The sequence below is a fragment of the Bradyrhizobium sp. Arg816 genome, from assembly GCF_029989365.1.
In the GTDB taxonomy this organism is placed as follows: domain Bacteria; phylum Pseudomonadota; class Alphaproteobacteria; order Rhizobiales; family Xanthobacteraceae; genus Bradyrhizobium.
Genome location: NZ_JAPRAQ010000025.1, coordinates 55,929 through 113,049, shown reverse-complemented (window position 1 = coordinate 113,049; position 57,121 = coordinate 55,929). Strand labels below are relative to the sequence as shown.

Genomic DNA, 57,121 nt, shown 5'->3' with positions numbered 1-57,121 from the left:
AATGCCATGCAGCCGGAGAGTCCCAGCGCAGTGAGCACGAGCAGGCCCCGCGCGAAATGATGTGCCATGGCGCGCTCCTAGCGGTCTTGCTTCGGCTGCGGTGCGACAGCGTCGTTGCGGTCGCGCCATGGCCCCGGCGTCGCAGGTCGCAGGCTGGTGTAGGGCGCAATCGTCGAGCGATAGCCGACGCGCGCGACCTTCGCCGCCGGATCGGCAGGATCGGCGCCGGCCACGGGCACAGTTGCCGGCATGCAGCCGGACAATATCAATGCGGTTGCGGCCAGCAGCGGCCAATTGAATCGAAAGTGTCGTCCACGCGCCGCGGATGCGGCGGCGAACTTCGCCCCGGAAAGCGTAAGCATGAGTCATCCCTGATCTGTCGTAGAGACCACAGGTTCGCGCGCGCGGATGCGCGTGCGGCCCTGACGTCGTCGCGTCAGATCAGGCGATGGGAGGGCGGTAGTGCTGAGGCGGCGCCGCGCTGTGCAGGCTCACCACGATCTCGGGCGCGCAGGCTGAGATCGGCTGCAGCGGCTTGGCGACGCCGGGCAGGTCGGCCGGCAGGGCGCTCACGCACATCATCGCGCAGCACGGGCCGGCCTTGCCGTCATGGTGATGTTGGGCGGGCGCATCCTGTGCGGCAGTCTGGTGATGCGCGTGCACGCCTGCGTGGTCATGCGGCACGTCGCCATGCATGTGGCTGGCCTGCATCTGGTGATGCACCGGCACGAGATCGGCGAGCAGTGCGTCGTCGAGGCACGGCGCCGGGCCGCTGCCCCAAGCGAGGGCTGCTGCCGGCGCGAGCACGCAGAACAGATAGGCGAGGGCGATGATCCGCCCCACCCTGATCCGCATCGATCGCGTCAATCGCAACAGCATTCCGCCGACAGGCTCCTCGCGCGGCAATGTTGCACACGCAGATTGCAAACTAATGGCAAAGCGCGGCTTCGCCAAGCATCTTCTTACCGCAGTGCACCGCGCATGCCCAATATCGCGGCACGATGCTTGACCGCGCGGCGGTCTGCGAACATGGTCCGGCCCGTGCACGCGCCAAATCTTCCAGGACAGAGACCGGCCTCATTCACCCCTGATTCGCGTCAGGCTTGGGTGCGGCTGTTGCTTGCGCTGCTGATCGGTTCGATCGGCGGCGTCGGCATGTGGGCGGTCGTGGTGGTGATTCCCGTCGTGCAGACCGAGTTCGCCGCCACGCGTGCTGCGGTGTCGCTGGCCTTCACACTGATGATGTTCGGCTTCGGGCTCGGCGGCGTGATCGCCGGCAAGATCACCGACAAGTTCGGCATCGTGCCTGCGATGGCGATCAGCATCGCTTTCATCGGCGTTGCCAATGTGCTGGCCGGGGTCTCGACTCAGCTCTGGCAGTTCGTCGCGGCCTATTTCCTGATCGGGCTCGGCACCTCGGCGACCTTCGCGCCGCTGATGGCGGAGGCCTCGCACTGGTTCGAGCGCTATCGCGGACTTGCCGTGACCATCGTCGCGAGCGGCAATTACGTCGCGGGCACGATGTGGCCGCCGCTCATCAGCGAGGGCATGCAGACGATCGGCTGGCGCACCACGCATATCGGCATCGCCCTCGTTTGCGTGGTCTTGATGACGATCCTGGTGCTGGTCCTGCGCGCGCAGATGGGCGACGACAAGGTCCGCAATCACGCCAATGCGCGGCCGCCGCAGGTCGATCTCAAACTTTCGACCAATACGCTGACCGTGCTGCTCTCGATCGCCAGCATCTCCTGCTGCGTCGCCATGGCGATGCCGCAGGTGCACATCGTCGCCTATTGCGGCGATCTCGGTTACGGCGTGGCGCGCGGCGCCGAGATGCTGTCGCTGATGATGGCCTGCGGCATCGTCAGCCGCATCGGCTCGGGCTACCTAGCCGACAAGATCGGCGGCATCCGCACGCTGCTGGTCGGATCGCTGGCGCAGGGCTTTGCGCTGGTGTTCTATCTGTTCTTCGACAGCCTGACTTCGCTCTATCTGATCTCCGCGATGTTCGGCCTGTTTCAGGGCGGTATCGTGCCGAGCTACGCCATCATCGTGCGCGAAGCGATGCCGGCGAGCGAGGCGGCAACCCGCGTCGGCATCGTGATCTTTGCCTCGGTGTTCGGGATGTCCTTCGGCGGCTGGGTGTCGGGCGTCATCTTCGACGCGACGGGGTCCTACGCTGCGGCGTTCGCGAACGGCGTGGCGTGGAACGCCCTGAATGTCGGCATCGTCTTGACGCTGCTGATCCGGTCGCGAATGAACGCGGTCAAGACCAAACCGGGTTTTGCGACTTAAACTTCCCGTCCCGGCTTGAGCAGCGAGCAGCCGGTGATCTTGTAACTGCCGTCGCTCTGCTGCTCGAGCGTGTACAGCGCTTCCCAGGCTTCGCCGTTGGCGTCGATGATATGGACGTGCTGGGAGATCCAGCTGCCTTCGCTCCTGCTCTCGCCAAATTCAAAACTCTTGTGCCGGTAGACCGGCGCGTAGCCGTTTTGCACCATGGACATGAAGATATCAGGGGCGGGGAATATCTCTCTGATCGCAGGCGCGGCATGGGAATAGGCCGCGGCCGCATCGTCGCGCGCGAAAGCCTGTTCCTGGGCGCGGATGACACCTTGCGCCGCCGAGACGTCGCCGGCGCGTGCTGAGACGGAGCTGAAGATAACACTGATAGCGACGACCAAGGCGGCGATGCGCATGACAGGCTCCGCGTTGAAATCCCGGCGATGCCAATCCTAGCACGCCCCATGGGAAATACGGCGTGCTATCGCTTCCGTTTCACCGCCGCCTTCGTAGGCTTGGCGGCGCGCGCCTTGGCTTTCGCGACCGGCTGCACCCGCAGCCCGTCGACGAACACGTCGAGCATCCGCAGCACCGAGGATTGCCAGCCGGGCTGGTCGTGCATGTAACACATGCCGACGAGTGCCCTGAGCAGATCCTCCGGGCTGACATCGCCGCGCATCTGGCCGGCGGCGACCGCGCGGTCGAGCAGCGAGCCGATCGCCTTGGTCAGCCGGTCCATCGAGAACGCCGCGAGTTCCGACGAGCTCTGGAACGTCAGTGCCAGCGCGGCCGACATGCCCTTTTTTGTGGCGACGAATTCGACATTGGAGCGCAGCCAGCGCCGTAGCGCATCGACCGGGTCCTTCGCGGTTTTCAGCTGCTCGGCGAGCTCGCTGAGCTGCTCGACCTCGCGCCGGTATACCGCCTCGAACAAATCCTCGCGAGTCGGGAAATGCCGATAGAGCGTGCCGATGCCGACGCCGGCGCGTTTTGCCACCGCTTCCAGGCTCGCCTCGGGACCGCCTGCATTGAAGACGACCTTCGCCGCCTCGAGCACGCGCTCGCGATTGCGCACGGCATCGGCGCGGGGCTTCCGAATCTGGTCGGTCTGGTCGTCCATGGCGGTAATGTAGATCACGAATTGGTTAGATTGAACCCTCGCAGGGCTGCATCGCGTTGTCTGCGCATGGGCTTTTGACGAATTCCAAAAATTTTCGGGCAGCCCTTGTTAAGCGGAGGGTGCCTCCGTATCTTCCTCGAGACGTTGGCCGGGTTCCGGCCAACGCATATCGACGGCGGCCACGGAGGTGGCGCGCTGGCCGATGACTCATGTCCATATCTGATCGGAGCCTTGTATGAACCACTCCATCAGCCTCACCGTGAACGGTGCGCGGCGCGACTTCGTCCTCGACGATCCGCGCGTCACGCTGCTCGATCTCCTGCGTGAGCGCCTCCAGCTGACCGGAACCAAGAAGGGATGCGACCGCGGCCAATGCGGCGCCTGCACCATTCTCGTCGACGGCAAGCGCATCAACTCCTGTCTTGCTCTCGCCATCAGCCATGATGGCGCCGACATCCTCACCATCGAAGGCGTGGCGCGCGGCGACCAGCTTCATCCCGTCCAGGCGGCCTTCATCGCCCATGACGGATTCCAGTGCGGCTTCTGCACGCCCGGCCAGATCATGAGCGCGATCGGCATGATGCAAGAGGCGCAGGCCGGCAACGATCCCGAGCGCATCCGCGAATGCATGAGCGGCAATCTCTGCCGCTGCGGCGCCTATGCCGGCATCGTCGATGCCGTGCTGGAAGCCCAGACCGGCATGGACGAATCCAATCAGAGGCGCTCCGCATGAAACCGTTCGATTATATCAGGCCGGCCACGGTGGCCGAGGCCGTTGCGGCGGCCGTCCAGCCGGGCGCTGTTTATCTCGCCGCCGGCACCAATCTGCTCGATCTGATGAAGGGCGGCGTCAGCCGTCCGGATCGTCTGGTCGACGTCACGCATCTCGATGGGCTCGACGGAATCGAGACTCTCGCTGACGGATCGTTGCGCATCGGCACGCTCGTCAGCAACGCTGATCTCGCGCATGACGCAAACTTCGCGAAGTCCTACCCGGCTGTCGCCGAAGCGCTGCTGTCCGGTGCGTCCGCGCAACTGCGCAATGCCGCGACCGTCGGCGGCAATCTGCTGCAACGGACGCGCTGCGCCTATTTCTACGACACCGCCAGCCGCTGCAACAAACGCGAGGCCGGCTTGGGCTGCGACGCCCGCGATGGCGAGAACCGCACCCATGCCGTGCTCGGCTGGAGCGAGAGCTGCATCGCCACGCATCCCTCGGACTTCTGCGTGCCCCTGCTTGCGCTCGACGCCGTCGTCGAGATCGAGGGCAGGAACGGCCGCCGCGAGATCGCGCTCGACGCGCTGCATCGCCTGCCGGCCAATACGCCCGAGCGTGAATCGGCGCTCGAACCCGGCGACCTCGTCGTCGCGGTGCGCCTGCCGCCGGCGGCGCGCGGCTTTGCCACGCATGCGCGCTACCTCAAGGTTCGCGAACGGACATCCTATGCCTTCGCCGTGGTCTCGGCCGCGGCTGCGTTGCGGATCGAGAACGGCAAGGTCGCGGAAGCGCGGCTGGCGCTCGGCGGCGTCGCCGCAAAGCCCTGGCGCGCTCGTGCCGCGGAAGACGTGCTCAAGGGCGTTACGCCCACGGCAGATGCCTTCCAGGAAGCGGCCTGGCGCGCGCTCACAGACGCAAAACCGTCTGGTGACAACGCCTTCAAGATCGAGCTCGCACGCCGCATCGTCGTGCGTGCGCTGACCCTTGCCGCCGCCGGTACGCCCGCGCGCATCCCCGCGCTGCCTGCCTCCCCCTTTGCCTCGACGTCCGGAGCCATCCATGCCTGAGCTTAATCTATCCAGCTCTCCCGCCCATCTGCGCCACGGCTCGAACATCGGTCAGCCGCTGACCCGCCGCGACGGCGTCCTCAAGGTCAAGGGGCAGGCGACCTATGCCGCCGATAATCACCCGCCCGGCATGCTGTTTGCCGTGATGGCGGTCGCCAGCATCGCGCGCGGCCGCGTCACCTCGCTTGATGTCGCCGCCGCAAAACGCCATCCCGGCGTCGTCGACGTCATGACGCCGGACCACAAGCCGCAGCTCGCAATCGATCCGGAGATCAAGACCAATCCGTTCGTGTTCCGGATGGAAGTCCTGCAAAGCGACGAGGTCCGCTACGCCAACCAGCCCATCGCCGTGGTTATCGCTGAGACGCTGGAGGCGGCGACGGAAGGCGCGGTGCTGCTGGCGCCGCGCTACGAGACGCTGCCCGCGCTGGTCGGCCTCGATGCCGGCGAGAGCTATGTTCCGCCGGTCGTCGGCGTCGGCAATCCCACCGAAAATCACCTCGGCGATGTCGAGGCGGGTCTTACCGCGGCCGAGAAGCAGATCGACGCGATTTACGAAACGCCGCCGCAGTATCACAACGCGATGGAGCCGCATGCGATCGTGGCCGCATGGAATGGCGACAGTCTGCAGATCGACATGCCGACCCAGGGTCTCATGCTGTCGCTTGCGCGCGTTGCCGAATTGTTCGGCATCGCGCATGACAAGATCCACATCCGCAGCCCGTTCCTCGGCGGCGGCTTTGGCTCGAAGGGGCTGATGGCTGGTCCGCCGGTCCTCGGCATCATGGCCGCAAAGCTGGTCGGCAAGCCCGTCAAGCTGGTACTGCGCCGTGAGCAGATGTATGGCCCGGTAGGCCATCGCGCGCCAACGCGCCAGCGGCTGCGCATTGGCACGGACGGCGAAGGGCGCCTGACCGCGCTCGATCATCACGCCAGGACCGTGTCGAGCACGTTTGACGATTTCTACGAGCCGGCCGCGGATGCCTCGCATACACTCTATGCCAGCCCGGCGATCCGCACCTCGCATGACGCCGTGCGCGTCAACACCGGCACGCCGCTGTTCATGCGCGCCCCCGGCGAGGCGACGGGCTCGATTGCACTGGAAAGCGCGATCGACGAGATGGCCTGGGCCTGCGGCATGGATCCGCTGGCCTTCCGCCTGAAGAACTATGCCGAGGTCGAGCCGATCACGGGAAAACCGTTCTCCTCGAAGGCGTTGCGCGCCTGTTACGAGCAAGGCGCGGCGCGCTTCGGCTGGGCGAAGCGTTCGCTCCAGCCGCGACAGATGCGCGACGACGCAGGTCTCCTCGTCGGCTGGGGCATGGGCACGGCGACTTTCCCGGCGCTGATGTTCCAGGCGGAAGCGCGCGCGGTGCTCCGCCGCGACGGCAGCGGCGCGATGGAGATTGGCGCCCATGACATGGGGCAGGGCGCCTGGACGGCACTCGCCCAGATCGCGGCCGACGAACTCGGGCTCGACATCGACCGTGTCGAGTTTAAGGCTGGTTCATCCGACTTGCCCGACGCCGGCATTGCCGGCGGCTCCGCACACACGGCGACCGCGGGTGCTGCGATCCATAGCGCCGGTGCGGCCGTCGTCGCAAAGCTCGCCGATCTCGCCACCAACGACGAGCGCTCGCCATTGTTCGGCGCCGGCAATGCCGGCGTGATCGCACGCGATGGCCGGTTGATTCGCCGCGATGACGAGACCCGCGGCGAGAGCTACGTCGAGATCCTCGCGCGCGCGGGCGTTGCCGAGGTCGAGGCCCGCGGCACCGGTGCGCCGAATCCGGCGGCGATGGAAGAGTACGCGATGCATGCCCATGGTGCGGTATTCGCGGAGGTCAAGGTCGATCCCGAGCTCGGCCAGGTCCGTGTCACCCGCATGGTCGGTGCGTTCGCGGCCGGGCGCATCGTCAATCCACATCTGGTGAAGAGCCAGCTGTTCGGCGGCATGATCTGGGGCATGTCCTTCGCGCTGCACGAGGAAGCCATCACCGACCGCCGCAGCGGCCGGATCATGAATGCCAATCTCGGCGAGTACCATATCCCCGTGAATGCCGACGTGCCGCCGCTCGACGTGATCACGGTTGAGGAGCACGATCCGCATGTGAATGCGCTCGGCATCAAGGGCGTCGGGGAGATCGGCATCACCGGAAGCGCCGGCGCGGTCGCCAACGCGGTGTGGCATGCGACCGGCGTGCGTGTCCGCCGCTTTCCGATCAAGATCGAGGAGTTGTTGACGCAGCGTTGAGGCAAAAAGGCGGGACGAGATCTTCTCGTTCCGCCGCGTCCTGCTAATGCAGTTTCTTGCGGAGCGCCTTCAGCGCTTCTCGCTGCGTCTCGATGTAGTCGGCAATAGCCCTACGCAGCTCCTGCGAATGGAGCTTGTCGGTGTCGCGCTGCACTTCATCGAGCGCAGCCTCTGCATTGGCGAGCGTGATCTTCATCTTCGAGCCCAGTTATGAAGCGGCGCCGGAATGTCTCTCGGCTTGGGTTCGCAACATATAGAGGGTCGACGCGCGGAGATTGAGATGCATCAAGTTCCGTAAGATACCGGGGCACTCCGTAAGATTCCGGATAATGTCGATGCGCCTCAAAACGTCGGCGGCGTGCAGGCCGAGATCACTTCGCACGGCTTGCCGCCGACGCAGCGGAAGCGATGCGGGCGACGGCTCTCGAAGTAGTAGGCATCGCCGGGATTGAGGATGCGGCGCTCGTCCTCGACGGTGACTTCGAGCTTGCCCGAGATCACGATCCCACCTTCCTCGCCGTCATGGACGAGGTGAACGCGCCCGGTGTCGCTGCCGGGCTCGTAACGCTCTTTCAAAATCTGCAGGCTGCGGCCGAACAGATTGTCGCCTACTTGCCGATACGAGATCGGCTTCTTGCCGACCTCGGTCAGCTCCTCGGCGCGGTAGAAAATCTTGCGCCGTGACTCCGGCTCCAGCGCGAAGAACTCGGCGAGCCCCATCGGGATGCCGTCGAGGATGCGCTTGAGCGCGCCGACCGACGGGTTCATCTGGTTGGATTCGATCAGCGAGATCGTCGAATTGGTGACCCCGGCGCGCTTGGCGAGCTCGCGCTGCGACAGCTTGTGGTGCGCCCGGATGAATCGCAGCCGTCCACCGATGTCGACGCTCATGCCCCTGGTCCCTGTTGCAGATGTTGCGGATCGCGCAAATATGGACCGACAGCCCCAGTGAAATCAATGGCTTGCAGGTGACCAGAAAAGGACTTGTTGCGCTTCCGAAGCCGTGCCTCTGCTATCCGGTCAGCAAAGGAGCGTGGCCCGTGACCCTTCATCAGATTCCGAACACTATCAAGACCGACTCGTTCTGGATGCCGTTCACGGCCAACCGTCAGTTCAAGAAGGCGCCGCGCCTGTTCTCCTCGGCTGAGGGCATGCACTACACCACCGTCGACGGCCGCAAGGTGATCGACGGCTCCGCCGGCCTCTGGTGCGTCAATGCCGGCCACGGCCGCAAGCAGATCGCCGCTGCGGTCGAGCGCCAGCTGATGACGCTGGACTTCGCGCCGTCGTTCCAGATGGGCCATCCGCTGGCATTCGACTTCGCCGAGCGTCTCGCCGAGATCGCGCCGAAGGGCCTCGACCGCGTTTTCTTCACCAATTCCGGCTCCGAGTCGGTGGACACCGCGCTGAAGATCGCGCTCGCCTATCACCGCGCCAACGGCCAGGCGAGCCGCACCCGTCTGATCGGCCGCGAGCGCGGCTATCACGGTGTCGGCTTCGGCGGCATGTCGGTTGGCGGCATGGTCGCCAATCGCCGCGCGTTTGCGACCCACCTGCCGGGCGTCGACCACATCCGCCACACCCACGATCTCGCCCGCAACGCCTTCGCCAAGGATCAGCCTGAGCATGGCGCCGAGCTCGCCGACGATCTCGAGCGTCTGGTCGGCCTGCATGGCGCCGAGACGATCGCGGCCGTCATCGTCGAGCCGGTGCCGGGCTCGACCGCGGTGCTGCCGCCGCCGAAGGGCTATCTCAAGCGCCTGCGCGAGATCTGCGACAAGCACGGCATCCTCCTCATCTTCGACGAGGTCATCACCGGCTTCGGCCGCCTCGGCACGCCGTTCGCCGCCGACTTCTTCGGCGTCACGCCGGACCTGATGACGACGGCCAAGGGCATCACCAACGGCACCATTCCCTGCGGCGCGGTGTTCGCGAGCCGCAAGGTTCACGACGGCCTGATGGTCGGCCCGGAGAACCAGATGGAGCTGTTCCACGGCTACACCTATTCGGCGCATCCGACGGCCTGCGCCGCCGGCATCGCGACGCTCGACATCTACAAGGACGAGGGCCTGCTTACGCGCGGTGCGTCGATCGCCGGGTACTGGGGCGATGCGCTGCATTCACTGAAGGGCCTGCCCAACGTCGTCGACATCCGCAATTGCGGCCTGATGGGCGCGGTGGAGCTGTCGTCGCGTGACGGTGCGGTCGGCGCGCGTGGTTACGACGTCATGGTCGATTGCTTCAATCGCGGGCTGTACTTCCGCATGAGCGGCGACTCCTTTGCGTTGTCGCCCCCGCTCATCGTCGAGAAGAGCCATATCGACGATATGGTCTCGATCCTGGGCGACGCCATCAAGCGGGTGGCCTGATAATTGCTCTCGCCGTTGCGGAGTTTGTTCTTGCAGCGGCGAGCGCGATGCCGCGGGAGTTTGACGAAGCGTGAAAGTTCTGATCCTCGGCAGCGGTGTCATCGGTGTCACCTCTGCCTACTACCTTGCGCGTGCCGGTCATGAGGTGACGGTCGTCGACCGTCAGCCCGAACCGGCGCTGGAGACCTCTTTCGCCAACGCGGGCGAGGTGTCGCCCGGCTATTCCTCGCCCTGGGCCGGCCCCGGGGTGCCGGTGAAGGCGATCAAATGGCTGCTGATGAAGCACGGCCCGCTGGTGATCCGGCCGAAGCTCGATCCTGTCATGTGGGTCTGGCTCTCCAAGATGCTGCGCAACTGCACCAGCGCGCGTTACGCGGTCAACAAGAGCCGGATGATCCCGATCGCGGAATACAGCCGCGATTGCCTGCGCGATCTGCGCCGCGACATCGGCATTCAATATGACGAGCGCTCGCAGGGCACGCTGCAGCTGTTCCGCGCCCAGGCGCAGCTCGATGGCACCGGTGAGGACATCGCCGTCCTCAAGCAGTATGGCGTTCCTTTCGAGGTGTTGAGCCGGGAAGGCTGCATCGCAGTCGAGCCGGCGCTCGCCGCCGTTAAGGAAAAATTCGCCGGCGGACTTCGCTTGCCGCAGGACGAGACCGGCGACTGCCACATGTTCACGCAGGCGTTGGCCAAGCATGCCGAAGCGCTCGGCGTGCGCTTCATGTTCAACACCGGAATCGACCGCATCGTCACGGACGGCGCGCGCGTCAGTGGTGTCGTGACCAGTGCGGGCACGTTGCAGGCCGATGCCTACGTTCTCGCGCTCGGAAGCTGGTCGTCGCGGCTCGTTGCACCGCTCGGCATCTCATTGCCGGTCTATCCGGTGAAGGGCTATTCGATCACGGTGCCGATCAAGGACGCCTCCGGCGCGCCGGAATCGACCGTGATGGACGAGAGCTACAAGGTCGCGATCACCCGCCTCGGCAATCGCATCCGCGTCGGCGGCACCGCCGAGATCTCCGGCTATTCGAGCCAGCTCTACGGCGCCCGCCGCGCCACGCTCGATCATTCGCTGACCGATCTGTTCCCGCGCGGCGGCGATCTCTCCAAGGCGACGTTCTGGAGCGGCCTGCGTCCGATGACGCCGGACGGCCCGCCGGTGATCGGCCCGACGCAGTACGGCAACCTCCACCTCAACACCGGCCATGGCACGCTCGGCTGGACCATGTCCTGCGGCTCCGGCCGCGTGCTCGCGGACATGCTGTCGGGCAAGAAGCCGGAGGTCGATGTGAGCGCGCTGACGGTGGACCGGTACAAGTATCGGTTCGGGTAAAGGTCTATCCACTCGTCATTGCGAGGAGCGCAGCGACGAAGCAATCCAGAATGTCTCCGCGGAAAGACTCTGGATTGCTTCGCTTCGCTCGCAATGACGATGTGGAGACGTTGCGGTTCTTCTTACCTTCGCCGTGTGCGGTGGCAGGTGAGCACGTGGCTTACCCCGCCCCTGTCACGCAATTCACCCACAGCACCACAGCCTTCGCATCATTGGCCGGATTGGAAAACCGGTGCGGCCTTCGGCTCGCGAACCGAAAGCTGTCGCCGGTCTTCAGCGACCACGTCTCGCTGTCCACCGTCAGCATCATCTCGCCTTCGAGCACGAGACCAGCCTCTTCGCCGTCGTGGGTGTAGAGCTCGTCGCCGGTGGAGCCGCCGGGCTCGAGATGCACCAGGAACAGATTGAGCCGGTTGTCGCTGCTCGCCGGACTCAGCAACTGCTTCGACACTCCGGTGCGCCAGAGTTTCAGTTCGGGCCGCTGGGGCCCGCGCGTCACCACTTGATCGGAGACGCTGTCGGCGCTTGGGCTTGCGCCGAACAGCGCGGCGATGCCGACGCCCAGCACGTCTGCGAGTGTGGCCAGCACGCGCAGCGACGGCGACGACAGGCCGCGCTCGATCTGGCTAAGAAAGCCGATCGACAGGTCCGTGCGCGCCGCCACCGTCTCCAGCGAGAATTGCCTGATACGCCGGAGATCCCGGATGCGGCGGCCGACCGCGACATCCATCGCGGGCTCGGCCGGCTTGGCCTTGACCGGCACCTTCCTGGCCTTCACCGTCCTCGCCGGCTTTGCGGCGGCCGGTTTGCGCATTCTTTTGCCACCGCTCACGTCAAACCGCTTCCTTCATGTGCATGAAAACCGCTTGCATCGCCCGCGAAAGTGTGACCAAATTTTCATATTGGTGAAAATAGGCCGAAACGGCTTGGCCCGCAACGTCTGATCACGACATGCGCGAGCGCCGACATCGGCCAAGCCCAAAGGGGGATGCGATGAAGCGTTTTGGTCTGGCCGCGGTCGCGGCGCTCGCGATTGCAGCGGTGATGCCGGCTTCGGCGCAGCAGGTGCTGAAGGTCGGCTCGACGCCGACAGGCATTCCCTTCACCTTCCTCGACACCAAGACCAACACCATCCAGGGCATCATGGTCGATCTCGTCACCGAGATCGGCAAGGACGCCGGCCTCAGCGTGCAGATCGAGCCGATGGCGTTCTCGGCGCTGATCCCGTCGCTGACATCGGGCAAGATCGATATGATTGCAGCGGCGATGTTCATCACCGCGCCGCGCAAGGAGGTCGTCGACTTCTCCGATCCGATCTACACCTACGGCGAAGGGCTGGTGGTCCCGAAGAGCGACACCAAGGCCTATACCACGCAGGATGATCTGAAGGGCGAGACGGTCGGTGCCCAGGTCGGCACCGCCTTCGTCGATGCGCTGAAGAAGTCCGGCCTGTTCGCCGACGTCAAGGCCTACGACACCATCCCGGACATCCTGCGCGACGTGAACACCGGTCGCCTCAAGGCCGGCTACGCCGACTATCCGATCCTCGCCTACAATCTGAAGCAGGGCGGCTTCCCCGAGGTGCGTCTGGTCGACGGCTACGAGCCCGTCACTGTCGGCTCGGTCGGCATCGGCGTCCGCAAGGGCGAGGCCGCGCTGCTCGGCAAGATCAACGCCTCGCTGGCTAAGCTGAAAGCCAACGGCACCATCGACAAGATCCTCGAGAAGTGGGGTCAGAAGGCGCAGGGTTGATCGACAGAGGCTGGTAAGGCTGTCCGATGAAAGGTTTCTGGCACGACGCCGTCGAGTTCTTCCCGATCCTGATGAGCGGCGTCGCGCTGACGATCATCGTCACCATCGGCTCGCTGCTGCTCTCGACGGTGCTGGGTCTGATCTGGGCGATGATGCGGGTCTCGGGCATCAAGGTGCTGTCGATGCTCAGCGCCAGCCTGATCAACGTGATCCGCGGCATCCCGATCATCGTGCTGCTGTTCTACCTCTATTTCGTGATGCCCGATCTCGGTGTTACGCTGTCGGCCTTGCAGGCCGCGATCCTCGGGCTCGGCATCGCCTATTCGGCCTACCAGGCCGAAAATTTCCGCGCGGGCATCGAGGCGATCGACAAGGGCCAGATCGAGGCGGCGCAGTCGATCGGCATGGGCTGGTGGCTCACCATGCGCCGCGTGGTGTTGCCCCAAGCGGTGCGCATCGTGCTGCCGCCCTATGGCAACGTCATGATCATGATGCTGAAGGACTCGTCGCAAGCCTCCACCATCACGGTCGCCGAGCTCGCGCTGCAGGGCAAGCTGATCGCGTCCTCGACCTTCAAGAACACCAGCGTGTTCACGCTTGTGGCGCTGATGTACCTCACCATGAGCATCCCGCTGATCCTGCTGGTCCGTCACTTCGAGAAGCGGGCGGGCAAGAAATGATCGAGCTCACCGACGTCCACAAAAGCTTTGGCCAGAACGAGGTGCTCAAGGGCATCACGGCCTCCGTCCAGAAGGGCGAAGTGGTCTGCATCATTGGCCCTTCGGGCTCCGGCAAGTCGACGATCCTGCGCTGTATCAACGGGCTGGAAAGCTACGACCGCGGCGAGATCAACGTCGAGGGACTGAAGGTCGACCGCGATGCGCCCTCCATCGTGAAGGTCCGCACCCAGGTCTCGATGGTGTTCCAGCGCTTCAACCTGTTCCCGCATCGCACCGTGCTGGAAAACGTCGTCGAAGGCCCGCTGTTCGTAAAGAAGGAGCCGCACGCGCAGGTGCTCGAGCGCGGCCGCGCGCTGCTCGGTCAGGTGGGCCTCGCCGAAAAGGCCGATGCGCATCCGCCGCAGCTCTCCGGCGGCCAGCAGCAGCGCGTCGCCATCGCGCGCGCACTCGCGATGCAGCCAAAGGCGATCCTGTTCGACGAGCCGACCTCGGCGCTCGATCCCGAGCTGGTCGGTGACGTGCTCGGCGTGATGCGCAAGCTCGCCGATGACGGCATGACCATGGTCGTCGTCACCCACGAGATGGGCTTCGCCCGCGACGTCGCCGACCGCGTGCTGTTCATCGACGGCGGCGTCATCGTCGAGCAGGGACCGGCCAAGGCGCTGCTCAATCAACCCCAGCATCCACGCACGCAGGATTTCTTGCGCCGGGTGCTGCATCCGCTCTGATCGGTTCTCGTCATGACTATGCGCCTGCCTCTGCCGCCCTCGCTCTATGCCGACACCGCCGTTGCGCCGGTTGCCACGCCGCCGCTCGACGCTGACAAGACCGTCTCCGTTGCGATCGTCGGCGGCGGCTACACCGGCCTGTCCACCGCGCTGCATCTGGCGGAGCAGGGCGTCGACGCCCTGGTGCTGGAGGCGCAGGAGCCGGGCTGGGGCGCGTCGGGCAACAATGGCGGTCACACCAATCCCGGCCTGAAGCATGACCCCGATCAGATCGAGGCCGATTTCGGCGCTGAACTCGGCCGCCGCATGATCGAGTTCTCCTACGGCACGACCAACTTCACGCATGACCTGATCCGCCGATACCAGATCCCCTGCGAAGCGCGGCAGAATGGCACGTTGCGCGCGGCCTACAACGAGGCCAGCGCTGCTGCGATCGAGAAGACCGCGCAGCAATGCATCCGTCGCGGCATGCCGGTGCAATATCTGAACCGCGAGCAGTTGCGCGAGATGACCGGCACCGACCGCTACATCGGCGCGATGCTGGACACGCGCGGTGGCGATCTGCATCCGCTCAGCTACGCCCGCGGCCTCGCGCGCGCCGCGATCTCCGCGGGCGCGAAGGTCCTTGGCGAAACGCCGGCGCTGTCGCTCCGTCGCGACGGCGCGCGCTGGCGCATCGAGACGCCGCGCGCGGTGGTGCATGCCGACAAGGTCCTGCTCGCCACCAACGGCTTCACCGACGATCTCTGGCCGGCGCTCCGCCGCACCATCGTGCCGGTGTTCTCCTCGATTGCCGCCACCGCGCCGCTCTCCGACGCGGTCGCCCGTTCGATCATGCCGACACGGCCGGTGCTCTACGAGAGCGGCCACATCACGGTCTATTACCGCATCGATCAGCACAATCGCCTCCTCATGGGCGGCCGCGGCCCGATGCGCTGGATCAAGTCGCACAACGACGTTGCCTATCTCATGCGTTATGCCGAGCGGCTATGGCCGCAGCTCAAGGGCGCTGCCTGGACGCACGGCTGGAACAGCCGGCTCGCCATCACCAAGGATCATTATCCGCATGTGCACGAGCCGGCGGAAAACATCCTGATCTCGCTCGGCTGCAACGGCCGCGGCGTCGCGCTCTCGACCGCGATGGGCGCGCAGCTCGCGCGCCGGCTGATCGGCGGCGCCAAGGCTGAGATCGACATGCCCGTCACGGGCATCAAGCCGATTCCGATGCACGCGTTCTGGCCGGTCGGCGTGACGACGGCGGTGATTGCCGGGCGAGTGCGCGACCGGTTGGGGATCTGATTAAGCTAAGCTGCGGCCGCAGCGAGGATGTGCTCCTCTCCCCGCAAGCGGGGCGAGGTAACGCAGCTCAGCCTCAGCCCTCCGCCACAGCGTCGGCCCAGGGGTGGAAGATCTCGACCGCGCCGGAATTCGTATCGCCCTCGCGCATCACCACGCTGGGGCAGGCAAACTTCTGCGGCACGGCCTGCACTTGCGTCTCTTCATAGTCGAAGCGTGCGGCAAGCGTCTTGCGTACGTCCGCGGGCAGTCTGATATCGCCGATCACGATCGCGCCTTCGCTGGCATCGATACGCGGCTGGTGGATCGCCGTATCGAGGTCCATGCCAAAATCCATCGCAAAGGACACGAGCTGGATCACCGACGGCAGGATGCGGCGGCCGCCGGAGGCACCGACCGCGAGACGCTTGCCGCCCTTGGTCTCGGCAATCACCGGCGTGATGTTGGTGAGGCACCGCTTGCCCGGGGCGAGCGAGTTGGTGGTGCCCGGCGTCGGATCGAACCACATGATGCCATTGTTCATGGCGATGCCGGTGTGCGGCGTCACGTATTTCGAGCCGAAGGACGAGAGCAGCGTCTGTGTGACCGCGGCGATGTTGCCGTGGCGGTCGACCACGGAGAAATGCGTCGTGCAGGCGGGCGCCAGATGTTCGGCGCCGAGCGAGCGCTTGCCGTCGGCATCGCCCATGTCCTTGAGCCGCTCGCGGAAGGCTGCTTGCAAGGCGAGCGCATATTCGACGTAGGCTGCGGCATCCGGCACGCTCACGGGCTTCAGGCCTTGCTGCAGCAGGCGCAGCGCATGCGCCATGGTCGGACCGGCGGTGAGCTCCGGCGTCGCATACACCTTGCCGTCGCGATAGGGGATCGCCAGCGGCTCGCGCAGATGGGCGCGAAACGCGGCGAGATCCTCCACCGACAGCGAGCCGCCGTCGGCCTTGATGTCGGATGCGATGCTTTTGGCGAGATCGCCCCGGTAGAAATCGCGCGGACCGGCAGCGGCGAGATGTGACAGCGTCGCCTTCAGCGTGGCCATCGGCAGCCGCGTCTCGGACTTGATGCCCCACGGCGCGCTCGGCGGCAGGCCATCCTTCAGGAATGTCGCCGCGCTCGCGGGATAGCGCCTGAGATCGGCGGCCGATGCCGCGATTGTCAGCGTGGTCCACCAATCGACCAGCAGGCCTTCGCCGGCGAGCGCGGTGGCCGGCGCGACCAGATCCTTCCACGGCATCTTGGCGTAGCGGCGATGCGCCTCCTCCATGCCGGCGACGACGCCGGGCACGGCGATCGAGCCGGGGCCGTGGATGTTGCGATCATCCTTCACCCGCGGCCAGGGAAAGAGGTCGGAGGCCGCACCTTCGCCGCTGAGCGGATAGTCGGCGGCGCGCAGGCTCTGCGGCGCGCACATGCCGTAGTCGATCACCTCGGTGCGGTTTTCCTTGGCGCGGTAGAGTACCATGACGCCGCCGCCGCCGATGCCGCTGTTCCAAGGCTCCAGCACGTTCAGCGCGAAGGTGGTCGCGACGATCGCGTCCACGCAGTCGCCCCCTGCCGCCAGCACCTGCGCCCCCACTTCGGCCGCCCGCCGCGATTGCGAGGCGACGATGCCGCCCTTGGATGTGACGGCAGGTTTGCGGACGGTTTGGGCGAGGCTGAATTGATGAGGCATGATGTCGTCTTGATCTCTGGATTCGATTGTTCTGGCTTCGTTGCGCTGACGCGGAAGCTGCAGCATTGGCGGGGCGCGCGAAGGATGGCACATTGCCGCCAACGAGAAAATCCAAAGGGAGACGCGACATGGCAGGTGTGAAACAGGCGCGGGATGGCGCGGTTGGGATCTTGACGCTCGACGAGCCGGCGAGCCTGAACGCGATGACGCCGGACCTGCTCGGCGCGCTCGCCGCCGCCGTCGCCGAGATGACCGGGGACGAGGACGTCCGCGCCCTGGTTCTTACCGGCGCTGGACGCGGTTTTTGCTCAGGACAGAATTTGAAGGCGTCGGAGGCGCTGGGCGAGGACATCGCCGCCGGCGTGATGCGCTTCTACTGGCCGGCCTTTAAGGCGTTGCGCGAATGCCGCGTGCCTGTCGTGGTCGCCGTCAACGGCGTCGCGGCCGGCGGCGGCTTCAGCCTTGCGATGGCCGGCGACATGATCGTTGCGGCGCGGTCGGCGAGCTTCATCCAGGTGTTCAGCCGCATCGCCCTGGTGCCCGATCTCGGTTCGACCTGGCTGCTGCGGCGGCTGGTCGGCCGGCAGCGCGCGCTCGAGCTGATGCTGCTGAACGAGCCGCTGACGGCCGAACGCGCGCAGGAGATCGGCCTGGTGCGAGACGTCGTCGACGACGCGAAGCTGATGGACGAGGCCCTAACTCTGGCGCGCCGTCTGGCCGACGGCCCAACGCGCGCTTTGGTCGCAACCCGCACACTGGTCGAGGAGAGCGAGCACACGACCTATGAGGCGCAGTTCCGCCGCGAGATCGAACTTCAGGCCACGATCCGCAAGAGCGCCGACGCCATCGAAGGCCGCAACGCCTTCGTCGAGAAGCGTAAGGCGAAATTTACGGGGAAGTAGGGGAAGGGTGGTGGATCGCGCTCAGAGCCTGCGATCCAGCCGGCTGGCCTGATATTTGGCGTGCCATTTCGGGCCAGGTCCGCGCATGTAGTGAAGCTCGGGGCGGTAGGGGTTGCCTGCGATCCGCACCAGCTTCTGCCACTTGTTGGCAACGAAGTTGAGGGGCTGGCGGAGCAGGGTCAGTGAAGCGAACAGCACGACATCACCTCAATGCGGCTTGCCGAGCATGGCGGTGAAGGGAAGGTCGAAGATCTCCTCGCCGTCGGAGCCGCTGACATGGATCACCCAGTCGCGCCAGTCTTCGGCACCCGGAGTGTAGATCATCGAGTGCATGATCTGCGCCGCACGGTCACGCGCCTCGGTCAGGCTGGCCACCGCGATGCCGCTGCGATCGATCAGCGTGCCTTCGGTGTTGGAGCAGTGAAAATAGACCTGGACCATATCCGTCTCCTGTCGGGAGCGACTGGGATGGCAAATCGATACCACCCGAGGCCTTCGCGAAACATTCGGGGCGAGCCCGGTAAGGGAATCTACGGAGATTGGTCGCTGCGAAGGCCCGAGCGGGTTTGATCACAGGGGGGTGATGATCAACTGGACGGCGTTCCCATGGCATGGAACAACTTTGGACCGAAAGTCCGGGGGATCGCCGTGAACCAGCTCACATTCTGGCATGAACGCCGAAGCTTGTTTGCGGCGATCGTCGCCGGAGCGCTGTTCGGTCTTGCCCCGGGGGCCTCCTGCGAGCCGGTGAGGAAAAGCGGCTACGCGATCGGCACGGAAACCTGCGGCAGCGGCGATCTCGCCTTTCCCAGAATCCAGATCGACATGAAGGGGGGATTCTGCGCCGGTCTCGTCGCCTCCGAAGAGGATCGCCTGACATTTCCGCGCGCGATCATCCAGGTGCCGGGCCGTGACCTGTTCGTGGTCGCCGACATGGGTGGCTGGGGCCACACCGATGGACGGCTGCTGCTGCTCGATCCGCATGCGCCGCAGGGGCAGCGGTTCAAGGAGCTGCTGACCGGTGTCGAGTATCCGTTCGGCCTCGTGATTGGCCCGGACAAGAAGCTGTACGCCTCGACCGCGGAGACGATCTTCCGGTTCGATCCGCTCGCCGACAATCCCCGCAGCACGGTCGAGACCATCATCCGGCACATGCCCGGCCGCCGGATCACATTGCCTGACGGCACCAGGCTCGACGAGAGCGCGCATCCGCTCAAGCAGTTCGTCTTTGACAGGAACGGGCGGCTGTTCGTCAATGTCGGCTCGCACAGCGACGACTGCATCACGTCGGCACCGATCACAAGGCCATGCGCGGCGGCCGAAGGCGCGTCCGCGATGGCCTCGATCTGGCTGTTCACACCGCCCGCAGGCGCCACCTTCCCGGCGCTGAAGCCGGCCGATCCGGACCCGCCGCACACCGTCTATGCGCGCGGCTTGCGCAATTCGATGGCGCTGGCGCTGCATCCCAACTTTCCCGATGCGGGTTACGCCTTCCTGCAAGGCGAGAACGGCCGTGACCTGCCCGACATCTTCAAGCCGAACGAGGAGATCAATGCGATAGAGCAGGGCAGGCATTATGGCTGGCCCTATTGCTACGACCTGTCGACGCCGAGCCCCGAATTCAAGCTCGTGCTGCAATCCGGGGTCTACAAGTCGCTCTGCACGGCCAATGCGTTCTACAAGGCGCCGTTCTCGCTGATGCCGCCGCATGGCGCGCCGCTCGCGATGCTCTATTATCACGGCGTGAAATTCCCGGAGCTGGAAGGCAAGCTGCTGGTCGGCCTGCACGGCTATCGCCCGACCGGCAGCCGCGTCCTCGTCTATGACGTCGACGACCACGGCTTCCCGAAGCCCGCCCCGGCGCCGGTGCGCTACCACGTCAGTTGCGCGGCTGATCCGACCCACAGCTTTCAGACCGGGGCCGGCGACGTCGCGGCCGCGCCATTCGAGGAGCTGATCGCCGGCTGGCACCGCGTCAACGGCGCGCGGCCGCAGGGCGCGCCAGTCGGTATGACTGTCGCGGCAGACGGCGCAATCTGGCTGGTGGAGGACAAGAACAAGACCGTGATCCGCATCGACCGCGCCGCGGGTGACGCGCCGGTGCCGCTGCCATGCGACATGCGCAGCCAGGCGATGATCGACCAGCTCGCGGCCTTCGTCGCCAGGGACGCGCAGAACGGTGTCCGGCTCACGACGCTGCGCAAGGGCCTCGTCGAGAAGCATTGCGTTGGCTGCCACTCGGATTTCGGCCTGAAGGCTGGGCAATCGGATGCGGAAAAGGACGCGACCGTGCTGCGCTTCATGCTGTCGCAGGACGGCTGGATCTATCCGGGCGATCCAGACTCCGGCAAGCTGCGCACGCGGCTGCGCGGCATCGGCGCCGAGAAGCTGATGCCGCCGGGCGGTGAAGGCCTGCCCAGGACCGAACCTGGCTACACGCGCCTGCTCGATACCGCAGACCTGCTGGTTGCGAAAATGGTTCCGGGCACGCGGATGCGGATCAAGTCCGGCCCGCCGCAGCGCAAGTTCTTTGGCAAGACCAACAAGGAATGCGGCGAAATACCGGCCGCCAAGGTCGTTGTCGTGACACAAAGGAGCGCTGTAGACAAACCCGGCTTCAGCCGGTTCTTCCGGCCTGCCGACCCCTATCTGAATGGCGAGTGCAGCGACGACGATGGCTATTACATCCGGCAGGAATTTCTGGTGCCTGTGCAGTAGCGTCCTTCTCGTCATCGCGGCATCGGCGGCCCATGCTGAAACAAAGCTGTTCGAAAGCGTGCAGGTGACGCCGCCGGGCGAATACACCTTCGGCATCGAAGGGCCGGCGGCCGATCTCGACGGCAATCTCTTCGTAGTCAACTTTGGCAAGCCCGGCACCATCGGCAAGCTGCCGGTCGGCGGCGCCGCTTCGGAGCAATTCACGGCACTGCCCGAGGGCAGCGTCGGCAACGCCATCCGCTTCGCGCGTGACGGCACGATGTTCATCGCCGATTACAAGAAGCACAACATCTTAGCGATCCAGAAGGGCGCGAGCGAGCCCGTCGTCTGGTTTCATTCCGACGAGATGAACCAGCCCAACGACATCACGGTCGCGCGCGACGGCACGATCTATGCGAGTGATCCGAACTGGAAGGGCAGGGAAGGCCACATCTGGCGTATCGCCAAATCTGGGGACGGCACGGTGCAGGGGCGGGTGATGCCGGCGCCGCGCGCGATGGGCACCACCAACGGCATCGACCTCAGCCCTGACGGCAAGACGCTCTATGTCGGGGAATCCAGCAGCGGCCAGATCTGGTCCTACACCGTCAGCGGCAACGAGCTCACCGGCGCAAAACTCGTCAAAGCCTTTCAGCCCGACACCGTCGACGGCCTGCGCACCGACGTCGCCGGCCGTCTCTATGTCGCGCGCATCCTCAAGGGCACCATCGCGCTGATGAAGCCCAATGGTGCGGTCGAGCGGGAGATCGCACTGAAGGGCAAGGAGCCGACCAATCTCGCCTTCGGCGGCAGCGACGGCAAGACCGTGTTCGTCACCCAGCGTCAGGGCGGCTTCGTCGAGTCCTTCCGCACCGACCAGCAGGGCCGCGAGCACTGCCTCCAGCGCGGGCGTTGCTGAGCGTCACGGGCGGTCTGCCTCCGGCGCAGAGCAGGACCAAAGCGGCGGCACTCTTCTTGCTTGCATCTGGCCGCCGCAGGCATTTAGACATCTGTGGGCACCGTCAACGCGACCACGGAGTGTTTGAGTGAAAGCCGTCCATACCGAACTGCATCGCAGCCACGATCCGCAATTCTTCCTGGTTCGCGGTGTCGTCAAGCGCACCACAGAGCAGCCCGAGCGCGCCGATCGCCTGCTCAAGGGGTTGATGGACGGCAAGCATCAACTGGTCGAACCGACGACATTCGGACAGGGGCCGCGTGCGCGGATTCACAGCCCGGAATATCTTTCGTTCCTCAGCGAAGCCTGGGATGCTTGGACCGCGCTCGGCGATTCCGGCCCGGAGATGATCGGCAACATCCATCCCGTGCGTCATGCCGCGACCTATCCCACTCACATCGTAGGCCGACTCGGCTGGCACACCGCCGATACCGCGGCGCCGATCGGTCCCGGCACCTGGGCCGCGGCCTGCGCCGCTACCGACGTTGCGGTCACGGCAGCGCAGATGGTGATGGACGGCGAGGATGCGACCTATGCACTCTGCCGTCCGCCCGGCCATCACGCCTACCGCGACATGGCCGGTGGCTTCTGTTTCCTCAACAACAGCGCGATCGCCGCGGCGCATCTGCGTCTGAAGCACGAGCGCGTCGTGATCCTGGACGTCGACGTACACCATGGCAACGGCACGCAAGGTATTTTCTACACGCGCCCTGACGTCTACACGGTGTCGATCCACGCCGACCCCATCGCGTACTATCCTTATGTGTGGGGCTACGCGCATGAGCGCGGCGAAGGACCCGGCCTCGGCGCCAATCTCAACATCCCCCTGGCCATCGGCACCGGCGACGACGGCTACATCCAGGCGATGGATGTCGCGCGCAAGGCGATCGAATCCTTTGCACCCGGCGCCCTCGTCATCGCGCTCGGCCTCGACGCCTCCGAGCACGATCCACTGAAGGGCCTCGCCGTCACCACGCCGGGCTTCCGCCGCATCGGCCAGGCCATCGCGAAGCTGGGCCTGCCGACCGTGTTCGTGCAGGAGGGCGGCTATCTCTCGGATATTCTGGGCGCGAACCTGACCTCGGTGCTGGCCGGATTCGAAGAGGCGCGGTGAGGCCGGTTCTTAACCTCTCCCCGCTTGCGGGGAGAGGTCGGAGTTTGCGTGAGCAAATTCCGGGTGAGGGGGTACAGGTCTCACGAACATCTCACTCGCGGAGAGAGGCCCCTCACCCCAACCCTCTCCCCGTAAGAACGGGGAGAGGGAGAAGGATCGCACTCGTCTCCGCCTGCCGCGCCTCAATCCCTGAACAAAATCTGCTCCAGCAGGTCGATCCGCTTGATCCGGATGCTGCTGCCGTCGATGGCGATGATGCGGCGGTTCTGGAACCGCTTCAGCATCATCGTCACCCATTGCCGGGTCGAGCCGACCATGGCCGCGATCTGGTCATGCGTGATCTTGCGATTGATGATGATGGTGTCGCCGTCGGCCGTGCCGTGCAACTCCGACAGCGTGAGCAGGAATTGCGCCAGCCGTTCGATCACCGATCGCGTGCCGAGGATCTGCGCCATCGAGGAGTAGCATTTGCCCTTGGCGATGAGGCCGTCGATCAGCGCCAGCGCGAAGGCAGGCATGCCGGTCAACAGCTTCTCGAGCGCGGGGCCGGAGAGTGTCGTGATCTCGCAGGCCTCGATGGCGATGCCGGACCACATGTGAATGCCACCGCCGGATATCTCGGGGCCTCCGATGAAATGTCCCGGCGTCCAATAGGCGAGCGTGATCTCGCGGCCCGACGGCGCGGTGTAGTAGACCCGAACCTGTCCGCGGCGGATGATGAAGATGCCGTCGTGGCCATCGCCCTGGCTGAATACCATCTCGCCTTGCGGCACCGTGATGATGCGGCCGGCCGCGTGCACGCGCGCCTGCTCCGACGCGGACAAGCGGTCGAGGAAATGCGCGCCGGCATTCAGCCCGTCGATCGTCTCGCTCATGAACAGCGCCGAGCTCGCGGGCCTCGCGCGTGTGCTGCGGACCCGCCGCGTCTTCTTGTGGTCGGTCCAGTCGAACGGAACGCCTGCATGAGGCCGGTCGGCGAAAGCGGCAGGCTCGGTCGCGGCAGCTTCCTTGAGTATGGTCATCGCAATCCGTCAGCTCTCCAGGGGCTTGCGAATAGGTAAGTGCGGCGATGGTGCGATGTCCATCTCTTTGCGATCGTTCCAAATCACTTAGCAAAGCTTGACATGCGCGGCGACCGGCAGCGAAACGATTCCTCTGTCCATGGCTTCGTCCTGAGAAAATCCTTTGCGTCGTTGCGCGACGGAATCATGACGCGAACGTCCTGCGACAGCGATGCAAGTAATTGCTTCAAGCGTTGCGCCACGCCTTCGATAGTGCCGGCCAGCATTGTTGCCGGCGCGCGCCCGGCCTCCCCGAGGACAGTTCGATGATCGAATTCAGCTCTTTGAGACTCAGTGTGGCCAGTGTGGCCATCACCGTTGCGATGTTCGCGCCGGCCCAGGCGGAGACGATCCGTGTGGCAGTCGGGACGCAGGACACGACGATCAATTGCGCGACCGGCGGACTGCTCATTCACGAGCTCAAGCTACTCGAGAAATTTCTGCCCCATGACGGCAAGTACAAGGATGTCACCTACGACATCCAGTGGAAGAATTTTACGAGCGGCGCGCCGCTCACCAACGAGATGGTCGCAGGCAAGCTCGATTTCGGCGCGATGGCTGACTTTCCGGGCTCGCTCAACGGCGTGGCGTTCCAGAAGGCTGGCCGCCGCAGCCTCTTCATCAGCGTGCTGTCCGGCAGCACCAAGGGCAGTGGCAACGGCATCGTGGTGCCGTCGAGCTCGCCGGTGCAATCGCTCGATGAGCTCAAGGGCAAGACCATCTCGGTTCCCTTTGCCTCGACCTCGCACGGCATGCTGCTTCGGGCGATCGAGGCCAAGGGCTGGAATCCCGAGACCGACGTCAACATCATCACGCAGGCGCCGGAGGTTGCGGGGCCGGCCTTGCAGGCCGGCAAGATCGAGGCGCATGCCGACTTCGTTCCGTTCGCCGAGCTGTTCCCGTGGCGCGGCTTTGCGCGCAAGATCTTTGATGGTGCGCAGGCCAATGCGCCGACGTTCCACGGCGGACTGGTTGATGCCGAGTACGCCGAAAAATATCCGGAGATCGTCGTTGCCTATTTGCGCGCAGCGATCGAGGCGGATCGCCTGATCGCGGAGGAGCCGGAGAAATACAGCGAGCTGATCGCGAAGGTCACCGGCATCGAGGCGGAGGTCGACTATCTCTTCCACGGCCCGCTCGGTCTTCAGACCCGCGATGTGACCTGGAAGCCGGAATACCGCCAGGCGGTCGCCACCTCGATCAAGACGCTGAAGCTGCTCAAGCGCGCCGACAGCGATCTCGATATCAACCAGTTTGTCACCGACAAGTTCATCCGCGTTGCGACCGCGCATGCGGGGCGCGACTATGACGCCGAGCTGAAGAACTACGCGCAGCTTCCGCTTCGTGCCAAGGACGCCGCAACGGGCGCCGAGATCAGCGACTTCAGCCGCGTCGCGCAGATCTGGGTCAAAGACGAGGCTCATGTGCGTCACTACGCGTCGCCCGAGAACGCGCTGAAGGCGCTCGCCGGCCTCGAGAAGGACGGCAAGACCATCCGCGTCGTCTACGCTCAGGATCGCGAGAGTGGTATTAAGCTGTTCGCAAACCAGGCCTGGTTCGTACGGTCGACCAAGGGCGAGCTGAGCGCCTTCCTGCTCAAGCAGGCGGCCGAGGGCTGGTCGAAGAAGAACGGTGGCGCTGTGCTCGACTTCGCGGCCGCGCGCGAGTCCCTCGTCGCGAGCCGGTGAGGCGATGGCCACCGCTATCAAGGCGCGGCCTGCGGCCGTCCGCTGGATGGTCCGCGGTCTTTCGATCCTGGCCTGCATTGCCCTGTGGCAGGTCGCTTCGACAACGCATCTCAATCTGGGGATCGTGACCTTCCGCAACGTGCCGCCGCCGGTCGAGGTCGTTCAATCCGCGCTCGCCCTGTTTCGTTCGCCGAAACTGACGGCACACGTCACCAGCAGCCTCTGGCGCGTGTTCGCGGGCTACGGGGCGGCGGTGGTGATCGGCGTATTCCTCGGCTTCGCGATTGGCCGCTCGCGCGCCGCGAGCGATCTCTTGCTGCCGCCGCTGGAATTGCTGCGGCCGATTCCGGCCGTGGCGTGGATTCCTCTGTCGATCTTGATGTTTCCGTCGTCCGAGCTGTCGATGATCTACATCACCTTCATCGGTGCCTTGTTTCCGATCGTGCTGAACACCGTCCACGGTGTCGCGAATGTCGACCGCCGGCTGGTTGCCTCCGCCCGCAGCCTCGGCGCGGGGAAGTTGGCGATCCTGAGGGAAGTCGTGCTGCCGGACGCCGCGCCCAGCATCGTCACGGGGCTTGCGATCGGCATGGGCACCTCGTGGTTCTGCCTCGTCACCGCGGAGATGATCTCGGGCCAGTTCGGCATCGGCTATTACACCTGGGAAGCCTATACGCTCCAGAACTACGCCGACATCATCGTCGGCATGCTGATCATCGGCCTGCTCGGCATGGGATCGAGCTGGCTGCTGACGACGGCCGGGCGGCTTCTGATGCCCTGGCGTAGCCCGAAGGTGGCGAGATGAACATCCGGGTCGCGGATATCGGCACCGAGAGCGTCGGTCGCATCGACTTCGCCGATGTCTCGATTTCACTCGGATCGGGCGGTGACGCATTCGAAGCGGTCAGCGGTCTCGATGTCGCGATTGCGCCGGGCGAGCTCGTCTGCATCCTCGGTCCCTCCGGCTGCGGCAAATCCACGCTGCTCGGCGCGCTGGCCGGGCATTTGCCGATCACGGCTGGCCGTCTCACGGTCGACGGCCAGCAGGTCCAGAGTCCGAGCCCGGACCGGGGCATGGTGTTTCAGCAGCACACGCTGTTTCCCTGGAAGCGGGTGCGTGACAATGTCGCCTTCGGCCCGAAGATGCGGGGCCTCGCGAGGAGGGAGCGCGACCGCGCCGCCGACGCGATCCTGAAGCTGGTCGGCCTTTCCGGCTTCGAGGCGTTCTATCCGGCGCAATTGTCGGGCGGCATGCAGCAGCGCGTGGAAATCGCGCGGGTCCTGATCAACCAACCGCGGGTGCTGCTGATGGACGAGCCCTTCAGTGCGCTCGACGCGCAGACGCGTGGCATGATGCAGGAGGTCCTGCTCGACATCTGGAGCAAGATCCCGACCACCACGGTCTTCGTCACCCACGACATCGACGAGGCATTGTTCCTCGCCGATCGCATCGTCGTGATGAGCGCACGACCCGGCCGGGTGATTGAGGATGTCGTGCTGCCTTTCGCGCGGCCACGCAGCCACGATCTCGTGACCGAACCGGAGTTCGTGCGCCTGAAGCGGCATGTCATGCAGCTCTTGCGACGGCCGGAGGACAGCGAGCCGTTGGCACGGCTCAGTCCGCTCGGCGTGCCGTCCTAAAACATCCCGCTCGCCGCGAGCGCCTTGCAGACGTGCTGCATCTCGGCCTCGTCGGCGACCATGTCGAGCATGATCGTGGTCAGGCCCTTCGCTGCAAAATCCTTCAGCTTTGCGCCGATCTCGGCGTAGCTGCCGACGAGATAGGGGCAGTCGGCCTGGAAGGTCAGGAACGGCAGCAGCCAGTAGCCATTGTCAGCGAGCTCGCCGCTCTGGCCGTCATAGAGCCGCCGCTTCCACACGGAATCGCTGTTCTCCACGGTGAGCGCGAGCAGCTCGCGATCATCGGGATTGTCGCGAAAGCGTGCCTTAGCGGCCTGTCGTGCTTCCTCGCGTCCCTCGCGGGCGAAGATGCCAAAGTTCATTCCTGATACATCGAGACCGCGATCTAGATCGGGCGGCAACATCTGCATCTTGATGCAGCTGGTCTCCTTCGCCACGCGCTGCGCCGCCTCCGATTGGCCCGCGACCAGGAATTCCGGCATCAGCTCCGCCGGCAGGCGCGGGCGAAGTTGCAGATTGCTCGCGCGGTAGAACCGGCCCTCGAAATTCACCGGGCGGGGGCTTTCCAGCAATTGGCGCATCAGCGCGACGAATTCGCTGAGCCGGACGTAGCGGTCGGCATGCGACTGCTCGTCGCCCAGCCCGTGCAGGTCGCTGACCGCGGTCCCCGTGATCATGTTGAGATAGACCTTGCGGCTGTGGAGCTGCGCAAAGGACGAGACGAATTTTGCCGCGGCGAACGGGTGCATGTAGACCGGATTGACCGCGATCAGCGGCGAGCTTCGCGTGGTCTTACCGATGATGTGCTGGGCCATCGCCCAGGGCTCGACGGACACGTCGTTGCCTTCGAACAGCAGGATGCCTTCGAAGCCGTTGCGATCGGCGAACTGCGCCACTCGCATCAGCTCGCCGACATATTTCTTGGGATCGCGGTTGCGCGAGATCGCTGGAAAGACGCGCAGCCGCAGCGGCGTCATTCAGCTGCTTCCTGGAAGGGCCAGGCATTGCGGGTAATGGGAAGGCCGCCATGCGCGCGGGAGCCATCGGCGATCGCGAGGCGATGCGAGGGCGACGGCGAGCACAGCGAGAATCGCCAGCCTGACGGATCGTCGGCGATATCGGGCTTGAAGCTGATCTCGATGGCCTCCCGGGACACCTGCATCGCGAAAGCGTCGAGCGGCAAATTGAGCCCAAACCCCCTTGCCTTCAGATAGGCCTCCTTGAGCGTCCAATAGTCGAAAAAGCGCTCGATCGCGGCGGGCTCCGGCAGTCCGCGTAACGATTCGACCTCCTCCGGCGCAAAGAAGCGAAGCGCGGTGGACAATGGCGCGACACGCCGTGACACGGTTTCGACGTCGACGCCGACGGTCTCATGCCCGGACACGACGCAGGCAACGCAGCCATCGGCATGGGACAGGCTGAAATGCAGCGCGGTCGAGGTCGCGGGCGCCGCGACAAACGGCCGCCCGTAGCGGCCGGCCCCGAAGGACCAATCGGTGGGTGCGACGTTCGGTGCGGCCTGCGACAGCGCCAGGCGCAGCATCGCGTGCGCGAAAATATACTGCCGCCGATGCCGCTCAAACATGAAGCGATCGGCGCGGATCCGTTCGTCGACCGAGAGCAGGCGTCGGCACGCATCGATTGCGCCCGGCGCGTCAATGGTCTCGATCAGTCCGACAAACAGTTCAATTCTGTCGTCTGCCATCAAAAGGGCCCATGGCGTCAGGCGGAGGCCAAGTCTCCGGCCCTGACGGAAGAATCAACTGAGCAAGAATCAACTGAGCGGACCGCTTCTAACGGTCCACCCGGGCAATTTCTTGTCGATTTGCAGGCCGGTTTACAGGCGCAAGCTTGTGCGAGACCCCAACTCGACGAGCGAGCGGCCCATATCCGGAAAGTGAAGCCTGAGGATTCGTGCGGCGTCCCGGCCGACGATCCTTACTTCTTCTTCTTGGCTTTCTTCGCTCCGCCCAGCATCGAAAGGCTGGCGTCGACATCCTTGAGCGCGGACTGGAGCTTCTTCTTCTCGGCGCCCAGCAGCTTTTGCAGGGCCTTGCGGTCCTTGTCGCTCAACGAGGTACCCTTGGTAAATTTGATGAAACCCATAACAAACTCCCCGGTTGAAAATAATCGTCCAAATCAAATCGAGAGAATAATCTTGCGCGCTGGCGCCAAATAATCAAGCTGCAACTTGGTCATTCACAGCTTTGACGAGTGAACCTGTGTTCTCCCGTCCCGTACAGCCGGTCATGCCGCCCTGCGAGCGAGCAATCGGCCGAGCGGCGTGTTGGGGTGGGCGACGGCCGCATTCAGCAGCGCGACGAGATTCGCCATCCACTCACCGACCCTGTGGCCGTCGAGCAGCTCGCCCTTGTAATTGCATGAGCCGGTGATTCCGGTGGGGCGCTCCTTGAGCATCAGCGACAGCCAGGTCTGGTCGATCGGCAGCACCGGCTGGCCTTCGCGCGCGACGTTGCCGATCGATTCGATCGTGACGTCGGCCAGATCGAGCGGCTGGCGCAGCGGATTTTGCAGGGTGAAATAGACCTGGAGCAGCGAGGCCGGATTGATCCCCTCCTGCTCCAGATGGTCGGCCAGGATGTTGAACGGCAGCTCCTGGCGCGCATGCGCGTCGAGCACGCTCTGGCGCACCCGGGCCAGGGCTTGCGCGAACGACAGCTCCGGCGTGATTCGGGTACGGACGATCACCGTGTTCTCGAACGGACCGAGGACCCGGTCGGTATCGGGCTGGGCGCGATTGGCCATGGCGGTGGCGACCGAAATGTCGTTGCGGCCGCTCTGCGCGAGCAGCAGGGCTTTCAGGCCGGTGAGAAGGCACATGAACAGCGTGCTGTTATGCCGCCCGGCGAACGCCGTGAGCCGGCCGATCAGCTCGCGCTCGAGGCTGACGGGGTGGTGCCCGGTGGACGCGCCGGGGCTTGCTTCACCGTCGAAGACGGGGGCCGCGCCGCGCAGATTCTCCGTCCAGTCGGCGGCCTGACGGCGGGCGGCGTCGGTGCCGCACCACCAGCGCTGCCAGCGGGCGACATCCGAAAACGCGAGCGGCAGTTTCGGCAGCGGCACGGACGGACGCCCGGCCAGCGCCGCATAGCGGTTGGACAGCTCCTCGAACAGCACGCCGATCGACCAGCCGTCGGCAATGGCATGATGCAGCGTCAGCAGCAGCACATGATCGTCGGCATGGAGCCGCAACAGCCGCGCCCGCAACAACGGCGGCCGCGCGGTGTCGAACGGGGCGTAGGTCTCCTGCTCGATCAGGAGATCGATCTTCCTGAGTTCGAGTGCTTTGCGCCGCTTGTTGTCGTGGGGACGTCCGTCGCCGATGACCTCGATCGTGAGGACCGGTCCGAGTTCGCCGGGCGTGGCGATGCGGCTGACGGGCTCTTCGCCGCTGCGGCCGAATCCGGTCCGCAGCGATTCGTGGCGGCGCACGATGTCGCCGAACGCCTGCGCGAGGGTGGTCGGATCGAGCGGGCCCTGGAGGCGGAAGGCAAAGGGCAGGTTGAACAGCGGCAGGCCCGGCAGGTTCTGCTCGATCCGCATCATCTGGTCCTGTGCGATCGAGAGCGTTGGGAGCCCGCTTTCAGCAGGCCGCAGCATGCCTGTTGCCGGCTTTCGCGGCTTTGCTGCCACGGCCTCGTCAACCCGCCGGGCGAGTTCTTCGATCGTCGGAGCCTCGAAGATGGTCTTGATCGGCAGCGACACGCCGAGCGCACGGGCGACGCGCGCCATCGCCTGGCCCGCCAGGAGCGAATGGCCGCCGAGATCGAAGAAATTATCGGTCACGCCGAGGCCCTCGACCTTCAGCAGGTCGACCCAGATGTCCGAGAGCACTTTTTCGGTGAAGTGCCGCGCCGGCACGGCGGCGTCCGGTCCGGAGACGTCCTGCTGCGCGGGCGCCAGCAGCGCCGACCGGTCAATCTTGCCATGGGCATTGAGCGGCATCTGGTCCAGGAACAGGAATGCGGACGGAATGGCATGGCCCGGCAGCCGGCTCTTCAGGAAGTCGCGCAGCTCGCTGGCGCTGCTCTGGCTGCCGGCCCTTGCGACGATATGGGCGATCAGCCTGACATCGCCGCTCGCCTCGCGGCGCGGCTCGACGATGCCGGCGCGCACCGCAGGATGGTCGGCAAGCGCGTTCTCAATCTCCTTGAGCTCGATACGGTAGCCCCGGACCTTGACCTGATGGTCGGCGCGGCCGAGGCATTCGATGGTGCCGTCGGCGCGGCGGCGTGCGAGGTCGCCGGTCCGGTACAGCCGCGCGCCGTCCTGGCGCGAGAACGGATTGGGCAGGAAACGCTGACGGCTCTGCGCGGGATCGTTGATGTAGCCGCGGCCGACGCCGGCGCCGCCGATGCAGAGCTCGCCGGTCACGCCGACCGGAAGCGGCTGGAGGTTTTGATCGAGCACATGGAGCTGGGTGTTGGGCAGCGGCGCGCCGACCGGGACGTTGCTCGTCGCCGCCGCCGGCGCTTTGGTCAGGCGATGAAGCGAGACGTCGTCGGAACATTCCGACGCGCCATAGGCGTTGATCAGCGGCACCTTCGGGCAGCGGGCGAACCAGGCGCGGCAGAGATCGACGGGCAGCGGCTCGCCGGTCGAGATCAGGAGCCGCAATCCCGCAAAGGCGCGCTGGACCTGCGCTTCGTCCATGCGGTCGAGGATCAGGCGCAGCAGCGACGGGACGATCTCGAGCACGCTGATCCCTTCACGCTCGATCTCCCGCGCAAGCAGGATCGGGTCCTGCACGATTGCGTTGGCGCAGACATGGACGCGCGCGCCGACCATGGGACCGGCAAGGAACTGCCAGACCGAGATGACGAAGCTCTGCGGCGCAGTCTGGGCGATCACGTCCGTGGCCGTAAGGCCGAGCTCGGAAATGAGCGACGCCAGATGGTTCGACAGCCCGCGCTGCTCGATCATGACGCCCTTCGGCGCGCCGGAGGAGCCGGATGTGTAGATGAGATAGGCGAGGCTCGCGGCTGCGCGCCGCGCGGCGCGGGCCGGCCTGGTCGATCCGGGTGCGATCGCGTCCTCGAGCTCGGCGACATGAACGCGCTCGACCAGCGGTTCGAGCAGCGCCTCGACCATGATCGACTGGGCGCGCCCGATCAGCAGCATGCGGGCGCAGCTCGATCCAAGGATGGTCGCAAGCCGCGCCGGCGGCTGGTCGGGATCGAGATTGAGGAAGGCTGCGCCCACGCGCTGCGCGGCGATCATCGCGGCGAGCAGGTCGGGCCCGCGATCCGCAAGCAAGGCGACAACGCTCTCGGCGCCGACACCTTCGCGCGCGAGCCAGCGTGCGGCCGCCTGGCTGCGACGGGCGAGCTCGCGATAAGTCAGGGAGGTGCGGCCGTCGGAGACGGCGATCGCGTTCGGCGTCTTCTTCGCCTGGCGCTCGAGGCGTTCGCAAAGATTGCCGCGCGTGGTGAAATTGGCCACCACGCCCTGGCCTTTCGCCAGCAACTGCCGGCGTTCGGCCTCCGTCAGAAGCGGCAGGCGCGAGATGCGCTGCTCCGGATTGGCGATCGCGGCCTTTAGCAGGGTCTTGAACTGAGCGGCCATGGTTTCGATGGTCGCCGCGTCGAACAGATCGGTGGCGTATTCGAAGAAGCCGGTGAAGCGGCCGTCGGCCTCGACCAGTTCGAGCGTGATGTCGAAACGCGCGACTTTCGGGTCGACCTCCAGCCGCCGCGTCGACAGGCCCGGAAAACGTGCCGCCTCGATCGAGGCGTTCTGGAGGATGAACATGATCCGGAACAGCGGATTGCCGTCGCTCCGGCGCGCGATCTGGAGAGCGCGCAGCACTTCCTCGATCGGGAGGTCCTGGTTGCGGTAGGCATCCAGCGTGACCTGCCGCACCCGCCGCAACATCTCGCCAAAGCCCGGATCACCACCGAAATCATTGCGCAGGATCAGGGTGTTGGCGAACAGCCCGATCAGGCGCTCGCTCTCGATCTGGTTGCGGTTGGCGATCAGCGATCCCGTCGCGACATCCTCGTGTCCGGTGTGGCGGAACAGCAGGCACTGGAAAGCCGCAAGCAGCGTCATGAAAGGCGTGACGCCCTGGTCCTGGCTGAGCGCGCGCAGATCGGTTGATAGCGCCTTGGAGAATTCGAGATAGTGACGGGCGCCGTGACCGCTCCAGACCTCCGGCCTTGGCCGGTCGGTCCGCAGCGGCAGCGTGGTGACGCCGTCGAGCTGGGTCCGCCAGTAATCAAGCTGCTCCTTCGCCGCCGGCGTCTGAGCCCAGCTTTGCTGCCATAGCGCAAAGTCGCGATACTGGAAGGCGGGCGAGGGCAACGTCACAGCGCTAGTCTTGCGCGCGGCGGAATAATGGGCGGCAAGCTCCTCCCAGAACATCCGTTGCGACCAGCCGTCGGTGACGAGATGATGGACGTTGACCACCAGCGCGTGGCTGGATTTGTCGAACGACAGCAGGGTGACCTTCAGCGGCGGCTCGCGCGCCAGGTCGAACGGATATTGTGCGAGCTCGAGCGCCTCGCGCCGGATGATTGCGGCCCGCTTGTCCGCCGCGCAGGGCTTGAGCCTGATCCGCTCGAATCGCGGAGGTGATTGCAGCACAAGCTGCGCCGGCTCGCCCTCGCGTTCGATGAAGACCGAGCGTAGCGCCTCGTGGCGAGCGCAGATCGAGGCGAGGCTCGCAGAAAGCGCGGCGACGTCGACCAGGCCCTTGAGAACGGCGACTTCGACGACGTTGTAATTGTAACGGGTCGGATCGAGCCGCGAGAGCACATACATCCGCTGCTGCTGGAACGACAGCGGTGCGTCTGCCGCCGCCTGGCGCCATGCGGGCACCATCGTCTCGCGATGGGTTGTGGCGGTCTCGATTCGGGCCGCAAGCGCCGAGACCGTGGCGCAATCGAAGATGTCCTCGAAGGAGAAGTCGACATTGAAGCGTTCGCGCAAGCGCGAGCGCATCTGCGTCGCCGCGAGCGAGTCCGCGCCGAGCGCAAAGACATCCTGGTCGATGCCGACCTGCGGCAGCTCCAACAGACCGGCCCAGATCCCCGCGAGCTGGGTCTCCAGCGCGTTGCGCGGCAATTGCGCTTCGTCGCCATGCTCCGCGGTTGCGATCAGATCGGCCAGCGCGTTGCGCTTGACCTTGCCGCTCGCACCTTTCGGCAGTGCGGCCACGCCGCGGATCAGGCTCGGCACCTTGTACGCCGCAAGACGTTTGCGCGCGAACTGCCGAAGCTGGTCCGGAGTTGCTTCGGAATTCGGGCGCAGCACCACGACGGCGGCGACGTTTTCGCCGAGCTTCTGGTGCGGAACGGCGAACACGCCGGCCTCCAGCACCGCCGGATGGCTCAGCAGGACCTCTTCGACCTCCAGGGGCGAGATCTTCTGCCCGCCGCGGTTGATGACGTCCTTGATGCGGCCGACGATGAAGAGATAGCCGTCGGCATCGAGATAACCGAGGTCGCCGGTCCGGAACCAGCCGTTGCGGAAGGCGGCCCGTGTCGCCGCCTCGTCATTATAATAGCCGCGGCTCATGTTCGGCCCGCGCAGCATGATCTCGCCATGCTCGCCGCTCGCAAGCGTGCGGCCCGCCCCGTCCATGATCGCGATCTCGGGGCCCGCAGCGCGGCCGACCGATCCGATCTTGCGCAGCTCGAACGGATTGGCCGCGATCTGCGAGGCCGCTTCGGTCATGCCGTAGGTTTCGAGCACGGGAACGCCGAACATCGCCTCGAGCCCGTTCAGGATCGCGGGCGCGAGCGAGGACGAGGCCGAGCGGATCACGCGCAGCGACGATGACCGGGCGCGGTCCGGGTCGGCCTCGGCCGCCGTCAGCAGCGCGCGATGGATGGTCGGCACCGCCGTGTACCAGGTTGGTCGCAGCTCCCGCATCCAGCCGAAGAAGGACGATGCGTCGAAACCGTTGGTGCAGATCACGCTGGAGCCCGCGGCCAGCGCCGTCAGCAGGCCGGAGATCAGACCATGGGCGTGAAACAGCGGCAGGGCATTGAGCAGGCGGTCGTGGGCTGCGAGCGACAGCACGCGGCCGGCATTGTATGCGGACAGGCACACATTGCGCTGCGTCAGCGGCACCATTTTCGGCCGCGCCGCCGTGCCTGACGTCAACAGGATGAAGGCGTCATCGTCGCCGCGCGAGGCGCCGCTCGTGCAGGCCGGCCCGACTGCCGGGCCGATGAACGCGCAGCCGCCGAGATTGTCGTTCGGTCCCGGCACGAAATCGATCACCACGATATCGAGCGCCTTGGCAACGTCACGACTTGGTGAATTCATGTCGGCCCGGGTGACGAGCGCGGTTAGCTTCAATTCGCTGAAATAGCGTTGCAGCTCGTCGGCCGTCAGATCCGGATTGACGGGGACACAGGCGCCGGCCGAGGCGACCGCAATCAGCGCCAGTGCGCTGTCGGCGCCGCGCGGCAGCGCAACGGCAATCCGGTCGGCAGGGGCAATGCCGAGCCCCCGCAGGGTGCGGACCAGTTGCTGGATCAACTCACCCAGCTTGGCGTAGGTGAGGGCCGGCCGGCCCGGCGCGAGGAGAGCCGGTGCCGCCGGCGTCTTGCGTGCATAAAAGTCGAGAAGGCCGCCGATATCGGCAAAGGTCCTGGTTTCGGCGCCTGCGCTGTCCGAATCCTCTCCCGCTACGGATGCAATATGGGACAATGCCATTCCCTTTTGATCTGATTGAGCTATTCTTCCCAAGACTTAGGGAACGCGTCCAGTCTGAGGTGAAGTTCGGGCCCCAAAATCTGTGGTTGAGGGGCCTAAAGCCCTTCGACGGAGTTAAGGTCGGGCAGAATCACCATGCTGGAGAATGAGCCTGTTACGGAGACTGAAGGCGGCTTGAAGCGCTGGCTCGAAGGCGTCGGTCTTGGACATTACACCGATCTCTTCGCGCAGCACCGCCTCGATCTCGATGTCATGGGGGACCTGACGGAATCCGACCTGGTCGAGCTAGGATTGCCGCTCGGCGACCGCAAGCGGCTTCAGCGCGCGATGTCGGCGCTATTCCACGCCGAGACCGCAGAGAAGCCCGATGCGGCCGCGCGCCCGCAAGCCCGGACGGAAGTCGGTGCCGAACGGCGTCAGCTCACCACCATGTTCTGCGACATGGTGGATTCCACCTCGCTGTCGGTGCAATTCGATCCGGAAGACGTGCGCGACATGATCGCGAGCTTTCGCGAGACCTGCGTCCGGGTGGTGAAACATTACGAGGGGTTTGCCGCGCGCTTCGTCGGCGACGGTATCCTTGTCTATTTCGGCTATCCGACCGCGCATGAGGACGATGCCGAGCGATCGGTGCGCGCCGGGCTCGAGATCGTGCGGGTGCTGTCGACTGCGCGCGCGATCGAGCCGCGCGGTGCGCTGAGCCACGCCCCCGCCGTCCGCATCGGGATCGCAACCGGTCTCGTCGTGGTCGGCGACCTCGTTGGCCAAGGCACCGAGGAGCGCGATTCCGCGGTCGGAGAAACCGTCAATCTCGCCGCACGCCTGCAAGGTCTGGCGCCGCCCAACGGCGTCGTGATCTCGTCCTCGACACAGTCGCTGCTGAAGGGCAAGTTCGACTACCGCAATCTCGGTGTCCATGCGCTGAAAGGCATCTCGGAGAAGACGCAGGCTTGGCACGTGGTGCGCGCCTCGCGGGCGGAGACCCGCTTCGCCGCTGCCATGGGCGGGCGGTTGACGCCGCTCGTCAACCGCGAGGAGGAGATCGCGCTGCTGATGGGGCGCTGGCAGCAGGTCAAGGACGGCGACGGCCAGGTCGTGGTCAAGTTCGGCGAGCCCGGCATCGGCAAGTCGCGCATCATCCAGGAGATATTCGACCGGATCGCGGGCGACCGCCATGGACACGTCTCGTTCCAGTGCTCGCCCTATTACACTTCCACGGCGTTCTATCCGTTCTCCGAGCAGCTCAAATTCTCGCTCGGCCTCGACCGCGAGGATCCGTCCGCGACGTCGCTGGCGGGTCTGGAGACCGCGATCGCCGCCGCCCATGGCGACATCGAGCAGGTCACGCCGCTGTTTGCCGCGCTGCTGTCGATCCCGACCGGAGACCGCTATCCGCCGCTCGACCTGTCGCCGCAGCAGCAGAAGGATGCGACCGTCGCGGCGCTGGTCAATCATTTCCTCGGCCTTGCCCGCGACATGCCGCTGGTGATCGCGCTTGAGGATCTGCACTGGATCGATCCAACCTCCCGCGAGGTGATCGACCTCCTCGTTGACCGCGTGCAAAACCAGCCGGTCCTTGTCATCATCACTGCGCGCTCCGAATTCCAGCCGAGCTGGAGCGCGCATTCGCACATCACCACGCTGGTGCTGAACCGCCTGAGCCGGCAGCTGCGCACGACGCTGGTCGAGCGCGTCGCGGGCCGCGAGCTTCCCAAGGAGGTGGTCGAGGAGATCATCGTCAAGACCGACGGCGTGCCGCTGTTCCTGGAAGAGCTGACCAAGACCGTTCTCGAATCCAACCTCCTGACCGAGCGGCACGGGCGCTACGTGCTGTCGGGCCCATGGCGGCAGCTCGCGATCCCGGCGACCCTCACCGACTCGCTGATGGCGCGGCTGGACCGGATGGGGCCGTTCAAGCGAATCGCGCAGATCGGCGCCACCATCGGTCGCGAGTTCTCCTACGAGACGCTGCACGCGGTCGCCAACACGCCGGCGGAGCAGATCGAGGCCGCGCTCAATCATCTGGAGGAGGCCGGGTTGATCATGCGCCGCGGCCATCCTCCCGGCGCGCTCTACTCCTTCAAGCACGTGATGATCCAGAACGCCGCGCACGACAGCCTGCTGCACAGCGAGCGGCGCAAGCTGCATTCGCGGATCGCGCAGGTGCTCGCCGAAATGTATCCGGAGAAGACCGAGCGCGAGCCGGAGCTGCTCGCCCATCACCTCACCGAATCCGGCCAGAGCGAGGGTGCCGCCAGCTTCTGGCTCAAGGCAGGCAAGCAGGCGGCCAAGAGCGGCGCCAATCTGGAGGCGATCGGGCATTTGCGCCGGGGCTTGAGCGTCGTGCAGGCCAATGCGCGCATGCAGGGCGCCGACGAGATGGAGCTGGAGCTGCGCATCGCGCTCGGCAACGCATTGATTGCCGCCAAGGGCTACGCCGTGCAGGAGGTCGAGGAGAACTACATCCGCGCGCTCGAGCTCGGTCAACAGCTCGACGACGACGAGAAGGCCTTCGCCGCCACGCGTGGGCTCTGGGTCTGCCATTTCATCCGTGCCGATCTCAGCCGCGCGCACGATCTCAGCGTCGAGCTGTTGAAGTTTGCCAAGCGCGAGCGGCTGAACGAGCGCACGCAGCCGGCGCAGCAGACCGGATATCTGATCGAGGCGCACCGCTCGATCGCGATGACGATGCTCTATCGCGGCCGTTTCGCCGCCTCCCAGCATCATCTGCACCGCTGCATCAACCTCTATAGTCCCGATCTGCACTCCGATCTGATGGAACGGCACGGTACCGATCCCGGCGTCGTTTCGCTGTCCTATCTCGGCTATCTCCTCTGGTTCCTCGGCCGGCCCGACGCGGCGCGCCAGCACAGCGAGCAGGCGATCGCGAATGCCGAGAAGATCCGCCATCCCTTCACGCTCGCCTTCGCGCTCGTGTTCGGCGCCTATCTGTGCCAGCATTTGCGCGACGTCGAGGGCACGCGCGACCACGCCAACCGCGCCATGATCATCGCCACCGAGCACAATTTCCTGCACTGGAAGCAGCAGGCGGCGATCCTGCGCGGCTGGGCGCTGGCCCAGCTCGGCGAGGCCGACGAAGGTCTCAGCCAGATGCGCTTCGGCCTCGACGAATACGAGGCGATGGATTCCTGGCTCGCCGGCTGCTGGTTCCGCTGCCTGCTGGCGGAAGCCTATGCCAAGGTCGGGATGCGCGACGCCGCCTTGCGCGCGCTGGACGGCGCGCTCGCGACCGCGAGACGGACCGGCGATCACTCCTATCTCGCCGAGGTCTATCGCCTGCAGGGCGAGATCACGATGTCGGATGGTGATCCGGCATCGGTGCAGGAGGCCGAGGACCTGTTCGCCCTGTCGCTGGAGACTGCGCGCAAGCAGGGCGCGCTGTCATGGGAGCTTCGGACCGCCGTCAGCCTTGCGCGGCTGTCGCACCAAGCCGGCAAGCGGGAGCAGGCAAGCCTCCTGCTTTTGCCGATCCTCGGCAAGTTCAGCGAGGGCTTTTACACCCCGGACCTGAAGCAGGCGATGCAGCTCCTCAACGAGCTCGGCGGAGACGTGCCCGTCCGTGAACGGGCCGATGCGGTGAAATGAGCGATCTTGCCGCCGCGCGTGCGCGCTACGTCGAGTTGATTGCGAAGCGAGAGCGGATCTCCTCACCACGCCTGCTCGACGCGCTCGCCGCCATCCCGCGCGAGGATTTTCTGGCGAAGGGACCCTGGCGCATCAAGAGCGAGGCGGCGCGCAGCTACCGGTTGACGCCGGATGCCGATCCCGTTCGTCTCTACGACAATGTGCTGGTCGCGATCGATGCGCGCCGCAAGCTCGACACCGGGCTGCCGAGCCTGTGGGCGCACTTCATCGATCTGCTCGACGTCGGGGAGAAGGACCGCGTGGTCCAGATCGGCTGCGGTCTCGGCTATTTTTCGGCGGTGTTGTCGAAGATCGTGGGGCCCAAAGGCCGGGTGCATGCAATCGAATGCGACGGGCGGCTTGCGGCGCGTGCCGCGAATTACCTTCGCCCCTATCGCAACGTCGAGGTCGTGCATGGCGATGGATGCGAGGAGGTCGGCGAGCCGGCCGACGTGATCATCGTGCATGCCGGCTTCCCGCACCCGCATCCGCTCTGGCTTCAGTCGCTGCGTCCGCGCGGCCGCCTCCTAGCGCCGCTGACGCAGCGCGACCGCGAGGGCGCCGCCCTCAAGATCACGCGCAAGGGCAGGGGGTTCGAGGCCGAGGCGGTGCAGCAGATCCGGATCTTCCCCGGCCGGGGTCGCGGTGTGACCGCACTCGACGACCGCGTCGCCGACTGGTGGCAGCGCGCCTCCGCGCTGGCGCCGCTGCGTTTTCGCGGTATCGAGCAGGGGCTGCCGTCGGATGGCTAATGCTTCGTTTCGTTTTACCTTGATTCCGTTTGTGAGTTTCCAGCATCTCGCGGTGCGGCTATGAGTGCGGCTTGATGGCCATTTGAGCGCGCTCCATGCATTCCGTTGCCTTGCTGACCGCCAGCTACGCCAAGGATATCGAGCGCTTTTCGTTGCTCAGCGAGAGCATCGACACCTGGCTCTCGGGATACACGCGGCATTATGTTCTCGTTAACGATGAGGACGTGCCGCTGTTCGCGCGGTTCGCCTCCGACAAGCGCGTCATCGTTCCGGCCTCGAATTATCTACCGAAATGGCTCTGGGCGCTGCCGCCGGCGCTTCAGTTCCTCAGCAAGCGCCGGGTCTGGCTGTCGCTGCTGTCATCGCCGGTGCATGGCTGGCACATCCAGCAGATCCTGAAGATCGCCGGCGTCCTCAACGCGCCGGAGCAGCGCGTCTGCATCCTGGATTCGGACAATCTGTTCTTCCGTGAATTCGACGTCGGCCAATATGCCGGCGCCGAGAAGACGCCGCTGTTCGTCACCCCGAAGGACATCGGCGCTGACCACCCGTTGCACGGGCTGTGGCTGCGCACTGTCGATCAGCTTCTCGGTATCAAGGAGCGCTCGTTCCCGGCCGACGACTATGTCGGTAACGCACTTGTCTGGGATAGGGATACCGCGCGCGCGATGACCGATGCCATCAAGTCGGCGACGGGGTTGAACTGGGTTCTGGCACTGTGCCGGAAGAAGAAGTTCTCGGAATATCTGATGTACGGACACTTCGTCGCGAACTCGGCCGCGCATCTGGCGACCCATCGGGTCACCGAAGACAGCATCGCGGTCTCGCATTGGGACGACACGCCGCTCGACCGTCCCGCCATCGAAGCGATGATGCGCGCGGCCTCGCCTGAACAGGTCGCGCTCTGCATCCAGTCCTATTCGTCGACCTCGATCGACGACATCCGCGACGTGTTCCGCCTTAGCTCGCGGGATCGACGCAGCCCGAGCCTGTCTCCTGAAGATATGGGTGATGCGGCCGAATTCGAAGTGCCGGCGAAGACGCGCTAAGGCCGCGTCTCAGGCGCTCGTGAATTTGCTGATGACGTCCATGAACGGCTTCGGCTTGAACTCGCCGTCGAGCGGCAACGGGCGGTTCGGCTGCTTGTCCGCGCGGGCGAAGGTGCCGTTGATCCAGCTATAGCGATCCGAGAGGCCCCAGGTCAGGATCGAGCGGGCCGGGCCGCTGGTCGAGATCGCGGTCAGGAGATCGTCGACGCGCTTGGCGACGATGGCGTCGCGCTCTGCCGGATTGCCCGTCAGCTTCTGGTCGTCGACATCGAGCTCGGTGACGAGCACCTCGAGGCCCCAGGAGCGCAGCTCGGTGACGAATTCGGCGAGCCCATGCGTGTCGATCTCGAGCTCGGCGTGCAGATGCGATTGCAGGCCCACGGCGTGCAGCGGCACGCCCTGGTCGAGCAGGTCCATGATCAGGTTGCGGTACGCCGCGCGCTTGGCGATGAACGAGTCCTTCGCCGACTCGATGTCATATTCGTTGATCGCGAGCTTGACGAAGGGATCGGCCGCGGCCGCGGTGCGGAAGGCCAGCGGAATCCAGCTGTTGCCGAGATGCTGCGTCCAGAACGTATCGCGCCGGTCGGTGACCTTCTTGGGATTATCAGGGATCGGCTCGTTGACGACGTCCCATGACGTCAGCTTGTCCTTGTAATAGGACACGACGGTGCCGATGTGGTCGACGTACGCGCGCTCGACGCCCTTGGTGTCCTTGATCTGCTTGGCCCAGTCCGGAATGTCGTGATACCAGGCGAGCGCGTGGCCGCGCATCGTCAGGTCGTTCTCCCGCGCGAAATCCAGGATGGCGTCCGCGCGCTCGAAATTGAAGGTGTGCGCGTTGGGCCGCAGCATCGGCCATTTCAGCTCGAGCACCGGCACCACCTGGGTGCAATAGGTGCTGATGGCTTCGCCGAGCCTGGGATCGGCTTGCAGGTCCCAGAGCGTCGCCGCAGCGCCAAAGCCCGGACGGCGCTGCGCGAGTTTCGATGCCGGCGCGGCAGAGGCCGTTGCCCCCGCCGCGAGTGCTGCGGCGCCGCCGAGGAGAAATTCGCGTCTGTCGAGCCTGGTCACGGTGGGACGTTCCTTTTGGAACCAACGCGCCATCGTACCAAGCGGCGCCCTGCGACGCCGGAGTTTCCTGTCGTTGGGTTAACCTTTGCGGATGTCCGGTGCGTCGACGCGCGTGGCGCTGCATCGCTGTTCCAGTCTGGACCAGGGTTTCGTGCCGTGATCGCAGGAAGCGCTCCAGGGAAAGGGCAAATTTAACGCTAACGCGCGAAAGCGGCCTCTCAGCCTCATTCGCCGCCCGATCTGCAGACTTATGTGACACTCTTGACAGATGCTGCGGCGCAGTTCGTTCGCCCCGCCAAGGTCATTGATTAACGGCCGTCACCATCGCAACACCGTTGCCGGTCCTGTGCTCGCATGCTGAACCGCCATTTCTCGATTTATCTGGTCGCCTACATCCTGCCCGCAGCGGTAGGTTTCTTCGCGGTCACGGCCTACACACGGCTTCTGACGCCGGCCGAGTATGGCGTCTATGTCGTTGGCATCAGCCTTGCCGGCATATTGGGGGCGATCTTCTTCGCCTGGATCAAGCTGTCGGTGTCCCGCTATCAGGCGATGTCGGCGGAGGTGGATTTTCGCGGCACGGCGTTGGTCGCCTTCGGGCTGACGGCCGCGGTGCTCTGCGCCACCACGCCGCTGGTCTTTCTGTTCCGCAGCGACCTCAGTGTCGAGCTGCTGCTCGCCAGCATGTTCGTCGCGATCATGGCCAATGCCGTCGATGTCGGCCAGGAATTCGAACGCGCCAAATTGCGCCCCTACAGGTTCGCGGCGATCTCGATCGTCCGCAGCGTGTCGAGCGTCGGCTTTGGCCTGCTGGGCATCTGGCTCGGCTGGGGCGGGTTGGGACTGCTTGCCGCGTTCGGCCTGGGCTCGCTCACCGGCATCATTCTCAATCTCGTCGGCGATCGCACCGGGATCGCGCGCTTCGAGCGAAGCCAGTTCATGCAGTTGGCGCGCTACGGCCTGCCGCTGACGCTGGCCGGATTGTCCGTTGCGGTCTATTCGGCCTGCGACCGGCTGATTGTCGCTTATTTGCTCGGCAAGGACGCCGCCGGCATTTTCGGCGTCGCCGCCGATCTGCCGCGCCAGTTCATGGTCATGATCGCCTCCAGCGTCGCCGCCGCGACCGTGCCGCTGGTGTTCCGCTCGTTGTCGGAGAAGAACAACGAGACAACGCGGGAGCGGCTGAGCGAGAGCCTCGAATTGCTGCTCGTCGTCGTCGCACCCGTCGCCGTCTGGCTCGCACTCGCGGCCGACCAGGTCGCGGGCACGCTCGTCGGTGTCGATTTCCGCGCCGGCGTGTCGGCGCTGCTGCCGACGCTGGTGCTCGCGCGCTTCTTCGGCATCGCCAATCAATTCTATGTGCAGATCAGCTTCCAGCTCGCCGAACGGCCGTTCATGCTGGCGGCGCAGTCGTTCCTCACGCTCGTTCTGAGCGTGGCACTGATGTTCGCGCTGGTCGCCGGCTACGGCCTTTACGGCGCGGCGCTCGCCACCCTCGCCACCGAAGCGCTCGGCTTCGTCGTCGCCGTCACCCTGATGCACCGCGCCCATCCCGTGCCGTTCGACGTCAACCGCGTCGCCGGCGTTGCGGCTTCGGCTGCGGCGATGGCGGGCGCTATCCTCATTGCGCGGACGCAAGCCGGCGGTACCGGTATCGTGGCGTTGATGGTCGTCAGCTCCGTGGGCGGGGTTGCTTACGCCGCTGCGGCCTGGCTGCTCAACGTCGCGAATGTGCGGACGTTGTCGCTGCGCTTCCTGCGGACGTTCAACCGCAAGGCGCTGGGCGTGTAGGCCCGCGCGCTACCCCGCCAGAAACCCGCCATCGATGGCAACCACCGTACCGGTCGCGTATTGCGAGGCCGGCATGCAGAGGAAGGCGACCGCGCCGGCAATGTCCTCCGGCTGGCCCCAGCGCTTGAAGGCGGTGCGGTCGGCGATGCGCTGATAATGCGCAAGGTCGCTGCGGCCGGCGGCGTTGATCGTGGTTTCGATGTAGCCGGGCGCGACCGCGTTGATGCGGATGCCTTCTTCGGCCCACTTCAAAGCCAGCGCCTTGGTCAGCATCACGACACCGCCCTTGCTGGCGCAATAGGCGGGAATCCGCGGCAGCGCCAGCATCGCGTTCATCGAAGCGATGTTGACGATCGATCCTGTCTGCTCCGCGAGCAGGGGATGGAAGGCCATGCAGGTCCGGAACGTGCCGGTGAGATTGACGTCGAGCACCTTCATGAAGGTCTCGATCTCGAATTCCTTGTCGCGCGCAAGAATGCCGGCGCAATTGATCAGCGCGTCGACGCGACTGTGTTTCCGGGCGAAGGACGTGACGGCCGCGTCATCGGTGACATCGAGCGTCGCGAGCGTGAGGCCCGCGCGCGGCTTGAGGAGGGTGCGGGCAAGATCGGCCTCGTTCGCACCCGTTGCTGTCACTGTCGCACCCAGATCGCAGAATTGATTGCTGATGGCGGCACCAATGTCGCCGGCGCCGCCGATTACGACGGCATGGAAGCCGGGGGCGAGGGAAAATTTCGAATTCATCGGGAGTGTCTCACTTCAGGGATTTCGGAGGCGCAGCCGTCGACTCGCGGACGACCAGCGAGAAGTCGATCTCGCGATGCATGATGGTTTGCTCGCCGGCGAGGCTGCGCACCAGATATTCTCCGGCGCGCTGCCAGGTTTCTCCGGTCGGTACGTGGATCGTGGTCAGGCTCGGCCGCAAATGCCGGCTCCAGTCGAGGTCGTCGAAGCCGACCACCGACAGGTCGCGCGGCACCGAAAAGCCGCTGCGCTCGGCTTCGAGCAGCACGCCGTAGGCGATCACGTCGTTGCCGCACACGACGGCTGTGGGACGATCCTTGAGCCCCAGGAGATAGCGCGCCGCTTCGCGGGCGTCGTCCAGCGTATAGGGCACCTCGACATGCCATTGCGAAGGCAATTCGAGTCCGTTCTCGGTGAGCGCGCGGCGAAAGCCGGCGACGCGCGCGCTGGCGCGGTCGTTGTTGCGCTGGAGTGCCGACACGATCCCGATGCGGCGGTGGCCGAGCTCGATGACATGCGCGGCAGCGCGATGGGCGGCGGCTTCGTTGTCGGTGCCGACGCAAGGATAGGGCCGGTCGGGCTGGTAGATGCCGACATTGATGAAGGGCACCGCGTTGTCCGCCAGCAGCTTGCGCAATCCGTCGTGATGGCAATCGCCGCGCAGCACGAGGCCGTCGACACCGCGGCTGATCAGATTGCGCGCCTGCTGCAATTCGACGTCGAGATCGTAGCCGCTCGTCGTAAGGAACAGCATGTATCCGACCGACGACAGGTATTGCTGCAGCGAGGCGATGCCGCGTGCGAACATCGTGTTGTCGATCGTCGGCACGATCGCGCCCAGGGTGCGGGAGCGACGCGACGACAGGATGCGTGCCGGCGCATGCGGAATGTAGCCGAGTGCGTCGATGGCCTGCTCGATGCGCGCCCGCAAGGAAGGGCTCACCGCGTCGGGGTTGTTGAGGGCGCGCGAGACCGATGCCGTCGAGACGCCGGCACGGGCCGCCACGGCGCGGATGCCCTGCTTCACAGACTTGGCGTTGGTCAGTCTCATGAATGTAACGTTACATCGGGCGCAGCGAACCGCATGGTAGCGGCAATGTCGCAAATCTGCCGCAGATTGCGCGGCTTGTCCATCGCTTGACACGGCGGATGTGAGGTCTATTTTGTAACCGTTTTCAAGTGCTGCTCAAACGTTTCAAAATGGTCCGCCAGCTTAAGGCGGCCAGCCGGGAGGAGAGTTCGATGAAGGCCAGGATGCTCGCGACCCACGTCGCGTTGCCCGTTCTCGCGATTGCTGCGGCGACTGCGCAGGCGCACGCCGCCGATTTCGACTGGATGAAGTTCAAGGGCAAGACCATCACCTTTCTCGCCAACAACAATCCGGTCTCGCAGGCGCTGCTGACCTACAAGGCCGATTTCGAGAAGCTGACCGGCATGACCCTCAAGGTCGATGGCTATCAGGAGCAGCAGATGCGCCAGCGTCTGGTGACCGTCATGAATGCGAACAGCGACGAGGTGGACGTGTTCATGACGCTGCCCTCGCGCGAGGGCGAGCAGTTCGCCGCCGCCGGCTGGTACGGCGATCTCACCGCGATGGCCAAGAACGAGGTAGCCGGGGAATACGACCCCAACGGATTGAGCCAGGCCCTGCTGAAGGCCGCGACCTTCGGCGGCAAGCTGACCAGCATGCCCATGAACATCGAAGGCCCGATCTTCTATTACCGCACCGACATCTTCAGGAAGTGCGGCCTCGAGGCGCCGAAGACGATCAAGGACGTCGAGGCCGCTGCCGAGAAGATCAAGAGCTGCGACAGCACCGTGACACCGTTCGTCTCGCGCGGCCTCAAGCCCGCGATTGCCTATACCTTCAGCAACATGCTGCACAATGTCGGCGGCAGCTATATCGCAAACGGCAAGTCAAACCTCTGTTCGGCCAAGGGCAAGGAAGCGCTCGACACCTATAGCCGGCTGCTGCGCGATTTCGGACCGCCTGGCGTCGTCAATTACAGCTTCCAGCAGATTTCGGCGCTGTACCGCGGCGGCCGCGCCGCGATGGCGTTTGAGTCGTCGAACGAGTTGCGTACGGTGATGGAAGGCGGCGCGCGCTTGAAAGACACCGGCCTGCTGCCGTTCCCGGCGGGCGATGCCGGCCAGGTGCCGACCACGATTGGCTGGGGCATGGCAGTGTCCTCGCACAGCAAGCAGCCGGATGCGGCCTGGTACTTCGTGCAGTGGGCGACCAGCCCAGAGGTGCAGAAGAAGATGGCGCTTCAGGGCATTGCCCCGCCGCGTCCGTCGGTCGCCAAGGATCCTGAATACCGCAAGTGGATCGACGAGGAGCCGGTCCGCAAGGAATGGCAGGCCGCGCTCGACGTGCTCGCGACGAAGGGCTCCTCCGAGGTCGGCTATCCCATCGTCGCCAATCCGCAATCGCGCGAGTTCATCGGGCAGGCGGTGCAGGATCTGATCCTGAAGCAGAAGACCGTCGATCAGGCTTGCGCGGATGCCGACAAGGCGCTGGATGCGCTGATCGCGCTGAACTAACCGCCTCATGCCGGCAGGCTTGCTGCCTGCCGGCATCTCCTCACGATAAGGAAACGGACTCATGTCGGCTACGGCTGCGACATCGACGCAGGACCGGCAGAAGCTGGAGATGGTGGCCCTCTCGGCGCCGGCCGTGGTCTTCACGGTCGCGATGATCGCGTTTCCGGTCGTCTATACGATCTGGCTCGGCTTCCAGACCTTCTCCTCGACCGGCAAGCAGTCTTTCGCGGGCCTCGCCAATTATTCGAAGCTGATCTCCGATTACGAATTCTGGCACGGGCTGTGGATCACCATTGCGCTATTCGTGCTGTCCTTGGTGCTGCAGCTTGTCTTCGGCGTCTGGCTGGCGCTGGTGCTGTTCCACGCCAAGCGGTTGCCGGGCATCGTGCGCTCGTTGTTCATTTCGCCCTTCATGATGCCGCCGGTGGTGGCGGGCATGATGTGGCTGGTGATCCTCGATCCGTCGCTCGGTGCTGCCAACTATATCCTCCAGTCGTTTGGCCTGCCGCCGTCGGACTGGCTGGCCTCGCCGACCTGGGTCATTCCGACCGTGGCTCTGATCGACAGCTGGCAGTGGACGCCCTATGTCGCCCTGATCGTGCTGGGCGGCCTGCAATCCCTGCCGCCGAGCGTCTACGAGGCGGCGCAGATCGACGGCGCGTCTCCATTCAAGACTTTCCAGCGCATCACGCTGCCGCTGCTGCTGCCGACCATCGTCACCGCGGCGATCCTGCGCAGCGTCGATCTGCTGCGCTTCTTCGACATCATTTACATCACGACCCAGGGCGGCCCGGGCAACGCCTCGAACACGCTCAACATCTACGGCTTCAGGGTCGGCTTCGAATTCTTCAACTTCGGCTACGCCAGCGCCCTGATGCTGACGCTGACGGCGATCGTGTTCGGTGCCGTGCTCGCCTTCAATCGCCTCCGCGGCGCGGTGGCCTGGTGATGTCATGAACGATGCCGCCAACACCGACCGCTGGATCCGCTGGCTCAACACGATGCAGCTCGTGCTCGCCGGCGTGCTCATCATGGCGCCGACGGTCTGGATGGTACTGTCCTCGTTCAAGCCGTCGTTCGAGGTCACCGCATATCCGCCGACGCTGAGCTTCTCGCCGACGCTGGAAAACTACGTCGAGCTGACCAGGACCACGCCGTTCCTCAGCTACGCGCTCAACAGCCTCATCGTCACCGTCGGCTCGACCACGCTGGGGCTGGTGTTCGGGATTCCTGCTGCGTTCGCCGTGTCCTGGACGCGAATTACGTGGCCGGCGATCCTGACGCTGGCGGCGCGCATGGCGCCGGGCACGCTGTTCCTGCTGCCGTGGTACGTCATGTTCCGGCAAATCGGCATGATCGGCTCCTACACTGCGCTGATCCTCAGCCATGCGGTCATTACGCTGCCGATCGTGATCTGGGTTCTGCTGCCGTCCTTCGACGGCATTCCGCGCAGCGTGTTCGAGGCGGCGCAGGTGGATGGGTGCAGCGTCACGCGCATCCTCTGGCGCATCGCGCTGCCGCTGGTGGCATCAGGCGTCGCCGTTTCGGCGATCCTCGCCTTCGTGTTTTCGTGGAACTACTTCCTGTTTGCGCTGGTGCTCTCCAACGGCGACACCAAGACGCTGATCGCGGCGGCCTTCAACTTCATCGGCGAAGGCTCGACGCAATGGGGTGCCCTCATGGCTGCGGCGACGCTGATCGCGTTGCCGCCGCTGGTGCTGGCGGCCCTGGTTCAGCGCTGGCTGGTGTCCGGACTGACGCTCGGTGCGGTGAAAGGCTAGGTATCGAAATGAACGTGTCGCCCCGTCCGAATTCGATCATGCAGGCCGCGGTCTTCCACGGCAATGACCGCATCACCATCGAGCGCATCGCGATGCCCAATGTCGGCACAGGTGAAGTGCTCGTCCGCGTCTCGCGCACCGCGCTGTGCGGCTCCGACTTCAAGCTCTGGCACAAGGGCGCCGAGTTCACTGCGGGCCACGAGATCTTTGGCGTGGTCGAGCAGCCCGGTCATCGCCTGCACGGTCGCCGCTGCGCCGTCTATATCCCCTTGCACTGCGGCCACTGCGCCGCTTGCAAGCGCGGCGATACCCAGATGTGCCTGGAAGTCTCCAGCCTGATCGGCTGGAACAGGCCGGGCGGTTATGCCGAATATGTGCCGGTGCCGGAAAACTGTTTGCTGCCGGTGCCTGACGATATCGAGGACAGCCTTGCGCCGCTGCTACTCGACACCATCGGCACGTCGGGCCACGCCGTGCGCTTCGTCAGCCGCGTCGTGCCGCCGAATGAGGCCGGGCCGGTCCTCGTGATGGGCGCGGGGCCGGTCGGTCTTGGCGTCGTGCTGGCGCTCCGCGCGCTCGGCTACGACGACATCCACGTTGCCGATCCCAACGCGGCACGGCTGAAGATCGCGCGGTCCTTTGGCGCAAAGGCGCATCCCGTCGGCGACACTTCGAAGCGCTTCGCCCTCATCATGGAATGCTCCGGCGCCCATGCGGCGCGCAACCTCGGCATCGAGCTGGTCCTGCCGCGCGGCGCGCTGGTGCTGGTCGGCGAGAACGCCGCGCCCTGGACCATCGAGGAAGGCAAGGTCTTCCGCCGCAAGGATTTTTACATGATCCGGACCTTCTATTTCCCGGTCTCGGATTTCGAGCCGAATGTCGAGCTGCTGCGCAAATACAAGGACGAGTACCGCGTCCTCGTCGACGGCGAGTTCGGCCTACAGGCTCTGCCCGAAAATTTCGCCCGCTTCGCCAAGGGCGAACTGATCAAGCCCGTGCTGGCGCTGGACTGAGCGATCATGGCCTCGATCTCGATCCGCAACCTCACCAAACGCTACGGCAATTTCACCGTGATCCCCGATCTCAATCTGGAGATCGCGGACCATGAGTTCGTGGTCTTCGTCGGCCCGTCCGGCTGCGGCAAGTCGACCTTGCTGCGGGTCATCGCGGGCCTCGAGCCGATTTCGTCGGGCGATCTCTATATCGGCGACAAGCGCGTCAACGGCGTGCAGGCCGCGCAGCGCGACATCGCCATGGTGTTCCAGGATTACGCGCTCTACCCGCACATGCGAGTCTACGACAACATGTCGTTTGCGCTGGAGCTGCGGGGCACGCCGAAGGCCGAGATCGACGCCCGCGTGAAGCGTGCGGCCGCACTGCTGCACATCGAGCCCTATCTCGATCGCAAGCCGAAGGAGTTGTCCGGCGGCCAGCGCCAGCGCGTCGCCATGGGCCGCGCCATCGTACGCAATCCCAAGGCCTTTTTGTTCGACGAGCCGCTCTCCAATCTCGATGCGAAGCTGCGCGGACAGGTGCGGGCGGAGATCAAGGCGCTGTCGCAGGAGCTGAAGACCACCATGGTCTTCGTGACACATGACCAGATCGAGGCCATGACCATGGCCGACCGGATCGTCGTGCTCCAGAGCGGCACGATCCAGCAATACGATACACCGGAGACGGTTTACGAGCGGCCCGCCAACCAGTTCGTCGCCGGCTTCATCGGCTCGCCCGCGATGAATTTCTTCCCGGTCGAATGGCGTCAGGAGCGCGCGATCCTGTCGCAGGGCGGAACGGTGGTGCCACTGGACGGCGAGACCGCTGGCCGCCTGAGCAAGGCCGGCAACGCCGTGGTGGGCATTCGCCCCGAACACTTTGCCATCGCCACTGATGCTGCCGATGGCATCGCCATCAACGTCAAGCTGGTCGAGCCGCTCGGTTCGGACACGCTGATCCATTTCGATGTCGCCGGCGGCTCCGCCATCGCGCGGGTCGATCCGGCGCTGCGGCCGAAGGTCGGCGATCGCCTAAGCCTGCGTCCGCAGCCGGGCAAAACGCATTTGTTCGCTGCATCCAACGGACAGGTCTTGCGGTGAGTGCGTCGGCAAACATCGACGATCTCTCGGCGCTGGCCGACCTCGCGTCCGGCACGAAGCCCGTGCACGTGATCTGCCTCGGCCTGTCCGCGCTCGACCAGGTCTGGCGCGTCGATCGGCCGTTCGCGGGTGGAAGCGAGAAGATCAAGGCGGTCGAGTACGGCACGCTCGGCGGCGGTATGGCCGCCAATGCGAGCGTGGCCGTGGCAAAGCTCGGCGCATCCATCGCGTTCTGGGGGCGGGCAGGGAATGACGCCGCCGGCCATGAGATGAAATCGGCCTTCACGGCTGAAGGCGTCGATGTCGAGAATTTCCGGCTGTTTCCCGATGGCCGCTCGTCCGTGTCCGGGGTCATCGTCGACAGCTCCGGCGAGCGGCAGATCGTGAATTTCCGTGGCCTTTACCCGGAAACCGCAGACTGGCTTCCGCTCGAAGCCGTCGCGCGCGCCTCCTCCGTGCTGGCCGATCCGCGCTGGGTGGAGGGAGCTGCGACGCTGTTCCGGGAAGCCCGGGCGCGCGGCATTCCGACGGTGCTCGACGGCGACATGGCCGATGCCGAGGTATTCGAACGGCTGCTGCCCTTGACCGACCACGCCATCTTCTCCGAGCCCGCGCTCGCCGCCTTTGCCGGCTCGGCCGAAGATAAATCTCTCACAGCCCTTGCGCGTTTCGGCTGCCGCGTCGTCGCCGTCACGCGCGGCGAGGGTGGCGTGAGCTGGTACGAGAACGGCCAGCTGCACCGGCAGGCGGCCTACGCCGTCGACGTCGTCGACACCACAGGCGCGGGCGACGTCTTCCACGGCGCCTATGCGCTCGCGATCGGCGCCGGCCTCGACGTGCGCGCCGCCATGGCGTTCTCGGCGGCGACGGCCGCCATGAAATGCCGCCACGCCGGCGGTCGTAACGGAATCCCCGATATCAACGAGTGTCTTGTATTCATGAGGACGAAGCCATGAGAACGATTGGAAAGAACCGCGGCCTGGCACGGCTTGCTGACGCGGATGGCCATTTTCGCATGGTCGCGCTGGATCAGCGGCCGCCATTGTTCGATGCCATCGCGAAGGCGAAGGGGATCACGCGGGACCAGGTCGAATATTCCGACGTCACGGCGGCCAAGCGTCTCCTGGTCGAGAACCTCGCGCCGCATTGCAGCTCGATGCTGTTCGACCCGAACTTCGCAGTGCCTGCCGCGATTGATCTGCTGCCGCCGCGCTGCGGCCTGATCATGACGCTGGAAGAGCACCGCGTTGAGGAAACCGCGGGCGGCCGCAAGTCGCGCGCGATCACCAATTGGAGCGTGGAAAAGATCCGCGCGATGGGCGGCGACGCCGTCAAGGTGTTGGCCTGGTACAGGCCGGACGCCGATGCCGCCGTGAACGAGCACCAGAAGCGCTTCGTGCGCGAAATCGGCGAAGACTGCGCCCGTCACGATATCCCGTACGTGCTCGAGTTGCTGGTCTACCCGTTCCTCGGCAGCGCCAATCACACGGCCGATTACGTGGAATCGCCCGGCAAGCTCCCGGGCCTCGTCATCGACAGCGTGCGCGAATTCGCCAAGCCTGAATACGGCGTCGATCTTCTCAAGCTGGAGAGCCCGCTTGCAGCCAACAGCCTGCCGGCGCGTGACGGCGGCGCGGCAGCAAAGGCCGCGCAGAAGGAGTTCGATGCGATCGGTGATATCTGCCGCGAACGCAGCATCCCCTGGGTGTTGCTGTCGGGCGGCGCTGCGCCTGAAAAATTCGAGCGCGTGCTCGACTACTCCTATGCCGCAGGCGCAAGCGGCTTCCTGGCGGGCCGCACCATCTGGCTGGATGCCGTCCTGAAGAACTTTCCGGACCGCGCAGCGGTGTCGGCCAGCCTGCGCAAGGATGGCCTCGGGGTGCTGGAACGGCTCAATCAGCTGACCACGGCCAAGGGCACGGCGTGGAAGGCGCGCTTCCCGGCGTTCGCTGATATCAAGCAGGAAGGTGACTTCGCGCGCGTCTACTGAGATGGTAACGGTCCCGCGTGGTCTCAACTCGGTCGCAGGACCTGCAATATGACGACAGGCAGCTTCACCATCCGCTCGATCGAGGCCTTCTGCTATCGCTATCCCCTGGCGACGCCGGTGGTGACGTCGTTCGGCAAGATGCTCACCCGCCCGGCCATCTTCGTTCGCGCGATGGACGAGGACGGTGTCGAGGGGTGGGGTGAAGCCTGGTCCAACTTTCCTGCACCGGGCGCCGAGCACCGTGCCCGGCTTGTCAATGAAGTGCTTGCGCCCGGCCTCGTCGGGCGCAAGTTCGACGGTCCTGCTCAGGCCTTCGAGGCTCTGACCAAGGGCACCGAGGTGCTCGCGCTTCAATGCGGCGAGCCCGGTCCGTTCGCGCAGGCGATTTCGGGCATCGATCTCGCGCTGTGGGACCTCTCCGCGCGTCGGCAGCGCTTGCCGCTGTGGCGGCTTCTCGGTGCGCAGTCGCGCAGGATCAAGGTCTATGCCAGCGGGATCAATCCGGGCGGCGCCGCGCAGACGGCCGAAGCCGCGCTCGCGCGTGGCCATCGCGCGTTGAAGCTGAAGGTCGGCTTCGGTGCCGAGACCGATCTCGCCAATCTGGCCGCGCTGCGCGCGATCGTCGGTGCGGGCATGCTCGCCGCCGATGCCAATCAGGGCTGGTCGGTCGATCAGGCGCTGGAGATGCTGCCGCGGTTGGCCGCGTTCGATCTGCGCTGGCTGGAGGAGCCCATCCGGGCCGACCGGCGGCGCGAGGAATGGCGCAGGCTGCGGGCGTGCGCGACGATGCCGATTGCCGCCGGCGAGAACATTTCGAGCGTCGAGGGATTCAAGGACGTCCTGGCCGAAGACGTGCTCGGCGTCGTTCAGCCCGACATCGCGAAATGGGGCGGGCTGAGCGCGTGCGCTGGCCTGGCGCGCGACATTCTGAAGGCGGGCAAGACGTTCTGCCCGCATTATCTCGGCGGCGGCATCGGACTGCTCGCCTCGGCGCATCTGCTGGCGGGCATCGGCGGCGACGGCTGGCTCGAGGTCGACGCCAACGACAATCCGCTGCGCGACCGGTTCTGCGGTGCCGTTGCCAATGTCACTGATGGTACGATCGTCCTCGGCGAGGAACCGGGGCTCGGATTCACGCCAGACCTGTCGGGAATCGCGGACTATCGCAGCCTGTAGACGGCTGCGACACCTGCGTCGTCGGGCGCCCCGCGCAGGCGAGTTTCCGCTTGCGTTCTATTCCTCGTCGCGGAAAGCTGCCGGCGAGACGGGCAGCCGCCTTCACATTTCATAACGATGGCCGGAGCCATGTCTCGCCGAGCTTGAAAATCAAAGTTCGTTCTGCTCATTAGGGATCTGCAATTGCGCTGCAACATGCGCAAAAAGCCCATCGACTAAAGTCGATAGCCAGCGAGGAAACGAAAAAATGCGCAAGCTCACTTTGGCCATTGCCGTGATCGCCCCGATGCTCGGTCATGCCGCGTCGGCTGAGGACACTCTCAAGATCGGCTACATCGATCCGCTCTCCGGCGGTGGCGCCAGCGTCGGCGAGGGTGGTCTGAAGACATTCCAGTATCTTGCCGACGAGCTCAACGCCAAGGGCGGCATTCTCGGCCACAAGATCGAGATCGTGCCGCTCGACAACAAGACCAATCCGCAGGAGAGCCTGGTGCAGGCCCAGAAGGCGATCGACGCCGGGGTCCACTACATCACGCAAGGCAACGGCTCATCCGTCGGCGCGGCGCTGTCGGATTTCGTCACCAAGAACAACACGCGCAATCCCGGCAAGGAAGTGCTGTACTTCAACTACGCCGCCGTCGATCCCAGCCTGACCAACGAGAAGTGCAGCTACTGGCATTTCCGCTGGGATGCGAGCTCCGACATCAAGATGGAGGCGCTCACCAACTACATGAAGGACACCGCCTCGATCAAAAAGGTGTACCTGATCAACCAGGACTATTCGTTCGGTCAGTCCGTCCGCTCCGACGCGCGCAAGATGCTCGGTGCCAAGCGGCCCGACATCCAGATCGTCGGCGACGAGCTGCATCCGCTGCTGAAGGTCACCGATTTCTCGCCCTATATCGCCAAGATCAAGGCGTCCGGCGCCGACAGCGTCGTCACCGGCAATTGGGGCCAGGACTTCGCGCTGCTGCTCAAGGCTGCCGCTGACGCCGGCCTGAAGGTCAACTGGTACACCTATTATGCCGGCGGCGCCGGCGGCCCCACTGCCGTCAAGCAGACCGGTCTCGATCATCAGGTCTTCCAGATCACTGAAGGCTTTGCGAATTCCGGCAACAAGGCCGCGATGGATTACGAGAAGGCGTTCCGCGCCAAGGTCAATCTGTCGCTCTGGTACCCGCGTGCGGTCAACGAGATGCGCATGTTCAAGGCGGCGGCCGAGAAGGCCAACTCGATCGATCCTGTGAAGGTGGCGGCGGCGCTCGAGGACCTGAAGTTCGAGGTTCTGGACGGCGGCACCGGCATCATGCGCAAGGACGACCACCAGTTCCTTCAGCCGATCTACATTTCGTCCTTCGGCAAGCTGACCGAGAACGAGCCGTTCGACGAGGAAAGCACCGGTTGGGGCTGGCACCTCGTCTCCAAGGTCGACACGCCGCAGGCCATGGTCTCCACGACCTGCAAGATGGCGCGGCCGTAATCACGACATCCGTCGTTTTCCCGCGGCCGACATCGGTCGCGGGAAGGCGGTGGCCGGACTATTCTTGATTGGGCGATGTTCACCGGGGCCATCAGGCCCCGGTCAGAGACGAGTGCGCTGTGCTTGAACTCATTGTCATTTCGACCCTGAACGGCGTGCTGTTCGGCATGCTGCTCTTCCTGCTGTCGAGCGGGCTGACCGTCATCTTCAGCATGATGGGCGTGCTCAACTTCGCACATGCCAGCTTCTACATGCTCGGCGCCTTCTTCGGCTTCCAGCTCACCAAGTGGATCGGCTTCTGGCCGGCGCTGGTGCTGGCGCCGCTGCTGGTCGGCGCCATCGGCATGGCGGTGGAGCGCTACGGCCTGCGCAACACCCACAAGCACGGCCATGTCGCGGAATTGCTGCTGACCTTCGGTCTGGCTTTTGCGATCGAAGAAATCGTGTCGATGATCTGGGGCAAGAGCCCGGTCGACTATCGCGTCCCGGCGCTGCTCGACTTCCCGGCCTTCACGATCTTCTCGACCAACTATCCCGCCTACAAGCTCTTCATGCTGGCCATGTCGGTCGTGATCTTCGTGGCGCTGCTGGTCGTGCTCAAGCGCACCCGCGTCGGCCTGATCGTGCAGGCGGCGCTGACGCATCCGCATATGGTCGGGCATCTCGGCCACAATGTCGGGCGCGTGTTCATGGTGGTGTTCGGTGTCGGCAGCGCGCTCGCCGGCATTGCCGGCGTCATTGCCGGTCCGGCCCTGGTGACGCAGTCGGACATGGCCGCGGCACTCGGGCCCATCCTGTTCGTCGTCATCGTGTTCGGTGGCCTCGGCTCCTTGCCGGGCGCTTTCATCGCCTCGCTCGTCATCGGCCTGGTGCAGACTTTTGCGGTGGCGCTGAACGGCTCGCTGGCGAGTGCGTTCGGACCGCTCGATCCGTCGACGGGACCGTCGGTCCTCACCGACATCTGGAACGTCACGATCGCGCAGG

The 57,121-nt window shown here is 65.2% G+C and carries 50 protein-coding genes (2 of these 50 only partly in view); 31 read left to right on the top strand and 19 right to left on the bottom strand.

All coding sequences use genetic code 11. The annotated features are described in order from the left end of the window. The 3 genes from OWC48_RS37855 to OWC48_RS37845 form a co-directional block, all read right to left on the bottom strand. Positions 1-68, bottom strand: partial view of a TolC family protein gene (locus tag OWC48_RS37855; protein ID WP_282524562.1) — the 5' end (the start) only. Its footprint begins 1,357 nt before the window's first position; 68 of the gene's 1,425 nt are visible here — the first part of the coding sequence; the start codon lies at positions 66-68; its stop codon lies off the left edge, out of view. A 9-nt stretch (positions 69-77) separates the two neighbouring features. After that, positions 78-362, bottom strand: coding sequence for a hypothetical protein (locus tag OWC48_RS37850; protein ID WP_282524561.1), 285 nt, complete (start codon positions 360-362; stop codon positions 78-80). Positions 363-441: 79 nt separating this feature from the next. Then, a complete protein-coding gene (locus OWC48_RS37845; protein ID WP_282524560.1) occupies positions 442-879 on the bottom strand; it encodes a hypothetical protein in 438 nt (145 codons plus the stop codon). Positions 880-1,029: 150 nt separating this feature from the next. Between OWC48_RS37845 and OWC48_RS37840 the strand changes: the two genes are divergently transcribed. After that, entirely contained in the window at positions 1,030-2,295 is a 1,266-nt protein-coding gene (locus tag OWC48_RS37840; protein ID WP_282524559.1) for an MFS transporter, read from the top strand. Here the strand turns inward: OWC48_RS37840 and OWC48_RS37835 are convergent. Then, positions 2,292-2,699, bottom strand: a complete 408-nt coding sequence (locus OWC48_RS37835) for a DUF4864 domain-containing protein (RefSeq protein ID WP_282524558.1) — start codon at positions 2,697-2,699, stop codon at positions 2,292-2,294. The genes OWC48_RS37840 and OWC48_RS37835 overlap by 4 nt on opposite strands. 65 nt (positions 2,700-2,764) lie before the next feature. Then, positions 2,765-3,403, bottom strand: coding sequence for a TetR/AcrR family transcriptional regulator (locus tag OWC48_RS37830; protein WP_282524575.1), 639 nt, complete (start codon positions 3,401-3,403; stop codon positions 2,765-2,767). Positions 3,404-3,638: 235 nt separating this feature from the next. Here OWC48_RS37830 and OWC48_RS37825 point away from each other — a divergent pair, with 235 nt between their 5' ends. From OWC48_RS37825 to OWC48_RS37815, 3 genes are read left to right on the top strand one after another with little or no spacing between them, the layout of a single operon-like run. Continuing rightward, entirely contained in the window at positions 3,639-4,136 is a 498-nt protein-coding gene (locus OWC48_RS37825; protein WP_282524557.1) for a (2Fe-2S)-binding protein, read from the top strand. Then, positions 4,133-5,188: a xanthine dehydrogenase family protein subunit M gene (locus OWC48_RS37820; protein ID WP_282524556.1), complete on the top strand. Its 1,056-nt coding sequence runs from the start codon at positions 4,133-4,135 to the stop codon at positions 5,186-5,188. The genes OWC48_RS37825 and OWC48_RS37820 overlap by 4 nt, the downstream gene beginning before the upstream one ends. Next, positions 5,181-7,442: a xanthine dehydrogenase family protein molybdopterin-binding subunit gene (locus tag OWC48_RS37815; RefSeq protein WP_282524555.1), complete on the top strand. Its 2,262-nt coding sequence runs from the start codon at positions 5,181-5,183 to the stop codon at positions 7,440-7,442. Before OWC48_RS37820 ends, OWC48_RS37815 begins: the two co-directional genes overlap by 8 nt. 43 nt (positions 7,443-7,485) lie before the next feature. Here the strand turns inward: OWC48_RS37815 and OWC48_RS37810 are convergent, their stop codons facing one another. Continuing rightward, the gene (locus OWC48_RS37810; protein ID WP_282524554.1) at positions 7,486-7,638 is read right to left on the bottom strand and encodes a hypothetical protein; all 153 of its coding nucleotides are present in this window, start codon (positions 7,636-7,638) and stop codon (positions 7,486-7,488) included. A 146-nt stretch (positions 7,639-7,784) separates the two neighbouring features. Continuing rightward, the gene (locus OWC48_RS37805) at positions 7,785-8,333 is read right to left on the bottom strand and encodes a cupin domain-containing protein (RefSeq protein ID WP_282524553.1); all 549 of its coding nucleotides are present in this window, start codon (positions 8,331-8,333) and stop codon (positions 7,785-7,787) included. 149 nt (positions 8,334-8,482) lie between these two features. Here OWC48_RS37805 and OWC48_RS37800 point away from each other — a divergent pair, with 149 nt between their 5' ends. After that, positions 8,483-9,811, top strand: a complete 1,329-nt coding sequence (locus OWC48_RS37800) for an aspartate aminotransferase family protein (RefSeq protein ID WP_282524552.1) — start codon at positions 8,483-8,485, stop codon at positions 9,809-9,811. A gap of 70 nt (positions 9,812-9,881) precedes the next feature. After that, positions 9,882-11,147 carry a D-amino acid dehydrogenase gene (locus OWC48_RS37795; protein WP_282524551.1) on the top strand — a complete coding sequence of 422 codons (1,266 nt, stop codon included), beginning with the start codon at positions 9,882-9,884 and terminating at the stop codon, positions 11,145-11,147. Positions 11,148-11,307: 160 nt separating this feature from the next. Here the strand turns inward: OWC48_RS37795 and OWC48_RS37790 are convergent, their stop codons facing one another. Next, positions 11,308-11,961 (bottom strand): helix-turn-helix domain-containing protein, encoded by a 654-nt coding sequence (locus tag OWC48_RS37790; RefSeq protein ID WP_282524550.1) that lies wholly within the window; start codon positions 11,959-11,961, stop codon positions 11,308-11,310. Positions 11,962-12,140: 179 nt separating this feature from the next. Here OWC48_RS37790 and OWC48_RS37785 point away from each other — a divergent pair, with 179 nt between their 5' ends. The 4 genes from OWC48_RS37785 to OWC48_RS37770 are packed head-to-tail and all read left to right on the top strand — an operon-like array spanning position 12,141 to position 15,606. After that, positions 12,141-12,899: an ABC transporter substrate-binding protein gene (locus OWC48_RS37785; protein WP_282524549.1), complete on the top strand. Its 759-nt coding sequence runs from the start codon at positions 12,141-12,143 to the stop codon at positions 12,897-12,899. Positions 12,900-12,925: 26 nt separating this feature from the next. Then, on the top strand, positions 12,926-13,579 hold the full coding sequence (locus tag OWC48_RS37780; protein ID WP_282524548.1) for an amino acid ABC transporter permease: 654 nt from the start codon (positions 12,926-12,928) through the stop codon (positions 13,577-13,579). Beyond that, positions 13,576-14,307 (top strand): amino acid ABC transporter ATP-binding protein, encoded by a 732-nt coding sequence (locus OWC48_RS37775; RefSeq protein WP_282524547.1) that lies wholly within the window; start codon positions 13,576-13,578, stop codon positions 14,305-14,307. Before OWC48_RS37780 ends, OWC48_RS37775 begins: the two co-directional genes overlap by 4 nt. A 12-nt stretch (positions 14,308-14,319) precedes the next feature. After that, positions 14,320-15,606, top strand: a complete 1,287-nt coding sequence (locus OWC48_RS37770; protein ID WP_282524546.1) for an FAD-binding oxidoreductase — start codon at positions 14,320-14,322, stop codon at positions 15,604-15,606. Between the two features lie 73 nt (positions 15,607-15,679). Here OWC48_RS37770 and OWC48_RS37765 read toward each other — a convergent pair whose 3' ends face one another. Continuing rightward, complete coding sequence (locus OWC48_RS37765) at positions 15,680-17,269, bottom strand: gamma-glutamyltransferase family protein (protein WP_282524545.1); 1,590 nt, start codon at positions 17,267-17,269, stop codon at positions 15,680-15,682. Positions 17,270-17,397: 128 nt separating this feature from the next. On the opposite strand from OWC48_RS37765, the gene OWC48_RS37760 reads away from it, so the two are divergent. Further along, entirely contained in the window at positions 17,398-18,171 is a 774-nt protein-coding gene (locus OWC48_RS37760) for an enoyl-CoA hydratase-related protein (RefSeq protein WP_282524544.1), read from the top strand. Positions 18,172-18,192: 21 nt separating this feature from the next. Here the strand turns inward: OWC48_RS37760 and OWC48_RS37755 are convergent, their stop codons facing one another. Both OWC48_RS37755 and OWC48_RS37750 read right to left on the bottom strand, forming a co-directional pair. Beyond that, a complete protein-coding gene (locus OWC48_RS37755; protein WP_282524543.1) occupies positions 18,193-18,369 on the bottom strand; it encodes a hypothetical protein in 177 nt (58 codons plus the stop codon). A 9-nt stretch (positions 18,370-18,378) separates the two neighbouring features. After that, a complete protein-coding gene (locus OWC48_RS37750; protein ID WP_264621893.1) occupies positions 18,379-18,612 on the bottom strand; it encodes a DUF6894 family protein in 234 nt (77 codons plus the stop codon). A 207-nt stretch (positions 18,613-18,819) separates the two neighbouring features. Here OWC48_RS37750 and OWC48_RS37745 point away from each other — a divergent pair, with 207 nt between their 5' ends. The 3 genes from OWC48_RS37745 (at position 18,820) to OWC48_RS37735 (ending at position 22,940) form a co-directional block, all read left to right on the top strand. Continuing rightward, positions 18,820-20,889, top strand: a complete 2,070-nt coding sequence (locus OWC48_RS37745; RefSeq protein ID WP_282524542.1) for a PQQ-dependent sugar dehydrogenase — start codon at positions 18,820-18,822, stop codon at positions 20,887-20,889. Then, on the top strand, positions 20,846-21,787 hold the full coding sequence (locus OWC48_RS37740) for an SMP-30/gluconolactonase/LRE family protein (RefSeq protein ID WP_282524541.1): 942 nt from the start codon (positions 20,846-20,848) through the stop codon (positions 21,785-21,787). Before OWC48_RS37745 ends, OWC48_RS37740 begins: the two co-directional genes overlap by 44 nt. Before the next feature lie 127 nt (positions 21,788-21,914). Beyond that, positions 21,915-22,940 (top strand): histone deacetylase family protein, encoded by a 1,026-nt coding sequence (locus tag OWC48_RS37735; RefSeq protein ID WP_282524540.1) that lies wholly within the window; start codon positions 21,915-21,917, stop codon positions 22,938-22,940. Positions 22,941-23,122: 182 nt separating this feature from the next. Here OWC48_RS37735 and OWC48_RS37730 read toward each other — a convergent pair whose 3' ends face one another. After that, complete coding sequence (locus tag OWC48_RS37730; RefSeq protein WP_404979864.1) at positions 23,123-23,962, bottom strand: Crp/Fnr family transcriptional regulator; 840 nt, start codon at positions 23,960-23,962, stop codon at positions 23,123-23,125. A 362-nt stretch (positions 23,963-24,324) separates the two neighbouring features. On the opposite strand from OWC48_RS37730, the gene OWC48_RS37725 reads away from it, so the two are divergent. Genes OWC48_RS37725 through OWC48_RS37715 form a run of 3 tightly spaced genes read left to right on the top strand, consistent with a single transcriptional unit; the run spans position 24,325 to position 27,330 of the window. Beyond that, entirely contained in the window at positions 24,325-25,689 is a 1,365-nt protein-coding gene (locus OWC48_RS37725) for an ABC transporter substrate-binding protein (RefSeq protein WP_282524573.1), read from the top strand. Between the two features lie 4 nt (positions 25,690-25,693). Next, on the top strand, positions 25,694-26,494 hold the full coding sequence (locus OWC48_RS37720; protein ID WP_282524539.1) for an ABC transporter permease: 801 nt from the start codon (positions 25,694-25,696) through the stop codon (positions 26,492-26,494). Beyond that, positions 26,491-27,330 (top strand): ABC transporter ATP-binding protein, encoded by an 840-nt coding sequence (locus tag OWC48_RS37715; RefSeq protein WP_282524538.1) that lies wholly within the window; start codon positions 26,491-26,493, stop codon positions 27,328-27,330. The genes OWC48_RS37720 and OWC48_RS37715 overlap by 4 nt, the downstream gene beginning before the upstream one ends. Here OWC48_RS37715 and OWC48_RS37710 read toward each other — a convergent pair. The 4 genes from OWC48_RS37710 to OWC48_RS37695 form a co-directional block, all read right to left on the bottom strand. Beyond that, on the bottom strand, positions 27,327-28,307 hold the full coding sequence (locus OWC48_RS37710) for an LLM class flavin-dependent oxidoreductase (protein WP_282524537.1): 981 nt from the start codon (positions 28,305-28,307) through the stop codon (positions 27,327-27,329). The two genes, OWC48_RS37715 and OWC48_RS37710, sit on opposite strands and share 4 nt — an antisense overlap. Beyond that, positions 28,304-29,035 (bottom strand): 4'-phosphopantetheinyl transferase superfamily protein, encoded by a 732-nt coding sequence (locus OWC48_RS37705; RefSeq protein WP_282524536.1) that lies wholly within the window; start codon positions 29,033-29,035, stop codon positions 28,304-28,306. Before OWC48_RS37705 ends, OWC48_RS37710 begins: the two co-directional genes overlap by 4 nt. Before the next feature lie 233 nt (positions 29,036-29,268). Further along, a complete protein-coding gene (locus tag OWC48_RS37700) occupies positions 29,269-29,436 on the bottom strand; it encodes a hypothetical protein (protein ID WP_208084878.1) in 168 nt (55 codons plus the stop codon). A 141-nt stretch (positions 29,437-29,577) separates the two neighbouring features. Next, complete coding sequence (locus OWC48_RS37695) at positions 29,578-36,018, bottom strand: non-ribosomal peptide synthetase (RefSeq protein WP_282524535.1); 6,441 nt, start codon at positions 36,016-36,018, stop codon at positions 29,578-29,580. Between the two features lie 135 nt (positions 36,019-36,153). On the opposite strand from OWC48_RS37695, the gene OWC48_RS37690 reads away from it, so the two are divergent. The 3 genes from OWC48_RS37690 to OWC48_RS37680 all read left to right on the top strand — a co-directional run bounded on the left by OWC48_RS37690 (position 36,154) and on the right by OWC48_RS37680 (position 41,464). Continuing rightward, a complete protein-coding gene (locus tag OWC48_RS37690; protein WP_282524534.1) occupies positions 36,154-39,624 on the top strand; it encodes an AAA family ATPase in 3,471 nt (1,156 codons plus the stop codon). Continuing rightward, the gene (locus OWC48_RS37685) at positions 39,621-40,415 is read left to right on the top strand and encodes a protein-L-isoaspartate O-methyltransferase (protein ID WP_282524533.1); all 795 of its coding nucleotides are present in this window, start codon (positions 39,621-39,623) and stop codon (positions 40,413-40,415) included. The genes OWC48_RS37690 and OWC48_RS37685 overlap by 4 nt, the downstream gene beginning before the upstream one ends. A gap of 95 nt (positions 40,416-40,510) precedes the next feature. Further along, entirely contained in the window at positions 40,511-41,464 is a 954-nt protein-coding gene (locus OWC48_RS37680) for a DUF6492 family protein (protein WP_282524532.1), read from the top strand. 9 nt (positions 41,465-41,473) lie between these two features. Here OWC48_RS37680 and OWC48_RS37675 read toward each other — a convergent pair whose 3' ends face one another. Further along, on the bottom strand, positions 41,474-42,538 hold the full coding sequence (locus OWC48_RS37675; protein WP_282524531.1) for an endo-1,4-beta-xylanase: 1,065 nt from the start codon (positions 42,536-42,538) through the stop codon (positions 41,474-41,476). A gap of 354 nt (positions 42,539-42,892) precedes the next feature. Here OWC48_RS37675 and OWC48_RS37670 point away from each other — a divergent pair, with 354 nt between their 5' ends. Next, positions 42,893-44,329 (top strand): lipopolysaccharide biosynthesis protein, encoded by a 1,437-nt coding sequence (locus OWC48_RS37670; RefSeq protein ID WP_282524530.1) that lies wholly within the window; start codon positions 42,893-42,895, stop codon positions 44,327-44,329. 9 nt (positions 44,330-44,338) lie between these two features. Here the strand turns inward: OWC48_RS37670 and OWC48_RS37665 are convergent, their stop codons facing one another. Both OWC48_RS37665 and OWC48_RS37660 read right to left on the bottom strand, forming a co-directional pair. Beyond that, on the bottom strand, positions 44,339-45,073 hold the full coding sequence (locus OWC48_RS37665) for an SDR family NAD(P)-dependent oxidoreductase (protein ID WP_282524529.1): 735 nt from the start codon (positions 45,071-45,073) through the stop codon (positions 44,339-44,341). 10 nt (positions 45,074-45,083) lie between these two features. Continuing rightward, positions 45,084-46,124, bottom strand: coding sequence for a LacI family DNA-binding transcriptional regulator (locus tag OWC48_RS37660; protein ID WP_282524528.1), 1,041 nt, complete (start codon positions 46,122-46,124; stop codon positions 45,084-45,086). 191 nt (positions 46,125-46,315) lie between these two features. Between OWC48_RS37660 and OWC48_RS37655 the strand changes: the two genes are divergently transcribed. The 10 genes from OWC48_RS37655 to OWC48_RS37610 form a co-directional block, all read left to right on the top strand. After that, a complete protein-coding gene (locus tag OWC48_RS37655) occupies positions 46,316-47,617 on the top strand; it encodes a sugar ABC transporter substrate-binding protein (protein WP_282524527.1) in 1,302 nt (433 codons plus the stop codon). A 61-nt stretch (positions 47,618-47,678) separates the two neighbouring features. Then, positions 47,679-48,566 carry a carbohydrate ABC transporter permease gene (locus OWC48_RS37650; protein ID WP_282524526.1) on the top strand — a complete coding sequence of 296 codons (888 nt, stop codon included), beginning with the start codon at positions 47,679-47,681 and terminating at the stop codon, positions 48,564-48,566. A 4-nt stretch (positions 48,567-48,570) separates the two neighbouring features. Further along, a complete protein-coding gene (locus OWC48_RS37645) occupies positions 48,571-49,398 on the top strand; it encodes a carbohydrate ABC transporter permease (RefSeq protein ID WP_282524525.1) in 828 nt (275 codons plus the stop codon). An 8-nt stretch (positions 49,399-49,406) separates the two neighbouring features. Beyond that, the gene (locus tag OWC48_RS37640) at positions 49,407-50,411 is read left to right on the top strand and encodes a zinc-binding dehydrogenase (RefSeq protein ID WP_282524524.1); all 1,005 of its coding nucleotides are present in this window, start codon (positions 49,407-49,409) and stop codon (positions 50,409-50,411) included. Positions 50,412-50,417: 6 nt separating this feature from the next. Next, on the top strand, positions 50,418-51,491 hold the full coding sequence (locus OWC48_RS37635) for an ABC transporter ATP-binding protein (protein WP_282524523.1): 1,074 nt from the start codon (positions 50,418-50,420) through the stop codon (positions 51,489-51,491). Continuing rightward, positions 51,488-52,447 carry a sugar kinase gene (locus tag OWC48_RS37630; RefSeq protein WP_282524522.1) on the top strand — a complete coding sequence of 320 codons (960 nt, stop codon included), beginning with the start codon at positions 51,488-51,490 and terminating at the stop codon, positions 52,445-52,447. The genes OWC48_RS37635 and OWC48_RS37630 overlap by 4 nt, the downstream gene beginning before the upstream one ends. After that, complete coding sequence (locus OWC48_RS37625; protein WP_282524521.1) at positions 52,444-53,481, top strand: tagatose 1,6-diphosphate aldolase; 1,038 nt, start codon at positions 52,444-52,446, stop codon at positions 53,479-53,481. The genes OWC48_RS37630 and OWC48_RS37625 overlap by 4 nt, the downstream gene beginning before the upstream one ends. 48 nt (positions 53,482-53,529) lie before the next feature. Next, entirely contained in the window at positions 53,530-54,657 is a 1,128-nt protein-coding gene (locus OWC48_RS37620; RefSeq protein WP_282524520.1) for a mandelate racemase/muconate lactonizing enzyme family protein, read from the top strand. A 247-nt stretch (positions 54,658-54,904) separates the two neighbouring features. Next, positions 54,905-56,137 (top strand): branched-chain amino acid ABC transporter substrate-binding protein, encoded by a 1,233-nt coding sequence (locus tag OWC48_RS37615; protein WP_282524519.1) that lies wholly within the window; start codon positions 54,905-54,907, stop codon positions 56,135-56,137. A gap of 119 nt (positions 56,138-56,256) precedes the next feature. Continuing rightward, positions 56,257-57,121: the 5' portion of a branched-chain amino acid ABC transporter permease gene (locus tag OWC48_RS37610; protein ID WP_282524518.1), read on the top strand. Its footprint extends 83 nt past the window's final position; 865 of the gene's 948 nt are visible here — the first part of the coding sequence; the start codon lies at positions 56,257-56,259; its stop codon lies off the right edge, out of view.

Bases quoted from the DNA above. Each gene is read 5' to 3' on its own strand.
- OWC48_RS37770 (WP_282524546.1), top strand. From the start codon at position 14,320: ATGACTATGCGCCTGCCTCTGCCGCCCTCGCTCTATGCCGACACCGCC.
- OWC48_RS37765 (WP_282524545.1), bottom strand. From the start codon at position 17,269: ATGCCTCATCAATTCAGCCTCGCCCAAACCGTCCGCAAACCTGCCGTC.
- OWC48_RS37750 (WP_264621893.1), bottom strand. From the start codon at position 18,612: ATGGTCCAGGTCTATTTTCACTGCTCCAACACCGAAGGCACGCTGATC.
- OWC48_RS37660 (WP_282524528.1), bottom strand. From the start codon at position 46,124: ATGAGACTGACCAACGCCAAGTCTGTGAAGCAGGGCATCCGCGCCGTG.
- OWC48_RS37650 (WP_282524526.1), top strand. From the start codon at position 47,679: ATGTCGGCTACGGCTGCGACATCGACGCAGGACCGGCAGAAGCTGGAG.
- OWC48_RS37710 (WP_282524537.1), bottom strand. From the start codon at position 28,307: ATGACGCCGCTGCGGCTGCGCGTCTTTCCAGCGATCTCGCGCAACCGC.
- OWC48_RS37665 (WP_282524529.1), bottom strand. From the start codon at position 45,073: ATGAATTCGAAATTTTCCCTCGCCCCCGGCTTCCATGCCGTCGTAATC.
- OWC48_RS37805 (WP_282524553.1), bottom strand. From the start codon at position 8,333: ATGAGCGTCGACATCGGTGGACGGCTGCGATTCATCCGGGCGCACCAC.
- OWC48_RS37700 (WP_208084878.1), bottom strand. From the start codon at position 29,436: ATGGGTTTCATCAAATTTACCAAGGGTACCTCGTTGAGCGACAAGGAC.
- OWC48_RS37775 (WP_282524547.1), top strand. From the start codon at position 13,576: ATGATCGAGCTCACCGACGTCCACAAAAGCTTTGGCCAGAACGAGGTG.
- OWC48_RS37620 (WP_282524520.1), top strand. From the start codon at position 53,530: ATGACGACAGGCAGCTTCACCATCCGCTCGATCGAGGCCTTCTGCTAT.
- OWC48_RS37810 (WP_282524554.1), bottom strand. From the start codon at position 7,638: ATGAAGATCACGCTCGCCAATGCAGAGGCTGCGCTCGATGAAGTGCAG.
- OWC48_RS37720 (WP_282524539.1), top strand. From the start codon at position 25,694: ATGGCCACCGCTATCAAGGCGCGGCCTGCGGCCGTCCGCTGGATGGTC.
- OWC48_RS37825 (WP_282524557.1), top strand. From the start codon at position 3,639: ATGAACCACTCCATCAGCCTCACCGTGAACGGTGCGCGGCGCGACTTC.
- OWC48_RS37740 (WP_282524541.1), top strand. From the start codon at position 20,846: ATGGCTATTACATCCGGCAGGAATTTCTGGTGCCTGTGCAGTAGCGTC.
- OWC48_RS37625 (WP_282524521.1), top strand. From the start codon at position 52,444: ATGAGAACGATTGGAAAGAACCGCGGCCTGGCACGGCTTGCTGACGCG.
- OWC48_RS37845 (WP_282524560.1), bottom strand. From the start codon at position 879: ATGCTGTTGCGATTGACGCGATCGATGCGGATCAGGGTGGGGCGGATC.
- OWC48_RS37785 (WP_282524549.1), top strand. From the start codon at position 12,141: ATGAAGCGTTTTGGTCTGGCCGCGGTCGCGGCGCTCGCGATTGCAGCG.
- OWC48_RS37685 (WP_282524533.1), top strand. From the start codon at position 39,621: ATGAGCGATCTTGCCGCCGCGCGTGCGCGCTACGTCGAGTTGATTGCG.
- OWC48_RS37830 (WP_282524575.1), bottom strand. From the start codon at position 3,403: ATGGACGACCAGACCGACCAGATTCGGAAGCCCCGCGCCGATGCCGTG.
- OWC48_RS37635 (WP_282524523.1), top strand. From the start codon at position 50,418: ATGGCCTCGATCTCGATCCGCAACCTCACCAAACGCTACGGCAATTTC.
- OWC48_RS37615 (WP_282524519.1), top strand. From the start codon at position 54,905: ATGCGCAAGCTCACTTTGGCCATTGCCGTGATCGCCCCGATGCTCGGT.
- OWC48_RS37715 (WP_282524538.1), top strand. From the start codon at position 26,491: ATGAACATCCGGGTCGCGGATATCGGCACCGAGAGCGTCGGTCGCATC.
- OWC48_RS37725 (WP_282524573.1), top strand. From the start codon at position 24,325: ATGTTCGCGCCGGCCCAGGCGGAGACGATCCGTGTGGCAGTCGGGACG.
- OWC48_RS37640 (WP_282524524.1), top strand. From the start codon at position 49,407: ATGAACGTGTCGCCCCGTCCGAATTCGATCATGCAGGCCGCGGTCTTC.
- OWC48_RS37840 (WP_282524559.1), top strand. From the start codon at position 1,030: ATGGTCCGGCCCGTGCACGCGCCAAATCTTCCAGGACAGAGACCGGCC.
- OWC48_RS37645 (WP_282524525.1), top strand. From the start codon at position 48,571: ATGAACGATGCCGCCAACACCGACCGCTGGATCCGCTGGCTCAACACG.
- OWC48_RS37790 (WP_282524550.1), bottom strand. From the start codon at position 11,961: ATGCGCAAACCGGCCGCCGCAAAGCCGGCGAGGACGGTGAAGGCCAGG.
- OWC48_RS37695 (WP_282524535.1), bottom strand. From the start codon at position 36,018: ATGGCATTGTCCCATATTGCATCCGTAGCGGGAGAGGATTCGGACAGC.
- OWC48_RS37680 (WP_282524532.1), top strand. From the start codon at position 40,511: ATGCATTCCGTTGCCTTGCTGACCGCCAGCTACGCCAAGGATATCGAG.
- OWC48_RS37655 (WP_282524527.1), top strand. From the start codon at position 46,316: ATGAAGGCCAGGATGCTCGCGACCCACGTCGCGTTGCCCGTTCTCGCG.
- OWC48_RS37730 (WP_404979864.1), bottom strand. From the start codon at position 23,962: ATGACCATACTCAAGGAAGCTGCCGCGACCGAGCCTGCCGCTTTCGCC.
- OWC48_RS37690 (WP_282524534.1), top strand. From the start codon at position 36,154: ATGCTGGAGAATGAGCCTGTTACGGAGACTGAAGGCGGCTTGAAGCGC.
- OWC48_RS37760 (WP_282524544.1), top strand. From the start codon at position 17,398: ATGGCAGGTGTGAAACAGGCGCGGGATGGCGCGGTTGGGATCTTGACG.
- OWC48_RS37780 (WP_282524548.1), top strand. From the start codon at position 12,926: ATGAAAGGTTTCTGGCACGACGCCGTCGAGTTCTTCCCGATCCTGATG.
- OWC48_RS37820 (WP_282524556.1), top strand. From the start codon at position 4,133: ATGAAACCGTTCGATTATATCAGGCCGGCCACGGTGGCCGAGGCCGTT.
- OWC48_RS37835 (WP_282524558.1), bottom strand. From the start codon at position 2,699: ATGCGCATCGCCGCCTTGGTCGTCGCTATCAGTGTTATCTTCAGCTCC.
- OWC48_RS37850 (WP_282524561.1), bottom strand. From the start codon at position 362: ATGCTTACGCTTTCCGGGGCGAAGTTCGCCGCCGCATCCGCGGCGCGT.
- OWC48_RS37705 (WP_282524536.1), bottom strand. From the start codon at position 29,035: ATGGCAGACGACAGAATTGAACTGTTTGTCGGACTGATCGAGACCATT.
- OWC48_RS37815 (WP_282524555.1), top strand. From the start codon at position 5,181: ATGCCTGAGCTTAATCTATCCAGCTCTCCCGCCCATCTGCGCCACGGC.
- OWC48_RS37670 (WP_282524530.1), top strand. From the start codon at position 42,893: ATGCTGAACCGCCATTTCTCGATTTATCTGGTCGCCTACATCCTGCCC.